At 30.4% G+C, this 57,671-nt stretch carries 45 protein-coding genes; 23 read left to right on the top strand and 22 right to left on the bottom strand.

Translation table 11 applies throughout. From position 1 onward, the window contains the following. Positions 1-115: 115 nt before the first annotated feature. The 3 genes from ACW9UN_RS15225 to ACW9UN_RS15215 all read right to left on the bottom strand — a co-directional run bounded on the left by ACW9UN_RS15225 (position 116) and on the right by ACW9UN_RS15215 (position 3,809). On the bottom strand, positions 116-493 hold the full coding sequence (locus ACW9UN_RS15225) for a cupin domain-containing protein (protein ID WP_459487213.1): 378 nt from the start codon (positions 491-493) through the stop codon (positions 116-118). Positions 494-509: 16 nt separating this feature from the next. Then, entirely contained in the window at positions 510-2,768 is a 2,259-nt protein-coding gene (locus ACW9UN_RS15220) for an alginate lyase family protein (RefSeq protein WP_459487211.1), read from the bottom strand. A gap of 66 nt (positions 2,769-2,834) precedes the next feature. Continuing rightward, positions 2,835-3,809 carry a T9SS type A sorting domain-containing protein gene (locus ACW9UN_RS15215; RefSeq protein ID WP_459487210.1) on the bottom strand — a complete coding sequence of 325 codons (975 nt, stop codon included), beginning with the start codon at positions 3,807-3,809 and terminating at the stop codon, positions 2,835-2,837. A 470-nt stretch (positions 3,810-4,279) separates the two neighbouring features. On the opposite strand from ACW9UN_RS15215, the gene ACW9UN_RS15210 reads away from it, so the two are divergent. Continuing rightward, positions 4,280-7,129 carry a M16 family metallopeptidase gene (locus ACW9UN_RS15210; protein ID WP_459487209.1) on the top strand — a complete coding sequence of 950 codons (2,850 nt, stop codon included), beginning with the start codon at positions 4,280-4,282 and terminating at the stop codon, positions 7,127-7,129. Between the two features lie 80 nt (positions 7,130-7,209). Continuing rightward, positions 7,210-7,662: a GNAT family N-acetyltransferase gene (locus ACW9UN_RS15205; protein WP_459487207.1), complete on the top strand. Its 453-nt coding sequence runs from the start codon at positions 7,210-7,212 to the stop codon at positions 7,660-7,662. An 86-nt stretch (positions 7,663-7,748) separates the two neighbouring features. Here the strand turns inward: ACW9UN_RS15205 and fabD are convergent, their stop codons facing one another. From fabD to rsgA, 7 genes are all read right to left on the bottom strand, one after another. Beyond that, positions 7,749-8,636, bottom strand: coding sequence for an ACP S-malonyltransferase (gene fabD / locus ACW9UN_RS15200; protein ID WP_459487206.1), 888 nt, complete (start codon positions 8,634-8,636; stop codon positions 7,749-7,751). Positions 8,637-8,700: 64 nt separating this feature from the next. Beyond that, the gene (locus ACW9UN_RS15195) at positions 8,701-9,402 is read right to left on the bottom strand and encodes a crotonase/enoyl-CoA hydratase family protein (protein ID WP_459487205.1); all 702 of its coding nucleotides are present in this window, start codon (positions 9,400-9,402) and stop codon (positions 8,701-8,703) included. Positions 9,403-9,468: 66 nt separating this feature from the next. Next, positions 9,469-9,840, bottom strand: coding sequence for a fluoride efflux transporter CrcB (gene crcB / locus ACW9UN_RS15190; RefSeq protein WP_459487204.1), 372 nt, complete (start codon positions 9,838-9,840; stop codon positions 9,469-9,471). Next, the gene (locus ACW9UN_RS15185; protein ID WP_459487203.1) at positions 9,840-10,802 is read right to left on the bottom strand and encodes a BT_3928 family protein; all 963 of its coding nucleotides are present in this window, start codon (positions 10,800-10,802) and stop codon (positions 9,840-9,842) included. The genes crcB and ACW9UN_RS15185 overlap by 1 nt, the downstream gene beginning before the upstream one ends. A gap of 528 nt (positions 10,803-11,330) precedes the next feature. After that, positions 11,331-11,975, bottom strand: coding sequence for a YceI family protein (locus tag ACW9UN_RS15180; RefSeq protein WP_459487202.1), 645 nt, complete (start codon positions 11,973-11,975; stop codon positions 11,331-11,333). Between the two features lie 112 nt (positions 11,976-12,087). Then, on the bottom strand, positions 12,088-12,540 hold the full coding sequence (gene dtd / locus ACW9UN_RS15175; RefSeq protein WP_459487201.1) for a D-aminoacyl-tRNA deacylase: 453 nt from the start codon (positions 12,538-12,540) through the stop codon (positions 12,088-12,090). Positions 12,541-12,673: 133 nt separating this feature from the next. Then, a complete protein-coding gene (gene rsgA / locus ACW9UN_RS15170; RefSeq protein WP_459487200.1) occupies positions 12,674-13,636 on the bottom strand; it encodes a ribosome small subunit-dependent GTPase A in 963 nt (320 codons plus the stop codon). 317 nt (positions 13,637-13,953) lie between these two features. Here rsgA and ACW9UN_RS15165 point away from each other — a divergent pair, with 317 nt between their 5' ends. Next, positions 13,954-14,748, top strand: coding sequence for a hypothetical protein (locus tag ACW9UN_RS15165; RefSeq protein ID WP_459487198.1), 795 nt, complete (start codon positions 13,954-13,956; stop codon positions 14,746-14,748). Positions 14,749-14,806: 58 nt separating this feature from the next. Here the strand turns inward: ACW9UN_RS15165 and ACW9UN_RS15160 are convergent, their stop codons facing one another. The 8 genes from ACW9UN_RS15160 to ACW9UN_RS15125 all read right to left on the bottom strand — a co-directional run bounded on the left by ACW9UN_RS15160 (position 14,807) and on the right by ACW9UN_RS15125 (position 23,448). Further along, complete coding sequence (locus tag ACW9UN_RS15160; RefSeq protein WP_459487197.1) at positions 14,807-15,889, bottom strand: chorismate mutase; 1,083 nt, start codon at positions 15,887-15,889, stop codon at positions 14,807-14,809. 86 nt (positions 15,890-15,975) lie between these two features. Beyond that, positions 15,976-16,827 (bottom strand): prephenate dehydrogenase, encoded by an 852-nt coding sequence (locus ACW9UN_RS15155; RefSeq protein WP_459487196.1) that lies wholly within the window; start codon positions 16,825-16,827, stop codon positions 15,976-15,978. Between the two features lie 92 nt (positions 16,828-16,919). Next, positions 16,920-18,062 carry a pyridoxal phosphate-dependent aminotransferase gene (locus ACW9UN_RS15150; protein ID WP_459487195.1) on the bottom strand — a complete coding sequence of 381 codons (1,143 nt, stop codon included), beginning with the start codon at positions 18,060-18,062 and terminating at the stop codon, positions 16,920-16,922. 6 nt (positions 18,063-18,068) lie between these two features. Then, on the bottom strand, positions 18,069-18,926 hold the full coding sequence (locus ACW9UN_RS15145) for a prephenate dehydratase (RefSeq protein ID WP_459487194.1): 858 nt from the start codon (positions 18,924-18,926) through the stop codon (positions 18,069-18,071). Positions 18,927-19,338: 412 nt separating this feature from the next. Continuing rightward, positions 19,339-20,361, bottom strand: coding sequence for a UDP-glucose--hexose-1-phosphate uridylyltransferase (locus ACW9UN_RS15140; protein WP_459487193.1), 1,023 nt, complete (start codon positions 20,359-20,361; stop codon positions 19,339-19,341). A 23-nt stretch (positions 20,362-20,384) separates the two neighbouring features. Then, complete coding sequence (gene galK, locus ACW9UN_RS15135) at positions 20,385-21,533, bottom strand: galactokinase (RefSeq protein WP_459487192.1); 1,149 nt, start codon at positions 21,531-21,533, stop codon at positions 20,385-20,387. 13 nt (positions 21,534-21,546) lie between these two features. After that, the gene (locus tag ACW9UN_RS15130; protein ID WP_459487191.1) at positions 21,547-22,434 is read right to left on the bottom strand and encodes an aldose 1-epimerase; all 888 of its coding nucleotides are present in this window, start codon (positions 22,432-22,434) and stop codon (positions 21,547-21,549) included. Next, entirely contained in the window at positions 22,435-23,448 is a 1,014-nt protein-coding gene (locus tag ACW9UN_RS15125; RefSeq protein WP_459487190.1) for a GntR family transcriptional regulator, read from the bottom strand. It lies immediately after the preceding gene. Between the two features lie 130 nt (positions 23,449-23,578). On the opposite strand from ACW9UN_RS15125, the gene ACW9UN_RS15120 reads away from it, so the two are divergent. Together ACW9UN_RS15120 and ACW9UN_RS15115 are read left to right on the top strand one after the other, a co-directional pair. Beyond that, positions 23,579-24,670, top strand: a complete 1,092-nt coding sequence (locus ACW9UN_RS15120) for a formylglycine-generating enzyme family protein (RefSeq protein ID WP_459487189.1) — start codon at positions 23,579-23,581, stop codon at positions 24,668-24,670. A gap of 9 nt (positions 24,671-24,679) precedes the next feature. After that, entirely contained in the window at positions 24,680-27,151 is a 2,472-nt protein-coding gene (locus ACW9UN_RS15115) for a TonB-dependent receptor (RefSeq protein WP_459487188.1), read from the top strand. Positions 27,152-27,371: 220 nt separating this feature from the next. Here ACW9UN_RS15115 and ACW9UN_RS15110 read toward each other — a convergent pair whose 3' ends face one another. Then, positions 27,372-30,128, bottom strand: a complete 2,757-nt coding sequence (locus tag ACW9UN_RS15110) for an outer membrane beta-barrel protein (protein ID WP_459487186.1) — start codon at positions 30,126-30,128, stop codon at positions 27,372-27,374. A 141-nt stretch (positions 30,129-30,269) separates the two neighbouring features. On the opposite strand from ACW9UN_RS15110, the gene ACW9UN_RS15105 reads away from it, so the two are divergent. From ACW9UN_RS15105 to ACW9UN_RS15095, 3 genes are all read left to right on the top strand, one after another. Further along, complete coding sequence (locus tag ACW9UN_RS15105) at positions 30,270-30,635, top strand: DUF2237 family protein (RefSeq protein ID WP_459487185.1); 366 nt, start codon at positions 30,270-30,272, stop codon at positions 30,633-30,635. Then, positions 30,616-31,077 carry a hypothetical protein gene (locus ACW9UN_RS15100; protein WP_459487184.1) on the top strand — a complete coding sequence of 154 codons (462 nt, stop codon included), beginning with the start codon at positions 30,616-30,618 and terminating at the stop codon, positions 31,075-31,077. Before ACW9UN_RS15105 ends, ACW9UN_RS15100 begins: the two co-directional genes overlap by 20 nt. 76 nt (positions 31,078-31,153) lie before the next feature. Next, positions 31,154-31,759, top strand: coding sequence for a type IV pili methyl-accepting chemotaxis transducer N-terminal domain-containing protein (locus ACW9UN_RS15095; RefSeq protein ID WP_397447734.1), 606 nt, complete (start codon positions 31,154-31,156; stop codon positions 31,757-31,759). A gap of 1 nt (position 31,760) precedes the next feature. Here ACW9UN_RS15095 and ACW9UN_RS15090 read toward each other — a convergent pair whose 3' ends face one another. Then, positions 31,761-32,531, bottom strand: coding sequence for an alpha/beta fold hydrolase (locus ACW9UN_RS15090; protein ID WP_459487183.1), 771 nt, complete (start codon positions 32,529-32,531; stop codon positions 31,761-31,763). A 93-nt stretch (positions 32,532-32,624) separates the two neighbouring features. Then, positions 32,625-33,338, bottom strand: coding sequence for a pyridoxine 5'-phosphate synthase (locus tag ACW9UN_RS15085; protein WP_459487182.1), 714 nt, complete (start codon positions 33,336-33,338; stop codon positions 32,625-32,627). 60 nt (positions 33,339-33,398) lie between these two features. On the opposite strand from ACW9UN_RS15085, the gene ACW9UN_RS15080 reads away from it, so the two are divergent. From ACW9UN_RS15080 to murI, 8 genes are all read left to right on the top strand, one after another. After that, the gene (locus ACW9UN_RS15080; RefSeq protein WP_459487181.1) at positions 33,399-34,058 is read left to right on the top strand and encodes a CBS domain-containing protein; all 660 of its coding nucleotides are present in this window, start codon (positions 33,399-33,401) and stop codon (positions 34,056-34,058) included. Positions 34,059-34,117: 59 nt separating this feature from the next. Next, a complete protein-coding gene (locus ACW9UN_RS15075) occupies positions 34,118-35,017 on the top strand; it encodes an NAD kinase (protein ID WP_459487180.1) in 900 nt (299 codons plus the stop codon). Between the two features lie 106 nt (positions 35,018-35,123). Beyond that, positions 35,124-35,801 carry a type IX secretion system protein PorG gene (gene porG, locus ACW9UN_RS15070; protein ID WP_459487179.1) on the top strand — a complete coding sequence of 226 codons (678 nt, stop codon included), beginning with the start codon at positions 35,124-35,126 and terminating at the stop codon, positions 35,799-35,801. 3 nt (positions 35,802-35,804) lie between these two features. After that, a complete protein-coding gene (uppS, locus tag ACW9UN_RS15065; protein WP_459487178.1) occupies positions 35,805-36,548 on the top strand; it encodes an undecaprenyl pyrophosphate synthase in 744 nt (247 codons plus the stop codon). A gap of 37 nt (positions 36,549-36,585) precedes the next feature. Next, positions 36,586-39,087 (top strand): outer membrane protein assembly factor BamA, encoded by a 2,502-nt coding sequence (gene bamA, locus ACW9UN_RS15060; protein ID WP_459487177.1) that lies wholly within the window; start codon positions 36,586-36,588, stop codon positions 39,085-39,087. Positions 39,088-39,152: 65 nt separating this feature from the next. After that, complete coding sequence (locus ACW9UN_RS15055) at positions 39,153-39,956, top strand: OmpH/Skp family outer membrane protein (protein ID WP_459487176.1); 804 nt, start codon at positions 39,153-39,155, stop codon at positions 39,954-39,956. Between the two features lie 36 nt (positions 39,957-39,992). Beyond that, positions 39,993-40,499, top strand: a complete 507-nt coding sequence (locus tag ACW9UN_RS15050; RefSeq protein ID WP_459487175.1) for an OmpH/Skp family outer membrane protein — start codon at positions 39,993-39,995, stop codon at positions 40,497-40,499. A 63-nt stretch (positions 40,500-40,562) separates the two neighbouring features. Continuing rightward, positions 40,563-41,354 carry a glutamate racemase gene (gene murI, locus ACW9UN_RS15045; RefSeq protein ID WP_459487174.1) on the top strand — a complete coding sequence of 264 codons (792 nt, stop codon included), beginning with the start codon at positions 40,563-40,565 and terminating at the stop codon, positions 41,352-41,354. Here murI and ACW9UN_RS15040 read toward each other — a convergent pair. Beyond that, positions 41,351-42,328 carry a PorP/SprF family type IX secretion system membrane protein gene (locus ACW9UN_RS15040; RefSeq protein ID WP_459487173.1) on the bottom strand — a complete coding sequence of 326 codons (978 nt, stop codon included), beginning with the start codon at positions 42,326-42,328 and terminating at the stop codon, positions 41,351-41,353. The two genes, murI and ACW9UN_RS15040, sit on opposite strands and share 4 nt — an antisense overlap. Positions 42,329-42,794: 466 nt before the next feature. Here ACW9UN_RS15040 and ACW9UN_RS15035 point away from each other — a divergent pair, with 466 nt between their 5' ends. The 7 genes from ACW9UN_RS15035 (at position 42,795) to gapS4b (ending at position 57,460) form a co-directional block, all read left to right on the top strand. Then, complete coding sequence (locus tag ACW9UN_RS15035) at positions 42,795-49,700, top strand: PKD domain-containing protein (protein WP_459487172.1); 6,906 nt, start codon at positions 42,795-42,797, stop codon at positions 49,698-49,700. Position 49,701: 1 nt separating this feature from the next. Continuing rightward, positions 49,702-50,700 (top strand): PorP/SprF family type IX secretion system membrane protein, encoded by a 999-nt coding sequence (locus ACW9UN_RS15030; RefSeq protein ID WP_459487171.1) that lies wholly within the window; start codon positions 49,702-49,704, stop codon positions 50,698-50,700. Between the two features lie 779 nt (positions 50,701-51,479). Beyond that, positions 51,480-52,595: a tyrosine-type recombinase/integrase gene (locus tag ACW9UN_RS15025; RefSeq protein ID WP_459487170.1), complete on the top strand. Its 1,116-nt coding sequence runs from the start codon at positions 51,480-51,482 to the stop codon at positions 52,593-52,595. A 170-nt stretch (positions 52,596-52,765) separates the two neighbouring features. Then, positions 52,766-54,412, top strand: coding sequence for a serine hydrolase domain-containing protein (locus tag ACW9UN_RS15020; RefSeq protein WP_459487169.1), 1,647 nt, complete (start codon positions 52,766-52,768; stop codon positions 54,410-54,412). Positions 54,413-54,579: 167 nt separating this feature from the next. Continuing rightward, entirely contained in the window at positions 54,580-55,254 is a 675-nt protein-coding gene (gene dag1 / locus ACW9UN_RS15015) for a Dag1 family anti-phage DNA glycosylase (protein ID WP_459487168.1), read from the top strand. Between the two features lie 163 nt (positions 55,255-55,417). After that, entirely contained in the window at positions 55,418-56,353 is a 936-nt protein-coding gene (gapS4a, locus tag ACW9UN_RS15010; RefSeq protein ID WP_459487167.1) for a GapS4a family protein, read from the top strand. A gap of 3 nt (positions 56,354-56,356) precedes the next feature. Continuing rightward, positions 56,357-57,460 (top strand): GapS4b family protein, encoded by a 1,104-nt coding sequence (gene gapS4b, locus ACW9UN_RS15005; protein ID WP_459487166.1) that lies wholly within the window; start codon positions 56,357-56,359, stop codon positions 57,458-57,460. The last annotated feature ends 211 nt before the right edge of the window (positions 57,461-57,671 follow it).

Here is a 57,671-nt window from a genome sequence, read left to right as displayed (position 1 = left end):
AAAAGGCCCCGCTTTTTAAAATTTTAAGCTTAAGAACACCTAAAATTTTAAGAAACTTAGGCTTTTGTTTACCTTATAAGATTACAAAATAAATTGTAATTTATATTGTGATGTATTACGACTCTTTATCGCCAAAATAAGATACACCATCACCACTTAAAAAATCTTCTCTAACTGGGCTAAAAGTGTCTATTAACTCTCCTTCTTCTAAACAAACTGCACTGTGCAATAAATTTGGCTCTATATAAACACCATCTCCTGCTTCTACTATTTGTTTAACACCATCAATTTCAAATTCAAATTTACCAGAAACACAAAATGTTGCTTGTGTATGAAAATGTTGATGTGGAGACCCCAAAGCACCTTCTTCAAATTTTACTCTAACCATCATAATTTGATTATCATACCCTAAGAACTTTCTTGATACTCCTCCACCAAGTTTTTCCCATTCCATATCTTTTGTAATGATATACTTTTCGCTAAATCGTTTCATATTTTTAAATTTACCTTTATTTATAATAATAAGAACCTTTCCAACTATAGCTCTTACTGTTTATCTTTAATGAATGTTGTTTACTTTGACTACTATCTAAATTAGATAGTATAATTGTTTTTTCTTTTCCTTCTTTAAAGTGTATTCTTAACGCTGTGTAATTGGCATTATCCTGTATTACTTCAATTTTAGAAAAGTTACTATATGCATTAACTGCTACTTCTTTAACAGGATCATAAGTTCCATGAGATTCGATAATAGAAGCATAAACTGTATTTTTTGTATTCTTTTTTCTGATGATAATTGATGGATCTTTTCGTAGGTTAAATTCAGGATCATTAGCGCCCACTCTAGCTAAAATTAGTTCATCATTTTTATTAGTTGCTGATGTTATGGTATAAAATCTTCTGTTATCTAACCAGGTAAATTGAATGCTTTCTGCGTTTGCTTTTCCACTACCCTCATTCCAAACATGCTGATAACCATATTTATCACCTAAGGTTTTTAATTTATTTGGAATCTTATAATCGAAACTAGTCGAAATAATTTGTCCAAAATAATGGAAAGGTAAATCGTATTGGTTTTTTTTGTTAGCTTGTACTTTATGAATATCTACAATAAATGGTTTTTTTAGGTCTTCATCTTTTACCATAATCATAGTTCTGTGCATTTCTGTACCTGGATATGCATTCTTTTCTTTAGCACTAACTATTTGAAAATTTGCATCAGAAACATCAAAAACATATTTTTCTGGATGATTTTTACTCCCAAGATCATATTTATATTCAAAATGTGAAATTTCATTTTGTATTATTGTATTATGAGCAATGGTTTGTTTGGCGTAAGTTTTATTTTCTTTTAAATACCCACCACCATTTTTTTGCTCTACATTTACAAATCGAGACAATCCATAATCTTGCAAAACTTCATCGCCATTTTCATATAACGAAAAAGACAATTTGTCATAATGCCCATGGCTTAAACCCTGTGCTGCATATTTATACACCAAGGCCATAGTTTCATCATCATTATTATATCTTAAGATTCCAATACCACCTTCATCACCTTTTGATCCGTCAGATAATTCCATAGATTCCTTTACAAAAGGTTTTTCTTTACCTTCCTTTAAAGCTAATGCTACTTTTAAGCCTGTTGCATCTAATTGCACAGTACCTTGTTTTTTTGCTACTGACAGCAACCTAGGGTCTTGATTACCATAATAATAGGCAATATCTACAGCAGAAACTAATGATGATGTGTAGTAAGACATCCCTTTTTGACCATCATTTAATGGAAAAAACTCACCATCTGCATCAGTTAAATTTAACAAAGCATCAACCGCTTTTATTAAAACACCATCTTTATATTCAAATATTTTTAAATCTGGTTTTTTGTTTTGGAGCGCTTCTGCAAAAATTAAAAAAGGATACATTGCATAACGTTGATAATATGGACCTTCTGTATAAAATCCGTCAGGAGAAAAAGGAGAATCGATATTTGCTAAAAAACCAGCTTTACCTTCTTTATCAAATATAAATCCACCATCATTATCTTTTGCAGATAAATCTACATCATCTTTATTTAACCCATATAAAGCCCTGTTAATTAATTCATCATCACCCATAACCAAACCAATCATACCTACAGCAACATTGCCCCAGGTAGAATGGTTATGGACTCTATTGAAATATTGGGGAGTTTCTATGGATAAAAAATCAGCATAGGGCCTAAATAATGTTTTATTTAAATAATTGGTTTGTTCTTTGGGCAACCAATCATAAATACAATCGTAAGCCTGACTTGTAAAAACCAACCAATTAGAATCGTTTAAACATTGCCAAAAAAGCTTACCTCTGGCATAACTTCTAATTTGTGGATGCCTAGGTAAAGTAGGAAACATTTTTGCATAGGCTAATAACATATCTCTTATATAAATAGCGTATTTCTCATCACCCAACAACTGAAATAAAACTCCCGCTTTTTGCATATTTGCGTAATTGAGTTTGTGTTGCGTATGCGTGTAACCACCTGCCATGTCTTTTGGAATTGGCACATCTATTCCTTTTTGGATAGCTGCATCTACTGTAGCTTTTGTTGCTGATAAGGTTTGATCAAAAACAGGAATTGTACCTAATTTTGATTTAATTTCTGAAACACTTTTGGTTGTTAAAATTAAATTTGGATGTTGATTTCCATCATTAATTACAACCTCTTTTTCTTGAGTACAAGAAATTGAAATGAGTAAAATATATAAAAGTGTTTGAAATTGTTTCATTTTAAAATTTTAAAAAATAAGAACTCGTTAAAATATGAGCTCTTATGTTAATTCAAGAATACTACTTTATTTTATAATTAGTTTTTTTGAAGCAACTAAATTTCCACTAACTAATTTCATCATATATATACCAGATGAAAGGTTAGATACTTCTAGTACATTATTATTTAAAGTATCAGTACTCATTACTTTTTTACCTAATAAATTATAAATATCAACTTTACTAATTTCTAATTCTGATGATATATTAACAAATTGACTTGCTGGATTTGGATATATAGCTGTTTTTGAAGTAAAGACATCATCTACAGAAGCAGTTTGTTTTTTAATTAAACTAATATTATCATAAAAAACCTCAGTACTTTTATTTATCGCTGCCATAGCTCTTACATAAACAACTACTGTTGTGGTGCTAGCTGTAAACTCTAAAGTGTTTGTTGTAAATGTATTATCAGTTTCGCTTCCTTTACTTGAATTATAGTCATTAGTAACCTCTAAATACGCATCTACTCTAGGGTCAGATATTCCGTTTTCTAAACCAACTTCAGTGGTAATTTCTTCATTTAACATAAAAATTTCAGACGGAACATTTTTAGCTTCAGACCTTGAATCTATTGAAAAAACATAGGTTTGCCCCACCTCAACCGTAATTTTTTGATATAAACGTCTTGTAGAAGCCGTAATTGTAGGACTATCATCTCCATCATCATATAATTTAAACCCTCTTGTTTTAACTCCATTTACGTAAGCTCCATCACTTGTAGAGCCTGGTTGTTCATCAGGATTATTGCCTCCTGCATAAGTATCTTTAATGTAAGTTTCTAATGCAGTGTTGTTCCATCCATTAGGATTGTTATCTTCATCATATCTATATGGGCTAACCACATCTCCATCTAATTTACTATTTGGTGTCATATCAAATGCATCTGCATTATCACTTGAACTTCCATGATTTTCACCAGATCCATTAACAACTAAGTTAGTTTGACCAAAAAGTGTAGCGCTTGTAATTAGCGCTATAAAAAGTAATGTTTTTTTCATAAGGTAGTTTTAATAATTATTGTTTAAGTTAATTTATTTTAAAATTGGTTTACCAAATTGGTTTACCAAAAATACAAATAATATTGAATTATCAAAATTTATTTAACATAAATGTTATTTCACTAATTAATAGTGAATTAAATAAGATAAAAATGTTGATATGAAATTATCTTATCTTAAAAAGAGTTTTTAAAACAACGATTATTCTGAAATACTAATTTTATTAGCAACTATCTTATTTCCATCATTTATGCTTTTAGAAAAAAAGGGCATTTGTATTAACTAAAGTATTATTAGAAATATTGATATTTACCATTTTAATATTTAATTTTATATGTTTTTGATAACTTGAAAAACCGTACTTACATCACCTTCAAGCGAGTTTAAGTTTTTAGGCTGTATTTTAACATCAAACAACGTATTATTTTTTAGTGATTTAGTACTTTTATAGAAATTTAAACCAAACCTTTATGAAAAAAATAGCAATGGTATCTGTTTTCTTTGCCATCCTAATATCTTGTAATACAAGCAAAGAACAAACAAGTGCTCAGAATCCAAAAGAATTAAAAATTAACTACAAAAAAATTGAACTCGATAATGGTTTAGATGTGGTTTTTCATGTGGATAAATCTGATCCTGTTGTTGCAGTAGAATTAATGGTACATGTGGGTTCTGCCAGAGAAATTGAAGGCAGAACTGGCTTTGCTCACTTATTTGAGCATTTATTATTCTTAGAATCCGAAAATTTAGGCAAAGGCGGATTGGACAAAATGAGTGCAAGAATTGGTGGTTCTGGCGCAAATGGTTCTACTTCTAGAGACAGAACCAATTACCTACAAACGGTACCAAAAGATGGTTTAGAAAAAATGATTTGGGCAGAAGCCGATAAATTAGGTTGGTTTATAAACACAGTTACAGATCCTGTTTTGGCCAAAGAAAAACAAGTTGTTAAAAACGAAAAAAGACAGGGTGTAGATAATAGACCTTATGGGCATAATCAATATGTAATTGGTAAAAATTTATATCCAAAAGATCATCCTTACAACTGGCAAGTCATAGGTTCTTTAGAAGATTTACAAAATGCAACTTTAGACGATGTAAAAACATTTTTTAAAAAATGGTATGTACCAAACAATGCAACTTTAGTGTTATCTGGCGATATAGATATTGAGCAAGCTACAAAATGGGTACATAAATATTTTGATGAAATTCCGAGAGGAACAGAAGAAATTCCTTCAATTGAAAAAAGACCAGGAAAAGTAGCAAAAATAAAGTCTTTGTATTACGAAGATAATTTTGCAAGAGTACCGCAATTAACCATGGCTTGGCCAAGTGTAGAACAGTTTCATGCAGATTCTTATGCTTTAGAAGTTTTAACTCAGTATTTATCTGATGGAAAATCTGCACCATTAAATCAGGTTTTGGTTGATGATTTAAAACTAACATCAAATACCACAATGTATAATTATGCTTCTGAATTGGCAGGAGAAACTCATTTGATAATTAGAGCTTTTAACAATGTAAAACTAGATGATGTAAAAGCAGGAATTGAAAAAGCCTTTGCAAAATTTGAGGCAGAAGGAATTTCTGAAAAAGATTTAAGCAGAATAAAAGCAGGACAAGAAACTCGTTTTTACTCAAGTTTATCTAGTGTTTTAGGTAAAGGAACTCGTTTAGCATCTTACAACACTTATACAGGAAATCCGGGATTTGTAACCGAAGATATTAAAAACACATTGGCAGTTACCACAGAAGATGTAATGAGAGTTTACAACCAATATATTAAAAACAAAAATTATGTAGCTACAAGTTTTGTGCCTAAAAACTCAGCTAAACTTGCTTTAGAAGGAGCTGTTTTGGCTGATGTTGTTGAAGAGCAAATTGTAATTGGTGCAGAAGAAAAATTCGACCCAAAAATTGCTGCAACTTATGAGAAAACACCTTCTACTTTTGATAGAAGTATTGAGCCTCCTTATGGAGAAACTCCGTCTTTGGCTGTGCCAGAAGTTTATGAAAGCAGTTTAGACAATGGTTTAAAAGTATTTGGAATTGAAAATGACGAAGTACCCTTGGTTCGTTTTAATATTACTATTGATGGTGGCCAATTATTAGAATCTATGGATAAATTAGGTGTGGCAAACTTAACTGCTGATTTATTAAACAAAGGTACAAAGCAAAAAACTGTAAAAGAATTAGAAGAAGCAATTCAAGAATTAGGTGCTTCTATTTATGTGTATTCTGATGTTGAAAACATCACTTTAACAGGAACAACTTTAGCTAAAAACTATGATAAAACCTTAGCTTTGGCAGAAGAAATTTTATTAGAACCAAGGTTTGATGAAAAAGAATTCGATCTATTAAAGAAAGCTACCATAGCAAGATTACGTCAGCAAGAAGCGAGCCCAAATTCTGTGGCAAGAAACGCTTATAATGAGTTGATTTACGGAAAAAACAACATCCGTTCTAAAAATATTTTAGGCAGTTTGGCATCCGTAGAACAAATTACAATAGAAGATTTAAAGGCTTATTACAACAATTATATTTCTCCATCAGTAGCAAAAATGTTGGTTGTAGGCGACATCACCAAAGAAAAAGTAGTAGCTTCTTTAACAACATTAAACACCAATTGGAAAGCCAAAGAAGTTGTAATACCTGAATACAAAACACCAGAAGCACCAACCAAACCAACCGTTTATTTTTACGATATCCCAAATGCAAAGCAATCTGTTTTACAATTTGGAGCTCCAGCATTAGCTGCAACAGATAAAGATTTTTACGCAGCTTCTGTTATGAATTATATTCTTGGTGGTGGTGGTTTTGCATCTCGTTTAACGCAAGAATTACGTGAAGGAAAAGGATATACTTACGGAATTCGTTCTGGTTTTTCTGGTACAAAAGCCAAAGGTGATTTTACAATTTCTAGTGGCGTAAGAAGTAATGTAACTTTAGAATCTGCACAATTGGTTAAGAAAATTTTAGAAGAATATCCGACCACTTTTTCTCATAAAGATTTAGAAACCACAAAAAGTTTTCTAATAAAAAGTAACGCAAGAGCTTTTGAAACTTCTAGAGCAAAATTAAATATGCTATCTAATATTAGTGATTATGGTTGGAGTGCAGATTATGTAAAAGACAGAGAAAACACTGTTAACAGCATTACAAAAGAACAAATTAGTGCTTTGGCAAATAAATATGTAAATCCTAATAAAATGATTTGGTTGGTTGTTGGTGATGCAGAAACTCAATTAGAAAGAATGAAAGAATTGGGTTATGGAGAACCTGTTTTATTAAACAAAAGGCAACAAAAAATAAAGAACTAAAATTTTAACAATACCGATTTTAAAAAGTCCTAATTTTAAGTAAAAAATTAGGACTTTTACTATTAACAAAGAACCTAAGAATGAACTATAGAAAAGCAACAGAAAAAGACCTTACTGCCATTGTAAAAATGATGGCTGATGATGTTTTAGGTAAAAAAAGAGAAAATTTTAATACTCCATTACCCAACTCATATATGAACGCATTTAAAAATATAGAAGCAGATAAAAACCAAGAATTGATTGTTTTAGAAAATAAAAAATTAGAAATTATTGGTACGTTGCAAATATCTTACCTACAATACATTTCTTATTGTGGTGGTATAAGAGCCCAAATAGAAAATGTATTTATTAGAGCAGATCAAAGAGGACTTGGTATTGGAAAAAAAATGTTTGAATGGGCTATAAACAGAGCAAAAGAAAAAAATGCTCATATGGTGCAATTAACTTCTAACAAAGAAAGACCAAGAGCTATAAAATTTTATGAAAATTTAGGTTTTAAAGCTACGCACGAAGGCATGAAACTCCATTTTTAAATGTATTTTAAAGCCAACATAAAATATATAAAGCAAAAAAAAACGAACTTAAAAAAGTTCGTTTTTTTTATATCAATTATTACAATTTATTCTGCTAAACTTGCGCCAGATGCAGCCACAGATCTATCAATTTTACGCATTAAACCTTGTAAAACTTTACCAGGCCCAACTTCAATAAATTCTGTACCACCATCAGCAATCATTGCTTGCACACATTGTGTCCATTTTACAGGAGCAGTTAATTGTGCTATCAAATTTTCTTTAATTTCTGTAGGATTTGTAACCGCTTTTGCAACCACATTTTGATACACTGCACAAGTTGGTTCGCTAAATTGAGTTGCTTCTATTGCTGCCGCTAATTCTTCTCTTGCTGGCTCCATCATTGGTGAGTGAAATGCACCTCCAACAGGTAACAACAATGCTCTTCTTGCTCCTTTTTCTGTTAACAATTCACAGGCTTTTTTAACAGCTTCAATTTCTCCAGAAATTACCAATTGCCCAGGGCAATTGTAATTTGCTGCTACCACTACTCCATCAATTTCTGCACAAGTATCTTCTACAACCTCATCTGCCAAACCCAAAACTGCTGCCATTGTACTTGGTGCAATTTCACACGCTTTTTGCATTGCCAAAGCACGTTTAGAAACTAATTTTAATCCGTCTTCGAAAGACAAAACTCCGTTTGCAACTAAAGCTGATAATTCTCCTAAAGAATGTCCAGCAACCATTTCTGGTTGAAAAGAATCACCCAAAACTTTTGCTAAAATTACAGAATGTAAAAATATTGCAGGTTGTGTAACTTTGGTTTCTTTTAACTGTTCAGCTGTACCTTCGAACATAATATCAGTAATAGAAAACCCTAAAATATCGTTTGCTTTTTCAAAATATTCTTGTGCTAAAGGTGATTTTTCGTATAAATCTAATCCCATTCCTGTGAATTGAGCTCCTTGACCTGGAAAAATATATGCTTTCATTTATTATTTGTTTAATTTTTTAACTGTGTAATCGCTTGCGAAAATAATCAATTTATAAATTAGATTAGGCATCTATAGAAATACTTCCTTTTGCATCTAACTCAATTGCATTTGTTAACGCTTCTAAATGGGGTTTTCTAACTTTTAACTTCGTAGTTGCGTGTGCTTTTTTGTTTAATTTAGAAAACATATTTGCTACCTTAATTGCAGTTGGCAACAATGCTTCTTCTGGAACAATTACATCTAAAAATCCTGCTTTTACAGCATCCTTTGGATTAAATATTTCTGAATTATTTACGGCTCTATTTAGATATACTTCTGACAAACGTGATTTTGCAATGGCAATACCTGCATTGTGCATTGTCATACCAATCATAACTTCGTTTAAACCGATTTTAAAATCGCCTTCAACTCCAATTCTATAATCTGCAGATAATAATAAAAAAGCACCTTTAGCAATTGCATGCCCATTACAAGCTACAATAATTGGTTTTGGAAAAGACAACATTTTTAATGATAATTGCGAACCTTTTGTAACCAACTCTAATGCAGATTCAGGTGATTTTGTCATCACTTTTAAATCAAATCCTCCAGAAAAAATTCCTTGTGTCCCTGTAAGAATTACAATTTTATCTTCTTGTTCTGCTTTGTCTAAACTTGTATTTAAACCTTCAATAACTTCGTGAGAAATGGCATTTGCTTTTCCATTATTAATGGTAATTATTGCGTAATTTTCTTTTGGTTCATAAGATACGAATTCGTTCATTTATTAGGATTTTAATTGTTCACGATACAAATTTATTCATTCTTGATAAATCCACACGACTGACATTTATATAAATTTCACCAAATACATTCCTGTAAAAACAGCCAAAAAGCCAACCACAAAACTTGCAATTGTGTAAAAGGCAAAAGAAGTAAAATCTCCTGATTTTAGAAAGATATGGTTTTCATACGCAAAAGTAGAAAAAGTGGTAAAACCACCACAAAAACCAGTGGCTAATAATAATGTATGATTTTGGTTAAGCACATCACTTTTTGCAGCATAACCTAAAATAAACCCAATTAAAAAACTTCCTAAAATATTGGCTGCAAATGTGCCATATGGAATTCCGTTTTCTGAATTATTGAGCCATTTACCAATTAAAAAGCGTAAAACACTACCAAAACCACCACCAATAAAAACGAATAATAAACTTTTCATTATAGTTCTATATCATCAATATCTGTCCAGTTTTTCTTTTCGGTAACTGTTCCATTTTTTAAAATCAATATACCAGGATTTGCTCTTATCATTGTTTTTAGAGTGGTTTCATCACAGAATAAGATTTCAAAAGGAAGTTGAAACTTGTTTTTTGTAAGTTGAATGATGTCCGAAAATGATGCAGAAACTCCATATATTTTATAACCTTTTGCAATAGCGTTATCTGCTAATTTTTTAATTTCAGGAAAAGCCTCGTATTCCGATTTTTCTAAACTAGACATAATCACCAAAATGACTTTATCCATTTTTAAAATTTGAGGCGCTAGGTCGTTCTGTGCATCCTCTAAAAAGAAATCGTGCACAGGTGGTATTTCTCCATCGTCTTTATACTCCATTCCTTCAGGTATATTTTTGCCAATTGCATAGGGTCTAAAGTCGATAATTGGCAAATGTGCTAGCGAGTAATACGTTATGCCACAAGAAATTACTAAAGATAAAAATACAAGTAAACCATTGTTATTTTTTGAAAAAATAGGCTTAACCCTTTTGATGTTGAACCCAATGAAAAATATTAAAACCGTTAGCAATACATCTTTATAAAACGTTTCCCAAGGTTGTAGTTTGATGGCATCACCAAAACAACCACAGTCTGTAACTTTATTATAATAAGCAGAATACCAAGTTAAAAACAGAAATATTAGAATAATAATTTTTAAACTATTAACGGTTAATTTTGGTTTCCAGCCCACTAACAAAGCAACTCCTAAAACAATTTCTGCTATGATGAGAATAATAGAAAATATTAAAGCAAACGGAATTAAAAACTCTAAATTTAAAACGCCTTCAGAAAAATATTCTTCGAATTTGTATTGAGAACCAATTGGATCTACCAATTTTACAGCACCTGAAAAAATAAATAAGGCACCTACTATGATTCTTGCTATATGTACTAGTATTTTCATAATTGATAGTTTAAAACTGTAAAATCTTTAAGATTAATCGTAAACTTAAATAAGTATTACAAAGATTGCAAAATTTCTTGTTTTATAAGGTTATTTAACGCTTAAATAAATGTAATTTATTGAATTAAACACTTTTTTAGGTTACATAAATTCATCAAGTTTAACAAAATTGATGTTACAAAAATTCAATTTTAAGTATTTTTTTATTCTGATAGTAGTTTATTTATGATGATGATAAAGTTTACAGTTTTTAAAAATAATTTTTACGTTTAATTTCTTTATGATAAATAGCACTATTGATATGAAAAGCTGTGTTGCATATTTTGTTGATAAACAATTAAGTTCGATAATAGCTATAAAAATTAAAAAAGAAAACCCAAAACAAAAAGTTTTGGGTTAATAATTAAGAAAAAATTTCTTTATTTGTTTGCGTGTGAACCATCGCAATTTCCATTAGGATCTGATGTTAATCCACATCCACAAGGTCTTGATGCTTTTTTTAGTGTCATAGTATAAGTACTTATTAGATTACGCTTTAGTTTTTACTACAAAAGATAACTCCATATTATCATCGATAAATTTATCTTTTAAATTATCGAAAAATGATTTAGAACCATATTTTACATTAAAATCTGCTCTATTTACCATAAATTTTTCGCTTTCAAAAGTAGTTACGCCACCTTCTGTAGAAACTGTTGCAGGAATTGTAATACTTTTTGTAACATCTTTTAAGGTTAAATTACCAGTTACATGAATATTATCTCCTTTATCTTCTACACTTGTAATTACAAATTTAGATGTTGGATATGTAGCTACGTCAAAAAAATCTGCACTTGTTAAATGTCCAACCAATTTACCATTACCTTCATTATCTGCAGGAATATCTAATACTTTTATAGAACTCATATCAATTACAAATTCACCACCAGTTACTTTACCATCTTCTACTAATAAATCACCATCTTTAATCATTACTGATCCATTATGAGAACCTGTGGGCTTAGTTCCTTTCCAGTTTAAAACTGATGCTGCTGTATCTACATTATTTAAATCTGAAATTTTTGCCTCTACTTTAACCTCTTCTTTAGTTTCTACAGCTTTTTCTTTTTTCTCTCCCTTACATGCAATTACTATTGATGCAAGCACTACTAATGATAAAACTAATTTTTTCATGTTTTTTAATTTGAATTGTTTTCGAATTTATTTTCCATGGCAAATATATGTAATTTATTTTCCGTGGAAAGTATTTTTACTGTTTTTTAATACAAAATTAACAAAGCAAAGATCATTCTTTGTTTTTAGAGTCAATGATTATAGTTACAGGACCATCGTTTAACAACTCAACTTTCATGTCTGCACCAAACTCGCCTGTTTGAACTTTTGTGGTAATTTCTTTTTGCAGTGATGTTACAAAATCTTTATACAAAGGTATAGCAACCTGTGGTTTTGCAGCTTTTATATAACTAGGTCTGTTTCCTTTTTTGGTTGATGCTTGCAAGGTAAACTGACTTACCACAATAATTTCTCCAGAGATGTCTTTTAAAGATAAATTCATCACGTGATTGTCATCATTAAAAATACGAAGGTTTGTAATTTTACGAATCAACCAATTAATATCTTCTTGGGTATCTTCATTTACAATACCTAAAAGCACCAACAACCCATTTTTGATGTTGGCTACTTTTTTATCTGAAATGGTAACACTTGCTTTTGATACTCTTTGTAAAACTACTTTCATTCCCCTAAATCCCCAAAGGGGACTTTTACTTTTAGATTCTTTAAGACTTTATTTTATAAACTTACAAATGTTTTTTAAAGAAAACTATTTACAAGTCTTATTTATTTGGATAGATATATAAAACACAAATGGACTAATCCTCTTCTTCGTTCCAAATATCGGTTCTATAATGTTCTGTTTCTTCTTCGCCTTCTAAAATTTGAAGATAGCTTCTATATCTAGACCACGAAATTTCTTCGTCTTCTAAAGCTGCTTTTACAGCACATTGTGGTTCTTTTAAATGCAAACAATCATTGAATTTACAGTATTGTTTTAATTCAAAAAACTCTGGAAAATAATCGCCTAATTCGTATTTATCCATATCAACCACTCCAAAACCTTTAATACCTGGAGTGTCAATAATTCTAGCATTAAAGCTTAAATCGAACATTTCTGCAAAGGTTGTAGTGTGTTGTCCTTGTTGATGTTGATAAGAAATTTCTTTTGTTTTTAAATTTAAATTTGGCTCAATTGCATTTACTAAAGTTGTTTTACCTACACCTGAATGACCAACAAACATAGAGGTTTTACCAGTCATTAATTCTTTAACCTTATCTACATTTTTATTTTGTGTAGCTGAAACTTCTATACATGTATAGCCAATTGCTTCATAAATATCTTTTAGGTATAAAATTTCTGCTCTTTCTTCTATTTCGTAAGCATCTATCTTGTTAAAAATTAAAATAGTATGTATTCTGTAAGCTCTAGTTGTTACTAAAAAACGATCTATAAACGCTGTTAATGTTGGTGGATTATTAATGGTAATCATTAAAAAAACCAAATCTAAATTTGCAGCTATAATGTGTGTTTGCTTAGAAAGATTTACAGATTTACGTACAATAAAATTATCTCTGTCTAAGATTTTTTTGATGACACCCGTTTTTTCGTCTCCTTTTTGTTCGAGATCAAAAACTACTTTGTCGCCAACAGCAATAGGATTGGTACTTTTAATCCCTTTTATTCTGAATTTCCCTTTTATTCTACATTGATAAAAAACTCCTTCTTCAGATTTTACTTGATACCAACTTCCTGTGGATTTGTATACGATTCCTGTCATTAATACAAAGATGCAGAATTAAAATTAATTTAAGAGAAATTATTTAAATTACAACTTAAATATTCATTATGATAAAAATATAGCGATTATAGTTAAAACTAAAAGGTTTGATTTTAAGTAAACTTAATTTTAGGTGATTGCTATGATAATTTAGCATTGAACCTGAAAACCTAATTTTAGTACATAGGTTTTAAGAAGCTCAAACATCAAACACCTGAATATAATCACTTTACATTTAATTTTAACATTTTTTTTAACAACTTTGTTTTTTAAAAAAAACTTAAAAAAATTAGTTTTGAAAAAAAAAATTCACAATTATGAAAAATTTATTTACAACAATCTTACTATTTTTAACATTAACAACTTTTTCACAAGACCTGGTAACAAATGAATCTATTGTACAAATGATACAATTAGGGTTTGATGATAACACAATTATTGATAAAATTAATTCTTCTAATGTAAAGTTTGATGCATCTATAGAAGCTTTAACTAAATTGAAGGAAGCTGGTGTTTCTGTAGATTTATTGTCTCTAATTATGCAGAAATCTAAACATAATACAAAAAGTAAAACAGGAATCTATTATTTAAAAAATGATGGAGAAAATAAACGAATACAACCTTCTGTATTTTCCGGAACAAACTCAAATGCTGCAGCACAAAAGCTAATTGGATCATTTATGAATGCCAAAAAGAAAGCACAATTACCTAAATCTAAATCTAACAATGTAATGCAATCTGGTCAGCAGGAATTTGTCTTTATTTTTAATATTGCTGATGTAGATAATATGCAAACAAATCAAGGTAATCAAGAGGGTATTCTAAATTGGTGGTTTAGAACTGCCACTTCTCCTAATGAATTTGTTCTTGTTAAATTTAAAGTTAAGAACAGAAAAAATTTAAGAGAACTTGTTATAGGAAAATCAAATGCATATTCAAGTTCTAATGGTATAGATCCTAAAAACGCAATACCTTTTACAATAGATGAAATGGAAAGTAATAAATTTAAAGTAACTACTAACTTAGAGCCTGGTGAATATTGTTTTATTTATCAAGGACGTGTACCAGAAGGTAGAACAAATCAATCTGTATTTGATTTCTCCATTCAATAAAATATTCTACAATAAAAAAAACCGCCTATAGGCGGTTTTTTTTATTGTAGAATTTAAATTATCCATTGATAATTTTTTCTTGATGATTGATAGATTCTTGGTGAATGGCTTTAAACATTTTTAAAACAAATTCTTCGCTTAAACCTTTGCTTGTTCCTTCTAAAACCATGTTTCCAAGAATTTCGTTCCAACGTCTAGATTGTAAAACAGCTACATTTTGCTCTTTCTTTAATTCTCCGATTTTATCTGCAACATCCATACGTTTGCCTAACAACTCAATTAATTGGTCATCTACCACATTAATTTGTGCTCTTAAGTTTTCTAAAGGCTCTCTGTAACTAGAGGCTGTTTCTGTAGTTTTCTTAATTTTTAACTCCTCCATAATTGATTTCAATTTTGTTGGTGTTACTTGTTGTGCTGCATCTGACCAAGCATTTTCTGGATCCCAGTGTGTTTCGATCATTAAACCATCGAAGTTTAAGTCTAAAGCAACTTGTGAAACATCTTGAATCATTTCTCTGTTACCTGTAATGTGTGATGGATCGCAAATTAATGGTAAATCTGGAAATTTATCTTGGAATTCGATTGCCAATTGCCAGTTTGGATTGTTTCTGTATTTTGATTTATCGTATGTAGAAAATCCTCTGTGAATTGCTCCTAAATTTTTGATTCCTGCAGTATATAATCTTTCTATGCCACCTAACCATAAAGCTAAATCTGGATTTACTGGATTTTTTACCAAAACAATTTTGTCTGTTCCTTGTAAAGCATCTGCAATTTCTTGCATAATAAAAGGAGATACTGTAGAACGAGCTCCAATCCAAAGTAAATCTACATCGTTCTCAATAGCTAATTTACAGTGTGCTGCATTTGCAACTTCTGTACAGGTTTTCATACCTGTTTCTTCTTTTACTTTTTTTAACCAGCCTAAACCTAAAGCGCCAACACCTTCAAAATTTCCTGGTCTTGTTCTAGGTTTCCAAATTCCGGCTCTAAAATAATTTACATCAGAATCTTTTAATTCGTGTGCTATTTTTAAAACCTGTTCTTCGGTTTCTGCACTACAAGGCCCTGCTATTACTAGTGGATGTGTTAAATTCATATCATCCAACCATGCTCTTAATTCTTTTGTATTTTTCATTTTAATAATTAATTTGTGTTGAGATTCTTCGACAAGCTCAGAATGACATACGTACTCTTAACTTGATACTCAACGATTGTGGCTTCTTATTTTATGCCGTTTAAAATTTGTTTAATATAATTGGTGTTCTCCATTTCGTTAAAAATTTCGGAGAATTTATCTTGTTCCATCAACGTTTTAAAATTTTGTAAATTGTTGATGTATTCTTCTAATGTTTCTATTACATTTTCTTTATTCTGTTCAAAAATTGGAGTCCACATTGCTGGCGAACTTTTTGCCAAACGTACTGTAGATTGAAATCCTGAACCTGCCATATCGAAAATATCTCGTTCGTTTTTTTCTTTATTGATTACTGTTTTACCTAACATAAATGCACTAATGTGCGATAAGTGCGAAACATACGCAATATGCTTGTCATGCGAAACAGGATCCATATATCTAATACGCATTCCAAGCGCTCTAAAAAGTTCTAAAGCTTTTTCTTGCAACTTAAAAGTTGTTTTTTCTACTTCGCAAATAATGTTCGTTTTCCCTTTATATAAGCCAGAAATGGCTGCTGTTGGCCCAGAGTTTTCTGTACCTGCAATTGGATGTGCTGCTAAAAAATTACGTCTTTTTGGATGATGTTCAACCACTTTACAAATTGCCTCTTTTGTTGAACCTGCATCTACAACCAAACCATTATCTGATATTTTATCTAAAATTGTTGGTAGTAATTTTACAGTAGCATCTACAGGAATAGACACAATTACAAGATCTGCATTTTCTAAATCGTCTAGGGTTGCTTTTTTGTCTATTAAATTTAACTCTAAAGCTTTATTTAGGGTTTCGTCTTTTCTACTAATTCCGTGAATGACAGCTTCTGGATTGTGGTTTTTAATATCGATGGCAAAACTACCACCAATTAAACCAATACCAATCATGTATATATTTTTCATTTCTATTTCTAATCCTGCAAGGTTTTTGACACCTTTTAGTTTTTTTTTTAGTATTTATATACCTGCTAGGTTTTGGAAACCTTGCAGGAGTTTTAAAACCTGTTTATTGCTTCTTTAATTATTTCTGAAGTTACACACAATGAAAAACGAATGTATCCTTCTCCTTGACTTCCGAAAATAGTTCCTGGAGTAATGAAAATATCATTCTCATACAACACTTTATCAGTTACTTCTTCAGATTTTTTTCCTTCTGGAATTTTTGCCCAAACAAATAAACCTGTCGCATTTTTACTGTAGGTTGCCTCTAATTTATCTGCCAATTGCCAAATTAATTTTCTTCGTTCTTCGTAAATTTTGTTTTGCGATAAAAACCAATCATCAGATAATTGTAAGGCTTCTATGGCTCCTTTTTGAATTCCGTAGAACATACCAGAATCCATATTAGATTTTACTTTTAAAACTTCGTTGATGTATGTTGATTTTCCTAATAACATACCCACTCTCCAACCAGCCATATTAAAAGTTTTACTTAAAGAATTTAATTCTAAAGCAATGTCTTTTGCGTCATCAACTTGTAAAATGCTGATAGGGTTATCATTTAAAATAAAACTATAAGGGTTGTCATTAACAATTAAAATATTGTGTTTTTTACCAAAAGCTACTAATTTTTCAAACGTTTCTAATGTTGCATCTGTACCTGTTGGCATGTGCGGATAATTTACCCACATCAATTTTACATCAGATAAATCTTCATTTTCTAAAGCATCAAAATTTGGTTGCCAATTAGTTTCATCACTTAAATTATAAAAAAGAGGTTCTGCACCTACTAGTTTAGTTACTGATGTGTAAGTTGGATAACCAGGATTAGGAATTAACACTTTATCGCCTTCGTTTAAAAAAGCCATAGAAATATGCATAATTCCTTCTTTGCTTCCCATTAAAGGTAAAATTTCATTTTCTGGATTTGAAGCTACAGAAAATTTATCTTTATAGAAATCTGAAATTGCATTTCTTAACTCTGGTAAACCTTGGTAAGATTGATATTTATGCGCACTTGTATCACCCAAACTATTAGAAATTGCTTCTAAAACTTGTGTTGGTGGTTGCAAATCTGGAGAGCCAATACCCATATTAATGATTGGTTTTCCTGCAGCAGCTAAACCTCTTACTTCTCTCAATTTTTTAGAAAAATAGTATTCTTGTACTGTATCTAATCTTTTGGCTGGTTGTATCATACTCAATTATTTAGATTCTAAAACGAGTTCAGAATTCGGCTTAAGCCTACCATTTTTATAGGTTCCTAATACTTTAAATTCTTCTGCCATTATTTGTAAAACAGCTTCTGCTTTTTTGTAATCTTTAAAATCATCAAAAGTAATATCAACAAAAAAGGAATATTTCCAAGGAGTTTCGATTACTGGTAAAGATTGAATTTTTGTTAAATTCATTTTACAATCGCTTAACACATTTAAAATGGCTGCTAAGCTTCCTCTTTTATGATTCAATTGAAATTTTAAAGATGCTTTATTTACGGCCTCATTACGAATTGGTTCTTTTGTTTGTACAATTACAAAACGTGTAGAATTGTCTTTTATGGTTTGTAGCTCATCTTCTAAAACCTCTAAATCAAAAATTTCTGCCGCTATTTTTGGGGCAATTGCTGCAATACCTGTTAAATTTTCTTTGGCAATTCTTTTGGCAACTTCTGCAGTATCTACATCTTCTACCAATTTAATACTTGGATGTTTTTTAAAAAACTCTTTGCATTGTAACAGTGCCATTGGATGCGACCAAACTTCTTTTATATCTTCTATTTTTTGCCCTTTTAACGCCATTAAATGATGATGAATATTTAAATATTCTTCGTCTGTAATGTGTAAATTATACTTATCTATTAAAGCATAATTCGGAATTATTGAACCTGCTATAGTGTTTTCTAAAGCCATAACTCCTAAATCTGCAGTTTTATCTAACAGACTATCTACCAAATCATCAAAAGACATGCATTCTTTTAATTGGATTTCAGATCCATAAAAGTCGCGAGCAACTTTATGATGGTTTGAGCCTTCTGCTCCTTGTATTGCGATTGTTCTGTTCAACTTATTTTGAGATATTATATCAAAAAAAAAGCCTCGAATTAAATTCGAGACTTTATATATTATGAATGTTTCTTAACAACATACAAAGCCTCTTCTCTTATTGTAAAAATAAAAGTAAAAAAAGAAACGAGTATAGTTGTTATTTAACATTGGTTGTTCTTGTTTATAGAGGCAAATCTAAAGATTAAATTCAGATACACAAATATTATTACAAAAGTTTACTGATTTTTACGAAATAAAATTAAATTCTAAAATTTTATTAAATAATTTTCATAGAAATAATCAAATCACTTAAAAATATATAAAATTTATCATTTATCTACATTCATTTTTTTATTTTGATTCCCTGCATTTTACAGTAAAACTGCCCTATTACGAAACAAAATTGACACCTTTTTCTATTAAAAGCGTTTTATATTAAATCTTTTAACCTTTTAGCTGCTATTTCTGCTGTAATATCTCTTTGAGGTGTACCAAACATTTCATAACCAACCATAAATTTTTTAACGGTTGCACTTCTTAATAATGGTGGATAAAAGCTCATGTGCCAATGCCAATGACTATTATCTTCGCCATTTGTTGGTGCTTGATGAATTCCGCTTGAATAAGGGAAAGACGTATTAAACAATTTATCGTAAGCTTTTGTAATTGCAGAAATTGCTTCTGCATAGTTTTTTGCGCCTTCATCAGATAAATCTAAAATACTTTTCTGTTGCTTTTTAGGCGCAATCATAACTTCGAAAGGCCAAACAGCCCAGAAAGGAGTTAACACCACAAAATCTTCATTTTCAAAAATAATTCTTTCTTTAGCCGCTATTTCTTGCTTTAGATAGTCTTCTAAAAGACTGCGATTTTGCGCTGCAAAATACTTTGACTGTTGAGTATCTTTCTTTTCTACTTCATTGGGCAAGGTAGATTGACTCCAAATTTGTCCATGAGGATGTGGATTACTACAACCCATTACAGCACCTTTGTTTTCAAAAATTTGCACATAATTAATCATCTCATTTTTACCCAATTCTGTATATTCTTTTTGCCAAGCGTGTACTACTTTTTTAATATCTTCTACTTTCATTTCTGCCAAACTTTTAGAATGATCTGGACTGAAGCAGATTACTTTACAAATACCAGTTTCGCTTTGAGCTTTGAATAATCCGTCGTTTACATTAAACGTTGGCGAATCTTTTTGTAGCGCCGCAAAATCGTTTGTAAACACAAAAACGTCTTTATAATCAGGATTTACATCTCCACTAATTCTTGTATTTGTTGCACAGAGGTAACATTTTTCATCGTAAGAAGGTCTTTGTTCTTTAGAAACTTCCTCATTTTGACCTTGCCATGGGCGTTTTGCTCTATGTGGAGAAACCAATACCCATTCTCCTGTTAAAATATTAAATCTCTTATGAGAATAATCTTGTAAGTTTGTATTTTCCATTATACTATTTTCTCGTTGATTGTTTATTGTACAATATGTGTTCCTTCTGCCAATTCAATAAAATACACAGAACACTCTTTATCAAATTTATGTTTATATGCTTTAGATGCTGATTCAGCAAATGCTTTTACCTCATCTCTAGCAATTAAATTAATGGTACAGCCACCAAAGCCACCACCCATCATCCTAGCACCTAAAACACTTTTGTTCTTTTTTGCTTGATCTACTAAAAAATCTAACTCGCTACAACTTACTTTATATTGATGTTGCAAACCATTATGCGAGCCATAAATCAAAGCCCCTAGTTTTTCCAAATCATTATCTTCTATGGCTTTTGCAGCTTTTTGCGTTCGTTCAATTTCTTGAATTACAAATAATGCTTTCTGGTAATTTTCTGGAGTAACTTGGTCGATAACTTTTTCTAAATCTGCTTCAGTAGCCTCTCTTAAAGTTTCTATATTTAACAATTTTGCAATGCTTTCGCAAGCCGATCTTCTATCATTATAAGCACTATCAGAAAGACTGTGTTTTACATTGGTGTTGATTAATATAAGTTGATGATCTTTAAAATCAATTTCATAAGGTTTGGCTTCTATGGTTCTACAATCTAATAACAACGCATTATTTTCTATGCCAAACATGCTTGCATATTGATCCATAATTCCACAATTTACCCCTACATAATTGTGTTCTGCTTTTTGAGAAATTAAAATCATTTCTCTTTTACTTAGTCCTAAATCAAACAATTCATTTAAACCAAAAACAACACTATTTTCTAAAGCCGCAGAAGAAGACATGCCTGCCCCACCAGGAATATTTCCTTTAAAAATGATGTTAAAATTGCCCACAACTTTATTTCTATTCTGAATTTCTGCAACAACACCAAAGACATAGTTTTCCCAACTACCCTCTTTAGAAGGTTTTAATTTATCCAATTCAAAATCAATTGTACTATCTAAATCTAAAGCAATTGCAGTACAGCTACCACTATTACTTTTTTGTATAGCAGCTGCAATACCTTTATCTACTGCAGCAGGAAAAACAAACCCACCATTATAATCTACATGTTCTCCAATAATATTTATTCTTCCTGGTGAAAAAACCAACAGAGGTTGCATTTCAAACGTTTGGATAAATTTTTCTTTTACATCTTTAATTAATGTTGCACTCATTGTATATTACTTATTAGTTAATTAATTTAACACTACATTTAAGAGAGTAGTTTTTATGCGGTTCTAAAACATTAAGACCTATTTTATTGTTAAAGCTATTGGAAATACCTGTCATCGGTTCTATAGCAATTACAGGCACATCTTTTGGTGTATAAAGTTGCAGGAAACTATTTTCGGAGTTTTGTGTAATTTCTACTTTGTAAGCAGGTGTTGTAAACTCCACTTTATTATCATCTAAAACAAAACAATCGTCTAGTTGTTTATCTTTTAATTCAAACACCTCTGGTGTAGTTTCGGCGACAATCTCTTTTGTAATCAAATTCTCATCAAATTCAACTCTTTTATTACTTTTAAAAGTTAAAAAACTATTTTCAAAATCATCACAATTAAAATATGGATGCCATCCTAAGGTAAAAGGAAACGCGTATTCACCTTTATTTTGAACACTAATACTTACATCTAGTTTATCTTCAAAAAGCGTATAGGTTACTGAAAAAAAGTAAGGAAAAGGAAAACCTTTACTATTCTCTTTTTCAAAATAATTAAAGGTTGCAAAGCAACAGTGTTTATGTTCCTCTGGCTCAAAAAGCTCAAATTTTTTATTGTATACCAAACCATGTAAAGCATTATTACCGTCATTACATTCAAATTGAAATTCTTCTCCTTGAAATGAATATTTTCCATTTTTAATTCTACTTGCAAAGGGAAACAATAAAGAAGATGCATATGAAGTTGCATAATCAAAGCCTTCTTGCTCTTTAATAAGGTAAATGTTATTAAATTTTAGTTCTTGTAAACGCGCACCTTGGTCTAGATTAATTTTTGCTGATGTGGTTTTAGATGCGTTTACCAATTCTATAATACGCATTCCGTTTTCTGTGATGGTGTTAATCTTGTACATTTAAATAGATTTTCTTGAGATTAGACGACTAGGATTTTCGATTTTTTGAGGTGTATTGTTCACTATCATTTCTGCCAATTGTTCTCCCATTAAATTAAAATCAGTAGAAATTGTTGTTATACCATTTTCAACTACTTCTTTAAGTAAGGTATCGTTTACAGAAATCACGCCTATATCTTTGGCTAAAACCAAACTTGTTTCTTTGATTTTTTTTATGATTCTTATTAAATTTTTATCCTCTAAAAGAACATAAACCTCTCCTTTTTCTGGGGTTCTATTTTTTATAGAAGAAACTACCTCAAAAGTGATGTTAAATTGATTACAAAACCGTAAAAAACCATCTAATATCCCCTTAGGCTGTTTTTCTTCTGAAAACAATAGAATTATTTTTTTATAACTTATAATTTTCATTAAAACAGATGATAACCCTTCGAAAACATCTTTTTCAAAATTCTGATACACTGCAGGGTACTTTTCTAAGCCCTTTTGCACCTGATCTAAAATATATACTTTATCATCTGGTAAATTCTGTATTACTTTTTCTGTATTTTTTAGGTTTGCAGGCATAATTACATAATAACTATAATCACCATTATTATCATTAATTAACTTTTCAAAAATAGTTGTATTAAAATGATGAAAAAAAATATCTACCTGAATGTTTTTACTTAATTGTTGAAGAAATGAATTATACAAATCTTCTTTAAATGAATTTAACTCATCAAAAAGTAAAAACACCTTTTGCTGAATTGCGATATTTTCTGTAGAAACATAATACCCTTTTCCTACAATAGAGTGAATAATTCCGCGATTTTTCAACTCATTAAAAGCAGTTAAAACAGTATCTCTAGAAAGTTTATGCTTACTTTTAATTGTATTTAAAGAAGGGAGTTGATCTCCTTTTTTTAAAAGGCCATTTGCAATTGCACCCTCAATAGAAGCAATAATTTGTTTGTATTTAGGGATTCCAGATTTTTTTTTTAAAGAAACAACTTCCATAAAGCAAATATACATTTTTTATTACACCCAACTAGTATGTACTAGTCTGTTTTTTTTACTCTAAAACTAGAAAAAAACGTTTTATTAAGCCATTTCAGCAAGATAAATTATTACTTTTACAGCCTTAAAATTACATAAATACATTATGATACACTTTCTTAAAAAAAAGTTTTTCAATTTTACAGTATTCACTTTTATTATTCTTTTTTCTTTAACAAGTTGTAAAGAAAAAAAAGCGAACACTTCTGAACGCAAAACAGAAAACACCATAACAACTCCAAAAAACATGGTTTGGGTTGAAGGAAAAACATTTTTAAGAGGTGCAAAAGAAGGAGATGCGTTTGCCATGCCCAGAGAAAAACCTGCACACTTAGTAACTGTTGATGGTTTTTTTATTGATGCTACAGAAGTTACAAACAAACAATTTAAAGCATTTGTAGCGGCTACAAAATATATAACTGTTGCTGAACGTAAAATTAATTGGGAAGAAATGAAAAGCCAACTGCCTCCTGGCACACCAAAACCACACGATTCTATTTTGCAACCAGGCAGCCTAATTTTTAATAAAAATGTAAACGCTGTTGTTAATATGAACAATTATCAACAATGGTGGACGTGGAAAATTGGTGCTGATTGGAAACATCCTTCAGGGCCCGATTCTTCTATTGAGGGCAAAGACAATTATCCTGTGGTTCATATTGCTTTAGAAGATGCCTTAGCCTATTGCAAATGGGCAAATAGACGATTACCTACCGAAGCTGAGTGGGAAGCTGCAGCTCAAGGCAACAACTCTAATACCATTTTTACTTGGGGTAATGACGCTTCTATATTAAACGCTAATGCGAATACTTGGCAAGGGGTTTTTCCTACAAAAAATGAATCTAAAGATGGTTTTGAATTTATTTCTAGCGTAAAGTCTTATCCGCCAAACAGTATTGGTATTTATGACATGTTAGGAAATGTATGGGAATTAACCTCTGATTTATTTAACGTAAACCATTATCAAGAATTAGATACTTCTCAACCACTTTTAAATCCACAAGGATCCGAAAAATCTTACAGTCCAAGTAATCCTTATCAAGTAGAACATGTTATGAAAGGTGGTTCTTTTTTATGTCACGATTCGTATTGTGCTAGTTTTAGAATATCTGCTAAAATGGGAGTTGCCATAGATTCTGGGTCAGATCATATGGGTTTTAGAACAGTAGCCACTCCAGAAATGTTAATATCAGAATAAAAAATGATGATGAAAAAAAATTTAAAAAACATATTAATTGTGTTGTTTTTATTAATCAACCAAGTAATTTCTGCTCAAATTACAGGTACTATTTTAGATAAGGAAGATAATACCCCTTTAGAATATGCAACTGTTGCTTTGTATAATCAATCTCAAAAAAAATTAATTACAGGAGTAGTTACCAACGCAAATGGTATTTTTACTTTTGATAAAATCAAAAAAGGAAACTACACTATAGAGATTTCTTTTATTGGATATCAGCCTAAAAAAATAGCAAATATTATTTTTTCTGGTGATAAAAAAGATTTAGGAACACTTCAATTATCTTTAGGAAATACGTTAAACGAGGTAGTAATTACTGCAGAAAGAGCTGCTGTAGTTAGTAAAATAGACAAACAGGTTTTTGATGCAAATCAATTTAAAAATAGCCAAGGAGGCTCAGGTACTGATGTTATAAAAAACCTACCTTCAGTATCTATTAACGGAACTGGAGATATTGCAGTTCGTGGAACCACTGGTTTTGTGGTTTTGTTAAACGGAAAACCTGTGCAAGGAAATCCTACTACAATCTTAAATCAAATTCCGGCTAATGCTATTGATAAAGTAGAAGTAATTACAGCACCATCTGCCAAATACGATCCTGAAGGAAAAGCTGGTATTTTAAACATTTTCACAAAAAAAGGGGCTTTAAACGGAACTTTTGCTCAAATAAATACAAGAATTGGTGCACCCTCTATTGAAGATTACAACAACTCTGAAAGTGCAAAACGATATGGAATAGATGCAACGTATAATTACAGAAAAGACAAATGGAACTTTTCTTTAGGTGCAAGCTACCAACGCAATGATAAATCTGGAAGACGTGAAGGTGATGTTTTTACCATTATTAATGATGTAAAAACCAGTTTTCCTTCTGATGGTGAGCGTTCTTTTGATGAAGAAAATTATAGCGGAAACATTACTTTAGATTTTATACCAAATCGTAACAACGAATTTTCATTAGGCTTTTTTGCGGGTAAAAGAAGTAAAGACAGAAGAGCTGATATTTTATATTTTGATAATAATGCTGTACAACCTGCCAATAGCAATAATAGATTATACACATTTCAATATTTTAATGAAAACTTGCGTATTAGAAAAAGTGATTTTGCTCTAGGTAGTTTTGACTATGCCCATAAGTTTGCAAATGATGCTAAACTTTCTGCCTCATTTTTATATGAATACACCTTATTAGGTGGCCCAACAACGAATAGAAACTTAGGATATCCAGACACCTCAGAAATCATTCAAGATGAATTTAACACCAACGACAACCCTTTATATGGTACACTTTTAAGGGTAGATTATGAGTTTGCTGAATTTTCTTTTGGTAAATTAGAAACAGGGTATCAATATCGATTTTTAGATCATCAAGGAGATTTTTTATACGAAAGAAGAAATAACACAACCGGTATTTTTGAAACAGTGCCAGAATTTACAAGTGAAATTGATTTAAAAAGAACATTACATTCTAGTTACATTAACTTAAGCAACAAAAAAGAAAAATGGCAATACGCAGCTGGGGTACGCTTAGAAAAAATGGATAGAGAATTAACCCTACAAGGTGCAAACCAAACCACTCCAGAAGTTATAAATTATAATTATTTACAATTATTCCCTTCCGCAAGTGTGGAATATTCTTTAGAAAATAAGGCCAAATTAAAAGCAGCATACAGTAGAAGAGTACAAAGAACCACTACCTTTAAAATGAACCCTTTTCGTGAAAGAGAGCATTCTGAAACTTTAGAGCAAGGTGATAAAAACTTACTCCCAGAATTTGTAGATTTGGTAGAAATCGGAATTTCTAAACGCTACAAAAAAGGAAATTCTGTGTACGCAACCGCCTATTTTAGAAATGTAAAGAATCTTGTGAATAGAGTAAATCAAATTTATAATGACACCATTTTAGATAGAATTTATTCTAACGTAGGTACAGGTAAATCTTTAGGAATAGAATTGGGCGCACAACTAAAACCAACAGAAAAATGGAGTAATTTTATTGGTGCTAATATTTTTAATTTTGATATTGATGGGGCTTATAATGGTCATCAAATACAGAGTAATGCTACTCAATATAGCATCAATATAAATTCTAACTATCAATTTAATAATACCACTTCATTACAATTTACTTTAAATTATTTATCTGATAGAGTTACAGCTCAGGGAGAAGATTCTAGATTTTATTCTCCAAATCTTACACTTCGAAAAACGTTTTACGACAATCGATTATCAGCAACTTTGCAATGGCAAAACATAGATTTAGGCTTACTAGACACCAATGAGCAACGTATTACAACCTCAAGACCTAGTTCATTTTTTACTACTACCAATTATGTGTACGAAGTAGATATGATTACGTTAAATTTATCGTATAATTTTAACTCTAATAAAAATAAATCAAAATTTATTAAAAGTGAATTTGGGGCTAAAGAATTTTAAATATGGTAAGTTTTATTTAAAAACCACTGATTATTAAAGTGTTATAACTTTTATTCTTTGAAATGAATATCTTTTCGGACTGAAATGAATCAATTTAAATTTATCTCAGTTATGTTTAAAATGACAGTCTACTGTTTTTCAAATAAATAAACCTGTATCAACCTAAAAAGCTATATCGTACTTACGTTATTTTAACCAAAAAAGTTACATCAAGCTTGCGTTAAATAGGCTTTGTTTTGGCTTTTCTTTTTCCACTATTTAATCTGTAGGTATAGCTTAAGATGATATACCTACCCAAACTTTGCCCAATAGTTTCTTCGAAAAAATTATCTGTACTTCGTCTAAAAACATCAATATTTTTATTCAACAAATCAATTAAAACCAGTTTTACAATGTTATTTTTTTCAGATAATGAATAAGACACTGCTGCATTCCAAATGGGTAATTCTTGATGAATATCAAACTTGTTATCATCATAAATAATATAATCTAGCTGCGTATTTACATTCAATCTTTTATTCATATCAACATCTACCATTCCAAAATATTGTTGCGTTGTAAATTTTCTATCTAAATCTTTTTCGATAGAAAAACTTGTGTTATTCACATTATAAAATGCACCAGCTTTAACATCAACTGTTTTTTTTCTTGTATTTTGAATTACTAAATTGGTAGATAAATCTCTAGATTGTACTTTATTTAAATTAAAATTTACAATAGAATTCACGGTATTGTAAAACAATCTATTTTTTAAATTAAAACGAACTCCTAATTTGTTTAATTTTTTAGAAAAACTAGTCTGTGCATTTAAACGATGCCTTTTACCATTGTTCTGAAAACTGCTGGTTCTCTTAAAATCATCATCAATCGTAAAACTTCTAATAATGGCATCTGTAGCATATCTATAATTGATGTTGGTGTTAAAATTTACGGATGAATTTGCGCTACTTACATTGTAAAAAGACACAAACGAATGTACTTTTTCTGGTTGCAAATCTACATTACCTGTTCTTACAAAATACGGATTAATATCATTTATAAAAGGATTGGTTTCATTGGGTCTTGGCGCTCTAATTTGACTTCTATAAACAAAACGCAACTTTTCACCTCTTTTAGGTTTATACTGCAAAAAAAACGAAGGTGTAACATACAATTGTTCTTTATTATAGTTCTTATCAGTAGTTTGCCCAAATTCTCGCCTTAGGTTATGAAGCTCAAAAGTTGTAGAAATATTTAGCTTAGGTGTATTGTAACTATGAAAAATTTTAGATCGCATTATATTTTGATAAAAGGTATAATTGAACTTGATAAAATCTTCTTCTGTAGTAGAAGTAACCCGAATTCTAGATTGATTTGTTTGTTCATCTACAGCATAAAAGCCTGCATTAATTTCGGTGTTTAAATAATGATTACCACCTAAAGGTTCTGTAAATTTAAAACGAAAATTAAAATTATTGGAGCCACTATTTTCATTGCGCAAAGCCATAATTTCTTGATAGTTTGGATTGTTTCCGTTTAAATTTCTTGTGATAAAGGTTTTTTGATCATTATTTCTATCGATATAATTTAAAACCCAATTAAAACCGGTGTTAAAACTTCTTCCCTTTTTCTGGAAGCGTTTGTATACGTTAAAATTTAAATTACCAAACTTTTTAAAAACGTTATTATCTGATAACAAGTTGTTTTCGGTAACCAACTCATTATCTGCATTTACAAAAGTTCCTTTTCTATCTAAATTATAATTTCTATCATCTGTGTACAAACGACCACGCAGCCTTATAGCGTAAGTTTTGTTAGATTTATTTTGATAGTTAAAATTGAAATTATGGTTGTTAATTATGTTTAAAAAATTGTTTTTAGACTTAAAATTAAAGTTGTTATTATTGGTAAAATTTATTCTATTGGTTTCTGAAAATCCGTTATTATCTGAAGCATTATAAAAATAATCAGCATTTAAAGATTCTTTCTTTTTTAACTCTCTACCATAATGCACACCTGTAATTTTGGTTTCTAAAAAACCACTTAAACTTCTTTGTTTTATGTTAAAACTATCGTTAGTATCATCTTCTGAGGCATCTGCAATACCGTCTGCATTTTCTAAAAAACCTTGAAGATTAGACCCTGTAATATTAATGTTGTTGAATTTACCAACAAAAGAAAGTTGTGTTTTTGTATTAAATTGATTGTAATTGGCATTGCCAAAATATCGATTATCTAACCCCAAACCTGCAGACAACTTTCCAAAACCTCTATTTTTTTTGGTTTTTTTTAAAGTTAAATTAATAACTACCTGTTTGTTACCATCACTAACCCCTGTTAACTCTTCTTCGTCACTTTTTTTATCAATAACTTCAATTTTCTTAATAGCATCAGCAGAAATATTTTTTAATACTATAGATGGGTCTCCACCAAAAAACTCTTTACCATCAATCATAATTTTGGTTACAGAAGTACCTTGGGTTATAATTTTACCATCTTCTATATCTACTCCTGGTAATTTTCCTAAAAGCTTTTCAATATTATCATCATGATTTACTTTAAACGAATTGGCGTTAAAACTAACCGTATCTTTTTTTATTTGGATGGGCACAACTGCTGCAATTACAATTTCATCTAAACTACTTACATCTTCTTTTAAAACAATAGTTTTTAAATCAATCAATTTATTTTTGTACAGTATTTTTTTTGAAAACGGAGTAAAACCCAATAAATTAAATTGCAGTACAATAGAGTCTTTAGGAATATCATTCAAAATAAAATTTCCATGAATATCTGTAGTGGTATAACTTAAAAAAACAGCATCTTTAGGACTTAACACAGCTACCGAAACCATTTCTAATGGCACTTTTTGATTGTCTGTTACTGTACCTTTAATACCATGTGACTGACTTTGAAGATTTGCAGCAAAAAAAATATAAAAAAACAACACCGTACAAAACAGCCTGTACTGGAATAGCGATTTTTCTTTGTGTTCCATAAAAGATTTAATAATAACAAATATGCATATAAACCATTAAAAAGACTACAAATTATTATCTTTTTTAAATACTATTTTACCTAAAACAAACCTGATTAAAAAAGTTACTTTTAGTATCTTTATAGCCTAAATCTTTTGCTTTTGGAATTAAACATACTCAACAAACCATTACAGCCCTGTTGTACAGCACCAGCCACTGGGTATTTTAGAGATGGTTTTTGTAGAACTGCAAATAACGATGTAGGAACCCATACAGTTTGTGCTGTTGTAACCCAAAATTTTTTGAATTATTCTGCATCTAAAGGAAATGATTTAATGACCCCTATTCCACAATGGAATTTTCCTGGATTAAAACCTGGTGACAAATGGTGTTTATGTATTTCTAGATGGTTAGAAGCCGAAAAAGTTGGCAAAGCGCCTTACATAATATTAGAAGCAACACATATAAAATCTTTACAATACACTACTTTAGAAATCCTTAAAAAGTATGAATTTGTTGGTAGTTAATTATTTTGGGATAGCACAATTTACTGCGATTAGTCAACTTATTATAGATTTTGGTTTGGTGGTTTTAATTTGGATGGTACAGTTAATTATATACCCAAGTTTTTTGTTTTATAAAGGGACAAACTTAGTAGTTTGGCATCAAAAATACACACAACGCATTACAGTTATTGTAGTTCCGTTAATGCTATTACAATTGGCAATTAGTATATTTAATGTATTTTTTCGCTTCAATTTTGCAACTCTTACAACTTTAATTGCGGTTGTTTTTCTGTGGGGTTTTACCTTGTTAAGTTTTGCTCCTATCCATTTTAAAATATCCGAAGGAAAATATTCTCAAGAACTTTTAAAATCTTTAATTTCAACAAATTGGTTGCGCACTTTTTTATGGTCTGCACTCTTTGTTTTTAACCTTTTTTATAATATTACTGTTTTTCTTAAATAATTACAGATTATTTGTTGACGATGAAAATCTCTATAAAAATGACTATATTTGAGTGATAACCTAAATTTCTCTTGGCATGAAAAATAGATCCATTTTTATTTTTACCACGTTTATAGTTTTATTAACTATCAACAAAATTTCGTTACATAGAGATATTAAACGCCAAAGTAGAGATTTATCTGCAGTAAATATTTCTGGCAGACAACGCATGTTTTCTCAGAAAATTTTAAAACTTGCATTACTTTTAAAGGAAAATACTACTAAACAAAACACATTAAAAAACAGCGCAAAACTGAAAGCAATTACTGAAAATTTTAAAAAACTACAGCAAGAACTAAAAGAAAATTATTTAACAAAATATGATGATTTCTATTTAAAAGGTTTATATAAAGAATTAGAACCTTTTTACTTAGCCATTGTAACCAATAGCAATTTACTTACTTCTAATAACATAAATAAAAAAGAAATCATCAGTTGTTTTTTAGAAATTAGTAAAGCCTCAGATCATTTTTTACGCATTATGGATAAAATTGTAAATCAACATGAACTAATTGGAAAAAATAGAGGTAAATTAATATTAAGAAGAGAATTTACATTTAATGTAATTATTGGTTGCTTATCTATTTACGGAATATTTTTTGTTGTTGTACCTATGTTTCATTTAATAAATCAAACGAAATAACTTAGCCTAAAAAATCGCAAACTTCTTTATAAAAATCTTTCGGGTTTTCGGCATGCAACCAATGCCCAGATTTTGTGATTTCAACAACTTTATTGTTTGGAAAGTGATTATCTATAATCATTTGTTCTTCTGCAACAATATAACCAGAGCGCTCTCCTTTTAAAAATAAAGTTTGTTTATCAAAAGAGGTATTTTGAGGCAAAGGTTTCCCAACTTCTGGATTTTTATCTGTGAGCGATTTTAAATTAAATCTAAAATCTAACACTCCTTTTTCTTTCCAATATACATTTTTCATCAAAAATTGACGAATATCTAATTCTGAGATGTAGGTTGCCAATTGCGCATCAACCAATTTTCTAGAGTTTTGAATAGAAAAATCTACAGAATTTAACCCAGCTAAAATAGCATTATGATGTGGTTCATAGGCTTTAGGAGAAATATCAACAACAATTAACTTATCTACTAAATTAGGATAAGTTACCGCAAACAACATGGCAGTTTTACCTCCCATAGAATGCCCAATTATATGTACATTTTTTAATTGATGATGTTGTATGTAATGGTATATATCTTCAGCTAATAAATTATAATTAAAATCATCGGAATGAAAACTACGTCCATGATTTCTTTGATCAATTAAATGTACTTGATACTCTTCTGCAAATTGATTTCCTAGGGTTTTCCAATTATCAGACATGCCAAAATAGCCATGTAAAATTAATAATGGTTTTCCTTCACCTTTTATAGTTGAGTATAAAATTTTATTAGACATTTATATGAATTGATTATTAGATGAAAAATGGCTTAAAAGTGCTCATTACTAAATTACCCTTGTAACTGACGACTGACAACTGATGACTGATGACTATTTCAAACGATGCAAATACATGCTCACCACATTTTCTAAGCCAAAATACAAACTTTCTGCAATTAAAGCATGGCCAATAGAAACTTCTGCTAAATTGGGAATATTCTCTTTAAAAAACTTGATATTATCTAAACTTAAATCATGACCAGCATTGATACCTAGTCCTAATTTGTGAGCCAAAACAGCAGCTTCTGTATACGGTTTTACCACATCTTTATTACCTTTATCAAACTCACTAGCAAATTGCTCTGTATATAACTCAATACGATCTGTGCCTGTTTTTGCTGCGGCTTCAATGAGTTTTAAATCAGTATCAATAAAAATGGAAGTTCTAATTCCGTTTTTTTGGAATTCAGCAATTACCTCTTTCAAAAAAGTTTGATGTGTAATAGTATCCCAACCTGCGTTAGAAGTAATAGCATCTACAGCATCTGGCACCAAAGTAACTTGTGTTGGTTTGGTTTCTAAAACCAAATCCATAAAAGATTGTATTGGGTTACCCTCAATATTAAACTCAGTGGTAACCGTGTTTTTTAAATCGCGTGCATCTTGATAACGAATATGTCTTTCATCTGGCCTTGGGTGAATGGTGATACCCTGAGCTCCAAAATTTTCGATATCAGAAGCTACTTTTAGTAAATTTGGCACATTGCCTCCTCTAGAATTGCGCAAAGTTGCAATTTTGTTAATATTTACACTTAACTTTGTCATTGTTTAAAATTAGGTTGCAAAGATAATTTATTAAATCATTTTATCCTATATTCGTAGAGTATGAATATTAACGATTACATATTAAAAGAGAACAGAACTTTTCATCTTAATGACAAGGTAAAAAACGGGCAAAAACTTTTTAAGGATTTTCCGTTAACTCATTTTCCAGTGGTTGAAAATGGTAAACTATTAGGGTCTTTTTCTGAAGACGAATTACAAACTATAGAAAATCAAGAAGCAGAATTAGGTACTTATGCCCATTTATTAAATTCTTTTTTTGCTGATGAGAAAGCAACTGTTTTAGAATTATTAAAGATTTTTGCTGATAATGACACCAATATAATTCCTGTTTTAAACAAAGACAAAAATTACATGGGTTATTATGATTTGTATGATGTTTTAGATGTATTTTCAACTAGTCCTTTTATGATAGAACAAAGTGAAACATTAATTATCGAAAAATTAGAGTTAGAGTACTCTATGAGCGAAGTAGCTCAAATAGTAGAAGCCAATGGCGCAAAATTGCTAGGCCTTTATGTTTCTGAAAAGCACAACGATTTTATACAATTAACGTTAAAAATTGTTTCTAATGAAGTAAACGAAATCATACAAACTTTTAGACGCTATGATTATAAAATAGTTTCCGCCCATGAAAATGATATTTATTTAGAAGATTTAAAAAACAGATCTCAATATTTACAGAAATACTTAGAAATGTAACCTTCTGAGATGGCATATTAAAAAAATTGATAATCATTTTATAAGTTAATGCATTACAAATGAAAAAAGTTGCAATTTACGGTCAGTCTTATTCAATTTCTGCAGAAAAAGAAATTAAGATTTTACTCAAGGTTCTCGAAGAAAACAACATTGTAAGCTTTATAGAAGAAGAGTTCTACAATTTGTTAATAAACGGGAATATTATAAGCAAAAAATACCCGACTTTTGCCCATTTTAACGACTTAAATTCTTCTTTCGAAACCATGTTTACTTTGGGGGGAGATGGCACTATTTTGCGCGCAGTAACCTATATTAGAAATTTAAACATCCCTATTTTGGGTATTAATACAGGTAGATTAGGTTTTTTAGCTACCATCAACAAAAAAACAATTAGAGAAAGCATCAATCTTATTTTAAAAGGAGAGTATTCCATTCAAAAAAGAACACTGTTAGAAGTACAAACAACTCCAAAAACAACAGAATTCAGTGAACTTAATTTTGCTTTAAACGAAGTTACCATAGCCAGAAAAAACACCACCTCTATGATTGGTGTTAATACCAGCTTAAACAACGAATATTTAACCAATTATTGGGCAGACGGACTAATAATTGCCACTCCAACTGGTTCTACAGGATATTCTTTAAGTTGCAATGGCCCAGTAATTTCACCAGACTCTAAAAACGTAATTATAACCCCAATAGCACCTCATAATTTAAACGCAAGACCAATGGTTATTTCTGATACTACCAGCATTAAATTAACCATAGATTCTAGAGAAAAAGATTTTCTAATTTCGTTAGATTCTAGAATATCATCTGTATCAAAAAACACAGAAATATTTATAAAAAAAGCGGCTTTTACGGTAAAAACAATCATCCCAAACAATCAATCTTTTTTACAAACTTTAAGAACCAAATTATTGTGGGGAGAAGATACACGAAACGAAACCAATCTTTAACCTTTACACAACAATAAAACACCAAAAAAATAGTTATTCAAAAAAGACCCAATATTAACTTTATAAAGCAAATTGAAATACCTATATTTGCTCGCTATTTTTTAGGATGAAAAAAGAAATATTAATAATAGTTTTTGTATGTTTTACTAGTGTTTTATCTAGTCAAGTGTATGAAGTAGGCGTATTTTTAGGAGGCTCTAATTTTATTGGAGACATTGGTAGCACCAAATATATTTATCCGAATGAACCTGCTGGAGCTCTTTTTTTTAAGTTCAATAAAAATCCAAGAATAGCGTACAGAGCAACTTATAGTTTTTTACCCATTAAAGGTAACGACTTAGAAGCTGATACAGATTTTAAAAAAAATAGAGGTTTACGCTTTTCTAATACAATACACGAATTGGCAGTTGGTATAGAATATAATTTTTATGAATATGACTTATCTACCCCAGGTAAAACATGGACGCCTTACATCACTTTAGATTTAGCGGCTTACAATTACAATTATATTACCTCAGAACCCAGACCTGATCAATACGAATATGATACAAAAAACGCTTTTACAGTACCTTTTGGTATAGGTTTTAAATCTAAGTTAATAGGCAACTTTGCTTTTGCTGTAGAAACAAAATTTAGATATTCGTTTTCGGACGATTTAGATTACACCACAGAAACAATACCTGATTTAAATTTTGGAGGAACAAGCAACGATTGGTATACATTTACAGGAATTTCTTTAATATATACTTTTGGAAGACCTCCATGTTACACCACAGGATTTTAATATATGGATAAAAAACTACGCATAGATTTACAAAGAGTACCTAAGCATGTAGCCATAATTATGGATGGTAATGGGCGTTGGGCTAAAGGTAAAGGGATGAGCCGAGTTTTTGGCCATAGAAATGCGTTAACTGCTGTAAGACAATCTATTGAAGCTGCCGCAGAAATTGGCACAGAAGCCATTACTTTATATGCCTTTTCTACAGAAAACTGGAAAAGACCTGTTGGTGAGGTAAAAGCTTTAATGAGTCTTTTAATCAACTCATTAAATAACGAGTTAAAAACTTTTCAAGAAAATAAAGTTAAAGTAAATGCCATTGGAAACATTAAAAGTTTACCAGAAAAAGCGCAAAATACCTTGGCTAGCGTTATTGAAAAAACTAAAAACAACGACCGAATTGTATTAACCTTAGCCTTAAGCTATGGGGCAAGAGAAGAAATTGTTAACGCTATCAAAAACATATCTAAAAAAGTTGTTAATAAAGAACTCGATTTAGAAAAAATAGACGAAAATACTATTAATAACCATTTATATACATTTAATTTGCCCAATGTTGATTTAATGATACGAACTAGTGGCGAAAAACGTATCAGCAATTTTTTATTGTGGCAAATGGCATATGCCGAATTATATTTTACAGATGTACTTTGGCCAGATTTTAGACAAGAACATTTCTATGATGCAATCATAGATTATCAGAATAGAGAAAGACGATTTGGAAAAACAAGCGAACAAATTACAGAATAAGTTACCTATTAATTTAATTTCTGCAACAGTAGTGCTAATGGCACTATTTTTTACTTTTGGTGCAAATGCACAATCTAAAAAAGATACTATTTCTAATGCTAATCTGTCTTTCGAAAAAGGCAAAGAGTATATTTTAGGAGGCATTACAGTTACTGGATTAAGAAAATTTAGTGAAGAAACCGTAAAAGTTTTTACAGGTTTAAGAAACGGGCAACCCATAAAATTACCTGGCGATAAACTTACTAGTGCCATTAAAAAACTTTATGAAAGTAAGCAGTTTAGCAATGTAGATGTATATTTAGCTAAAATAGATGGCAACACTGTATACCTTCAGTTTGATGTGCAAGAATTACCGCAATTAAATGAAATCAAAATTTCTGGTATTAAAAAATCTAAAGCCAAAGAGCTTAAAAAAGAGGCCGAATTAAAAACAGGTGCCATGGTTACAGACAACCTTGTAGTAACCACAAAAAATTACTTCACAAAAAAATATACAGATAAAGGTTTTTTAAAGACAAAAGTAAATCTTGATATCAAAAAAGATACTTCAGATATGAACGCTGTAAATATGAATATATTTATAGATAAAGGGTCTAAAATAAAAATCAAATACATTTTTTTTAATGGCAATAAAGCGCTTTCTGATAAAAAACTGCGCAAAGCCATGAAAAATACCAAACAAAAATTTGTTGGTCGTTTTTGGAAAGGATCTAAATATATAGAAGAAGATTACCAAGAAGATTTAGAAGAAATTATAAAAACATACAGTAGACTTGGTTATAGAGATGCTCGTATTTTAAGTGAAGGTATTACTTGGAATGATGACAATACCATTAATATTACTATTGATTTAGAGGAAGGAAAACAATACCGCTTTTCGGAAATATTATTTGTTGGTAATAAAGAATACACAGACGACCAACTGAGAAAAGTATTAAAAATTGAAAACGGCGATGTTTATAATGGTGAAGTTTTAAAAGAACGCGTAAAAGGTGATGGATCACCAACCTCTGAAGATTTATCTACCTTGTATCAAGATAGTGGTTTTTTATTCTCACAAGTAAATGCTGTAGAAACAAAAGTAGAAAACGACTCAATCACTGTAGAAATTAGAATTCGTGAAGATGAAAAGGCACGTATTAAAAAAGTTACTGTTTCTGGAAATGATAAAACCAACGACCACGTAATTTTTAGAGAACTACGTGTAAAACCAGGTGATTTGTTTAGTAGAAGCAACATTATTAGATCTATTAGAGAAATTGGTCAATTAGGTTTCTTTGATCAAAATGTAACTCCAGATGTAATTCCAGATTATGCCAATAAAACTGCCGACATCAACTTTAATGTTGTAGAAAAAGGTGGTAGCCAAATAGAGCTACAAGGTGGTTATGGTGGTGGCGCTTTTATAGGTACTTTAGGGCTATCTTTCAATAACTTTTCTATAAGAAATTTATTTAATAAAGAAGCTTATAAGCCTTTACCAATGGGTGATGGTCAAAACCTAGCATTACGTTTACAGACTAGTAGAACGTTTAGCACCTATAGTTTTTCTTTTACAGAACCTTGGTTAGGAGGTAGAAAACCACAATCATTATCTTTTTCTGTGTACCAATCCAAGCAGTTTCAATTAAACCCGCAAACTTTTGATGTAGATAGAGATAGAAGTTTAGCCATTACAGGAGCTTCTGTTGGTTTAGGAAAACGTTTAAAATGGCCAGATGATTATTTCCAATTGTCTCAATCTATAAGTTACCAAAGTTTCCAATTAAACGACTACGGATTTAATGTAGGTGGTAATATTTTAAGTAATGGTACATTAAATAACTTATCTTACAGTGCAACTTTAACTAGAAATTCTGCTGGACCAAGTTTAATTTTTCCTACTTATGGATCAGAATTTACCTTTGGTGTTAAAGCAACTTTTCCATATTCATTGGTAAATAATAAAGATTATTCTATAGCTGATGATTTAACACAAGCAGAGGCAAGTGCAAAAATTGCAGACAATTACAAATGGTTAGAATACTACAAATTAAGTTTAAAAGGGAAATGGTACACCTCTTTTACAGATAAACTTGTATTAATGACAAATGCTGAAATGGGCTACTTAGGCTATTACAACTCTGATGTTGGTTTATCTCCTTTCGAACGCTACTTTGTTGGTGGTGATGGTATTGCCGTTTTTCAATTAGATGGTAGAGAAGTTGTAGGGTTAAGAGGTTACGAAAACAATCAATTATCGCCTTTAGAAGGAGGCTCTATTTACAATAAATTTCAACTAGAGTTAAGATATTCTATTACAGATGCTCCTTCAGCTTCTATATATACATTAGGATTTTTAGAGGCTGGTAACTCTTACAACAATTTTGAGACATTTAATCCGTTTAACTTGAAACGTTCAGCCGGAGTTGGAGTTCGTATTTTTATGCCTGCATTTGGTTTGTTGGGTATAGATTTTGCACACGGGTTCGATCCTTTACCAGGATTTACAGAAAAATCTGGCTGGCAAACACATTTTATTATCGGAAGACAATTCTAAGAAAACTGTACATTTGTAATGTCGAAAGTTTTTTTGGCACGGTTTTTTCTAAATACACTATACAAATGAAAAAAATATTTTTAGTAATCGTTCTTTTATTTACTGTTACAACTTTTTGGTCGCAAAGAAGTCAAATTATTGCATATATAGATATGGAGTATATTCTAGAAAATGTTCCAGAATACATACAAGCTCAAAATACTTTAGACACTAAAATTGCAAAATGGCGAAAAAAATTAGATGAACAAGCACGTCATATAGAGGTGTTAAAATCTGATTTAGCCAACGAAAAGGCAATTTTAACCAACGATTTAATTGAAGAAAAAGAAGAAGAAATAAGTATTAAACAAGAAGAACTAAGAAGATTAGAATCTTTATACTTTGGCCCTAATGGCGATATGTTTTTGGTTAGAAAGCAATTGGTAAAGCCAATTCAAGATCAAGTTTACAATGCCATTCAAAATATTGCAAAAAGAAAAAAATACGATTTTGTTTTTGAAAAATCTAGTGATTTGATTATGCTATATTCAAATAAAAAATACGATATTAGCGACCTTGTTTTATCAACCATAGACAGAACTAGATTATCGAATCAAAAAAAGGAAGAAAGAAAGAAAAGAGCAGCACAAACAAACACAAGTAAAGAGCTTACTGATTCACAAAAGAAAGTTCTTGCCCAAAAAGAACAAGCTAAAATTGATAGAGAAGCAGCTTTAGCTAAAAAAATTGCAGATAAAGAAGCCAAAAAGAAAGAAATTGCCGAAAAAAGAAAAGCGCTACTAAAGCAAAGAGCCGAAAAAAGAAAAATATTAAGAGAAAAAAAAGAAGCAGCTAGAAAAAAGAAAGAACAAGAAAAAGAAGATAGTTAACAAAAAGACAAGAATAATAATTAAATTAAAACAAAAATGAAGAATTTAAAAACGTTACTATTAATTGCTGTATTTACTTTAGGAGTAGGTGGTGTTGCAAATGCACAAAAGATGGGTCATATAGACTTTGAAAAATTAGTAGCTGAGATGCCACAAACTACCCAACTAAAAGCAGATATGGAAAAGTTAGGTAAAACTTACCAAGACGAAGTAGAGAGTATGGGGAAAAAATTGGATGCTAAGATGAAAAAGTATACACAAGAGCAAAATACCCAAACAAAAGAAATTAACGAAATTAGAGCTAAAGAAGTTCAGCAAGAAAATGCTAGATACGAACAATTAAGACAAACTGCTTATCAAGACATGCAGAAAAAGCAAGCTGAAGGCTTAAAACCAATTATAGAAAAAGCGCAGAAAGCAATAGAAGAAGTGGCTGCTGCAAAAGGCATACAATATGTTTTTGATGCCTCTGTAGGTAAAGGTTTATTGGTTAAAAAAGGAGAAGATTTATACGCTGCTGTAAAAACCAAATTAGGATTTTAAAAAATTACCAAAATGTTTAGAAAAACCTACTTTTTAAGTAGGTTTTTTTATTTTTACAACCTTATGAAATCAAATAATTATCCTATTGGTATTTTTGATTCTGGAATTGGAGGTACATCTATCTGGAAAGAAATCGCAACTCTTTTGCCTAATGAAGATACCATTTATCTTGCCGATAGTAAAAATGCACCCTATGGCATAAAAAGCAAACAAGAAATTATAGATTTATCTATAAAAAATACCGAATTTTTAATCCGTAAAAACTGCAAAATCATAGTTGTTGCCTGCAATACAGCCACAACAAATGCTATTCAACTTTTAAGATCAAATTACAATGTACCCTTTATAGGTATTGAGCCCGCTATTAAACCTGCGGCTTTAAAAACAAAAACAAATATTATTGGTATTTTGGCAACTAAAGGCACCTTAAGCAGTGATTTATTTGCAAAAACATCTCATACACTTCATAAAAACATCATCATTAAAGAAACTGTTGGAGATAAACTTGTAGAGCTTATTGAGGCTGGCAAAATTGAATCTGAAGAAATATATAGTTTACTGGCTAGTTATCTTAAACCAATGGTAAACGAAGGTATAGATTGTTTGGTATTAGGCTGTACACATTACCCTTACTTGATTCCTATCATTAAAAAAATTATTGGTGATGAAATTAAAATTATCGATTCAGGATTAGCAGTTGCTAAACAAACAAAAAATATCTTAACAACAAATCAGCTTCTAAATGCAATAGATCACTTTGGTCATCATCAGTTTTTTATCAATAAAAACCAAAAAACATTACGTTCTTTAATTGCATCAAATACTCATATTAAAATTCAGGAATATGATTTTTAAAAACCTCCAAAAGCAGCATTAATATTAGGACACGCAGCAGCCCTTGGTTTTGTTGTCCATAAATTTATCCCCACAGATACCTGATGAAAACCAGATGTTGTTAAAACAGTTTCATTAGTTTGATTGGTATACGTATAAGAAAAAAGAAGGTTATTGTAATTTACACCAATTATAGGTGATATAAATTCTGCATTTTCAATTGCATTTGCATCAAAAGTTCTTCTATAAGACAATGCTGCCCAAAATTGCGTTTTAGAAATTGTTTTGTATGCCTTCATATTAAAGTCTGCTATTCGTGCACCTGTTCCTTGCCTAGCTTGAAACATTATAGAAGGCTCTAATTGAAAAAATAAATCTTCACCAAAATAATACCCTGTGTACAATACATAGTTTCTTAAATTTAATTTTTGTTGTACGTTTAAATTATTCTCGTTTGTTGGTAATAAATTCTTTGCTGTAAAGTAAGATGATAAACCTCCATAATGATACGCAATACTAAAATCGGCGTTATAATAGGTAGTACTTACAATACTTTGTGCTGTACCTTCGCCAAAAGTTCGTTGATCTGATTGATTTTGAAGAAAAGTAAATGCCAAACCAAAAGACAACTGATTAAAGAGTCTACCATCACTCATTGGCAAATGGTAAGCATACGTACCTTGTAAGCCTTTCTGAGAATGAAATCCGTTTTTATCATTAAACAAAACAAAACCATACCCTGCATTAGAATACTCATTAAATCTTGTATGAAAACTCAACGTTTGTAATGCTGGTGCATTAGGGATGCCTGCCCATTGTTGCCTAGCTGTAAAACGCAACTTACTTGAGTTACCAATTCCTGCAGCAGACGGATGCACTAAAAAAACGTTATCAGAAAGATAATCTTGATATATAGGTAAGGTTTCTTGTGATTGACTTTTTAACGTAAAAAGTAACAAAAAGATATAAATGTAATTTAGAAACGGTAACTTCATTAAGACTTTATTAAGTAAAGGTTTCCAAAGATATTCATTTTATAAGAATTATAACTTTTAATAATAAAGTTTTAACAAAAAATAGAACGTAAAAACATGTAAAATAGTATATTGAAACTACCTCCATTTTTAAATTATGATTTTCGAAACATATAGCGCTCTAAATATCTTATATAAATGTTTTTTTTTGATTGTGATTCTTAAAAAACCTAACGTTTAAAATCACATGAAATCATACCACTTTTAATTAATCGCAGCTATGAAAAACTTTAAAAAAGTTAATTTTTTCCCAAAAAAACAAATCATTTTATTATATTTGACCGTAAAAGAAAAATAATTAAAATTGCTACTTGGCTTAATTAGTTAAGCTTTGTGCTATCTAAATAGCATGAGAATAAAATCTAAATTTTTATCACTACTCCAACAAAAGGCCTTTTTAATATCCTTATTTTTAATTGGTTGTCTTTTGGTTAACGCTGCAAGTAAAAATAGTTTTAATTTTTTTTCGAATCCGTTTGCACTTGAAGCTACAATTTCTGTAGCGGATGAAGATATTTGTATTGATGAAACCACAACAATCACGTTTACAGCCTCAGAAGGAACAGCTCCATATGACTTTACCTACCAAATAAATAATATTACACAACCTCTAATAAGGTCTGGAAGTAATAATCAAGCCTCCGTAACTTTTGATGATAGTAATATAACAGGAGATTACACAATTAAACTTATAAAAGTTGAAGATGCAGAAGATGTAACTCAAAACATTACAAATCAAGAAATTATTGTTACTGTACACGCACCACCAACAGTAGCTTTTTCTTTTAATAATAATGACAACAATGCTTGTGCTGGAGATACTGTACAATTTACCTCTACTGAATCTGGAAATGGAGAATTCACCTACTTATGGGATTTTGGAGATGGCACAACCTCTACTCAGAAAAACCCAGGTCACCAATTTAATACTGCTTTAGGTTGTGGTCAGCGTGATTTTGAAGTTCAATTAACAGTAACAGATAAATTTGGTTGTAGTGCATCTACTTCAAATCGAGTTCGCGTAATAGAAAAACCAGATATTGTAATTTTCGACCTAAATGATAGAGATTTTTCAAATTGTAATCGCACAACACCAGAACCAAACTATGTTATAGATGTTGGATTGGATGCCACAACTTCTGATTGTGCAGATGAATTTTTAGTTATTTGGGGAGATGGTAATCAAGAAAATGTAACAAGAGGTTCCTTTCCTTTGACTCATGAATACACAGAACTTGGAGTTTATGACTTAATTGTTAGAAGTACTTCTTCAAATGGTTGTACAAACCAAATAATAAAAGAGGTTAAGAATATTTCAAATCCATCAGGTTCCTTAGTAAATCCAGGTTCAACTCAAAACATATGCACACCTACAAACTCTATTGAATTCTCGATATCGAAATGGGGTGTCAATTCACTTGATACAGAATATTTTATAGATTACGGTGATGGCAATACGCTTTATTTAACACAAGAAGACTTAATCAATTCAAATCTTAACTTATATAACGCTTCTGATCCTGAAAGTTCGCCAAATTTTCCTGTTCCTCATATTTACGAAGAATCTAGTTGCCCAAGCACTTTTACGGCTTCATTAGATGTTGTGAATGCATGTAGTTCTACAAAATCATTTCTCACAGAAATTCGTATTATTGATAAACCAAAATTAGATTTTGAAATTCCTGAATCTGCCTGTGCCAACTCCTCAATTTCATTTCAAAATAAATCTGTATATGGTTCTGGTTCTAATTGTTCTCAATCAGGAAGGTTTACTTGGGATTTTGGAGATGGAACTACTACACCTTCAACTACACAAATAACTTCTCCAAATCATATTTATGCTTCTCCTGGTAATTACACAATCACCTTATCTGCAACTAGTTTCTGTGGAGCAATAGAAATCACCAAAGAAATCTGTATAGAACCCGAAGTTACCGCTCAATTTACAGTAGATAATGAAGAAGGCTGTATTCCTCTTAATATAGCAGCAACAAATACCACCATCGAAACTGAACTTTGCGATATTCCACAATATAGGTGGGCTGTAGTTTATAACGCAGACAACTGTGGTGACACCTCTGATTGGGAATTTGCTAACGGAACAACAGAGGCTTCTGAAAACCCTGAATTTCTTTTTAAAAACCCAGGAAAATATAGCATTACACAAACTGTAATTACAAGTTGTGGCTCAGAAACAAATACAAAAGTTATTGATGTTAAAAAACCACCAACTGTTGGAATTACTGCTATTGATAATTTCTGTGGATCTGCAACCATAAATCCTGTAGCAACTGTAGAAAACTGTACGTCAGATACTTCAGGAATTTCGTACAATTGGACGTTTACAGGAGGTAACCCTTCCACTGCCAATACCTTAGATCCTGGAAATATTGTTTATGATACTCCAGGTATTTATGAAGTAAACTTAGAGGTTACTAATGAGTGTGGTATTTCTAACACAGCAACGCAAAGTTTTGAGGTTTTTGAAAAACCAGAAATTACAAATACAGATACAACACAAGAAATATGCTCTGGGCAAAATACTGCTGAAATAGTTTTCGATACCACAAATGCAAATACAACCTACACTTGGTCAGCTGTTTCAAGTGGAAATATTACGGGTTTTACCGCAAACGGAACCACAAATTCAATACCCTCTGAAAGACTAATAAATAGTGGTGGTAATTCAGAAACATTAACTTATACAGTGATACCTACTTCAGGGATATGTGAAGGCGATCCCTTTGACTTTGTAATTACCGTAAATCCTGCACCCATAATAACCACACAACCCACCTCTTCTGAAATTTGTTTAAATGGTGTTGCTACAATACTAGAAGTTGAATTTACAAATACTACTGAAACCCCAAATTATCAATGGTATACAAATACATCAAATGCTAATACAGGTGGTAATCCTATTACAGATGCAACAGAAAATTCTTACAATCCACCTACAGATACGGTTGGTGAAACATTTTATTATGCTGAGATAACATTTTCTTCTGGAGGTTGTGATAAAATTGTTTCAAACGTAGCAACTGTTACTGTTACTGAACAGTTAACAATTACCTCTACTCCACAACCTCAAACAATTTGTATTGGAGGAACAGTAAATACATTTGAAATTACATCTACTGGTGGTACAGGAACACCTATTTATCAATGGTATTCTAACACTACGAATTCTAATACAGGGGGAAATCTGATTGATGATGCAGTAAACAGCACATACACTCCACCAGTCTTTTCTACTGCAGGTAGTTTTTATTATTATGTTGAAGTATCACCAGATGGAAATGGATGTACAACAGCTTCTAGTGATGTTTTTGAGGTTACTGTAGTTCCCAAACCTACTATTGATGCTCAGCCAATCGTTAGTCAAGAATTATGTCAAAATGCTACACCTGATAATTTAGTAATTACAGTTTCAGGCGGAAGTAGTTCTGCACAAGAATATCAATGGTATGTAAATACGGTAAACTCTAATACTGGAGGAACTCTTGTTAATGGAGCCAATTCAGAAAATTACACACCACCTACAAATCAAATAGGTACATTTTATTACTATGCTATCATTACCCAACCTGAGTCTGGTTGTACTATAACAAGTGATATTTCTACTTTAATTATTAACGAAGCTCCAATTTTTACAACTCAACCAATTTCTTCTGAAATTTGTATTAATGGAAATGCCAATCTTTTAGAAGTCGATTATACAAATGGAACTGGAGCACCTACTTATCAATGGTTTTCCAATACAACTAATTCAAATCTTGGCGGCACAATAATTGTGGATGAAACCTCAAGTACATATAATCCTCCAACAGATACAGTTGGAGAACAATTCTATTACGCTGAAATATCTTTTGAAGCTGGAGGTGGTTGTGATAAAATTACTTCTGAAGTTGCCAGTGTAAACGTTGTTGAGCAATTAAGCGTTAATCCTGTTGATGCCCCACAAAACTTATGTCTTGGAGGAACTGCAGATGCACTAGAAGTTACTTTTACTGGTGGAACTGGTGCTGCAACTTATCAATGGTTTTCTAATACAAGTGATTCAAATACTGGTGGTAATTTAATTGGAGGTGCAACAGATAGTAATTATACGCCACCTACTTTTTCAGTTGATGGAACATTTTATTATTACGCAGAAGTTTCTTTAAACGGAGATGGATGTACCAATGCAACAAGTGATACTTTTAAAATTAATGTAGTTCCTAAACCTATTATTGATGCTCAACCTATTGCAGCCCAAGAATTATGTCAAGGAGCAATCTCTACAAATTTAGCTGTAACAGCTTCTGGTGGAAGTACCTCAGCCCAAACTTATCAATGGTTTCTAAATAATACGAACTCAAACTCAGGAGGGAGTCCTATTAATGGGGCTAATGCTTCAACATATACACCTTCAACAGATACAGTTGGCACTTTTTATTACTATGTAGTGGTTTCTCAACCAGAATCAGGTTGTAGTATTATTAGTGAGGTTTCTACTTTAAAAATTAATGAAGGTCCAGATTTCACGATTCAACCTACACCTTCTGAAGTATGTTTAAATGATACAGCAACAACTTTAGAAGTAGCTTATGAAAATGGCACAGGAACTGCAACTTATCAATGGTTTTCAAGCGATATTGATTCTAATTCTAATGGAGATGAAATACCTGGTGAAAATAACGCTACTTACAACCCTCCAACTGATACTGTTGGCGAAATATTTTATTATGCAGTAATTTCTTTCAGTGGTGGTGGTTGTTCTGAAATTGTTTCAGAAACAGCTAGAGTTAAAGTAAATGGTATTCCTGTAGTTGCTAATAACGAAATTGCGATGTACAGTGAAGCAACTTTCACTTTCGATCCTAATAGTATTGCTACGAATACCATTCCAGCAGGTACACAATATACTTGGTCTACTCCTACTTTTAGTCCTGCTGGAAGTATCCTTGGTGCATCAGCTGCAACAACTCCACAAAACACTATCAGTCAAACTTTAGAAAACACAGGTACATCACCTATAATAGTTACTTATGTAATTACACCTGCTACTGCAAGTTGTGTGGGAAATCCTTTTACCTTAGAAGTAACTGTAAACCCTAATATTAGTTCAAATACAGTAGTTACCAATATTACTTGTTTTGAAGCAAATGACGGAGCAATTTCAACCAATATTCAAGGTGGAGTTCCTTCTTCAACAGGCAATCCTTATCAAATTTCTTGGTCTGGCCCTAATGGATTTTCATCAACAGATGCATCCCTATCAAATTTAGAAGCGGGTATTTATACGTTAAGAATAGAAGATAGTTCAGGATTTTTTATCATAGAAGAATGGACTGTTACGCAACCTGATCTTTTAACAATTTCAAGAGATGTAGTACAAAATATTTCTTGTTTTCAAGGAAATGATGGTACTATAGAGGTTTCTATTTCAGGAGGGACAGAACCTTATACGTATAACTGGTCTACAACTGATGGTAGTGGAATTATTGCAGGTACTAAAAATCAAAATACACTAACAGCAGGAACCTATTCTTTAGAAATTGTAGATGCTAATAACTGTATAACACAAGAAACAGTTGTATTAACAGAACCAGATGGACTAAATATTACAACCAGCTTTAAACAAGATATTTTGTGTTTTGGTGATGCTACAGGAGCAATTTCTATAGACGTTACTGGTGGTACACAAATTGAAGTTTCTCCCGGCGTTTTCGATTATAACTACAGCTGGTCTGGCCCTGCTGGTTTTACAAGTACATCAAAAAACATTACTAATATAATTGCGGGTACTTATACTGTTGCTGTTACAGACAATCTTGGTTGTACCACTGCTAGCGATATTGTTGTAAATGAATCTCCAGAAATTAATATCAATTTTACAAAAAAAGATGTAAGTTGTTATGGCGAAGCAGATGGCGCTTTAGACGTTATTGTTTCTGGTGGGGTTGCACCTTATCAGATTTCTTGGAATAATTTTGCCAACGGATTTTCGCAATCTAATTTAACTGCGGGTACTTATATTGCAACCATAACTGATGGTAATAACTGTGTTAAAGAAGTTGCTATAGATATTAATCAGCCTATATTCTTTATAGATCCTGTGGTTCAGCCTATTTCTTGTAATGATGCAAATGATGGATCTGTAGCTTTAAATTTAACAGGTGGAGTTGCCCCAATTAAAGTAACTTGGAGTGATGACCCCACTGCAGGTGTAGAAAGAAATAATTTACCTGCAGGAACTTACACAGTAACTATTGTAGATAGCGACCCAAAACAGTGCCCTATTGAAGAAACATTTACATTTACAAATCCGCCAGCAATTGCAGTTTCAAGTATTGTTACTGATGCTATAGATTGTAACATAGAAAATAGTGGTAGTATAGATATTACAGTTTCTGGAGGTACAGCTCCCCTTGAATTTGCTTGGAGTAATGGTGCAATTACAGAAGATTTAGAAGATATACCACAAGGAGATTACAGTGTAACCATTACAGATGCTAATGGATGTGAAGTAAATAGGCAGTTTTCTATTTTTAGACAAGATCCTATAGAAATAGAATTTATAGAAAGCTATATTACAGATTGCGATACCAAAACAATCACTAAAAAAATAGAGGCGAAAACCTCTGGAGGATTCTTACCACATACATTAACTTGGGCTTCTGGAACAGTTTCTGGTGTAAATAATGAAATTATGACCACCAATCAAACAGGCGCTTATGTGTTAACAGTTACTGATGATTCTGGCTGTGTACAAACAAAATCTATTTTAATAGATGAAATACCAACTATTGGTGACCCCGATTTTAGATACAATGCTTTTGCTTTAGACAATTATGCCTATTTGTCGGTTGATGATCCAATACAATTTACCAACCTTTCTTCTGGTAATTTTACAAAACTTACTTGGAATTTTGGTGATGATAGTTTACCTGTAAATGACGAAAACCCAATTCATACCTACAATACTGTTGGTAAATATGTAGTAACACTTACTGCTGAATACGAATCTGGTTGTACATATACTTTAACAAGAACTATTGATATCACTATAGGTTATAAACTGGTAAACCCAACTGCCTTTACACCAAATGGAGATGGATATAATGAAACGATAAGACCTAATTTTACCGGTTTTACAGAAATTGAAATGAACATTTACAATACTTGGGGCGTACTTGTTTATTTTGAAAAAGGAACTTCTTTAAAAGGTTGGAATGGTTTTATAAAAGATACACCTGCTGAAAATGGAAATTACATTATGGTGGTAAACGGAATAACTTTCCACAATAAAAATATTACCACCTCAACACCTGTAACATTGCTCAAATAATATGAAAAATCTTATCCTTTTAGTTTTTTTGATGTTATCTGCAACCATGTTTGCACAAGATGTTATTTTTTCTCAAAATTTTTTAGTGCCAGAAACTTTAAATACTTCATTTACTGGAGCCCTAAGATCATCGAAAGCAGGAACTGTGCATAGATCTCAATGGAGAAATTCAGGATTAAAAATGAGTTCTAGTTTTGTTTTTTTTGATACTTGGTTTGAAGGCTATAAAACGGGCTTAGGAATTAGTATGTTAAACCAAACAGAAAGTGCTTCGTCATATACATTCAATCAGATTAATTTTAATTATGCGATGGCCTTTCAAATTAGCGATACGTGGTTTTTTAGACCAAGTATTTCTGCTGGATATGGAACTAAGAATTATGGTTTTCAAAACCTATTGTTAGAAGATCAAATCAATTTAAATTCAGGTGTTATCAACACCTCTACCCTAGACCCACTTTTATTGAGTCAATTAAGAAATTTTTTCGATTTTAGCTCATCAATATTATTTAATAATGATGATTCTTGGATTGGTTTAACTGTAAAACATTTAAACAAACCCAATATTTCGTTAACCGAAAACGGCAATATTCCTTTAGATCTTTTTATCTCTGCCCACTCAAACATGCTCATTCCAATATTTAACAATTACAGAAATGATTTTATTGGCATGAGTAAACTCTATTTACTCACAAATTTTATGATGCAAGGTGAGTTTAATCGTTTAGATGTAGGAGCACAATATGTAATTGATGATCGTTTTTCATTAGGTATTTTAGCCTCTACAAGCCCCATGAAAAATGCAAATCAAAGTTCATTAATTTCTGGTGTAAATGCTTTTGCTGGTATTCGTTGGAATGGTTTTCGTTTTGGCTATTCTTATGATTTAAATACCACTCAACTTTTAAATACTGGTGGTATACATGAGTTTTCTATCTCTTACGATTTTGTAGTAAACATTAGAATGTTACAGCGTTACAAATGTGTACCTTTCTTTTGATTGTATTGTAGACCAATTAAATATTACTGAATTCGTTAAAATTAATACCCATCACTTCATTAATTAAAAAAGAATACCTTTATACCTTGCAAAAACTTCGTTACTAAAAACAGCTTTTTGAATTTCTATACTAGCTGCTAAATGGAAAACAAGAACATAATAATAAGCATAAAAACAGTATAAATTGTGAATTTGCCAATTAAATTGGTTGGAAAACTTATAGATAAAACGTACTTCTAAAAAACCTACCAAACAGCCTATAAAAATACATTTGTACTGGCAAAAGCACAATTTTTGGTATTCTAAATATACCTGACATCGCTATTTTACGCATTCAATTACTGAGAGCGGTGTATATTCTACCCTCAAGAAAATCCATCCTAATAGTAACCAGATCATTCCAAATTGAAGAATTTTTATTTTTTTTTGTGTTTAGGTGATAAAAAACATCTATTTCTTTTAATAATTACAAATGTAATAGAAGCAATGTTTTAATATTTATTGTTTTATAAATTGGCATGTCTAAAATTTATTAGCTGTTTATAGGATGCAAACCCCTAATATTTTTATTGTTAAAAATCAAAAGGTGCATGGCTCTTTTACTTTAAAAATTAAAGAAACATATGGATAAAATTGATATGTTAGAGTCTCACATTTTTATTCATCAAAAAAAAAGTAGAAGTAATACTTTATCCACAATCATATAACTAATTTAAAAGAAAACCTGCTGTTCAAATTTCCTTAAAATATAAATTTTAATTATCTTAGCTACTGTTGCCATGAAATCTGTTACTTTACTTCCAAATATCCATAAAAACAATCGTATTATTATGATCTGTTTTCCTTATGATAAGGAAATAAAGGATCATTTGCAAAAGTTACCTGGTGTTAGATGGAGCCAAACATTAAAATCTTTTTATATTCAAAACAATACCGTAAATCTACAATTAATATTTAATCATTTAAGGCAAAAAAAATGGTTTGTTAATTATGATAAATTAAAAAGAACGGTTAAAAAAGAGTTAAAAGTTGATTACACATTAGTTTTGCCTCAATTACCCAAAGATGAAAATACAGAATTGCTTAAATTTAAAAAATGGTTACAACAAAAAAGGTTAAGTTATAACACTGTGAATACCTACACAGAAGTAACTGCTTTTTTTTTGAGATACAAAACATTAAAAAAAATAGAACACTATTCTGTTAAGTTAATTGAGCAATTTAATTATGATTTTATCTACAAAGCAAATAGGTCTATTTCTTATCAAAATCAATGTATTAATGGGATAAAGAAATTCCTAATGTTTAAAAACCTAGACATCAATCCTTTAGAAATAGAAAGACCGAAAAAAGTAAAACAATTACCATCTGTACTTAGTGTTGAGGAGATTAAAGCCATATTTAATAGCCTAACAAACCTTAAACATAAAACTCTTTTAAGCCTACTATATTCTGGTGGACTTAGAATTGGTGAGGCATTAAATTTAAGAATTGAAGATATTGATAGTGATAGAATGTTAATACACATTAAACAAGCAAAAGGCAAAAAAGACAGGTATACCTTATTATCAGAAACTTTTTTAAAACTTTTAAGAGAATATTACTTGGCCTATAAACCTAAAGTATTTCTATTTGAAGGGCAAAATGGAAATAAATACAGTAATGCCAGTGCTCAAGCAGTTTTAAAAAAGGCATTACGAAAAACTAAAATTACTAAAAGAGTTACTTTACATACTTTAAGGCATTCGTTTGCAACCCATTTGTTAGAAAACGGAACTGACATTAGATATATTCAAGAATTATTAGGTCATAACAGCCCTAAAACAACGATGATTTACACTCATGTTACCAATACTAGTTTAAATAATATAAAAAATCCATTTGATGAATTATAGAAAAATAGTACATTTAGAACCACAAATAAAAATAGATAAACATCAGCATATACCCCAAAAAAAATAACATATACTGAATTAATATAATTATATATACAAGTTAGCCATAATAAGACACACCAACTGTAACAACAGAAAATATATTCAGTCTTTATAACAAAAGGATTTAAATGAACATAACACGAACAGCACTTATTTTACTTACTATACTACCAACATTTGGATTTTGCCAAAATCTAAATTCACAAGTAGACGAAATTTATCAAGTAAAAGATAACGCACCCGGTTACTCTATTCTCATCTCTAAAGGCGAAGAAATCTTACTAGAAAAGCAATACGGAATCTCCAATTTGGATTATGACATACCAATTACAAACAAAACAGTTTTTGACATTGGTTCAATTGCCAAACAATTTACTGCATTCGGAATATTATTGCTAGAAGAACAAGGTAAATTATCTATAAAAGAACCTGCCTTTAAATATATAGATAGACTACCTCGTTACCCAAAAGGAAACCCAACCATCGAGCAATTATTAAATCAGACAAGTGGCATTAAAGAAGTAGATGGCATTGCAGGCATTGCAGATTTAACTAGAAATGATTTACTTACTCAATCCCAAATGATGAATTTTATTACAAAAACAGAATCATTAAATTTTAAACCAGGAGAGTACTTTCAATACACCAATTCAAACTATATTTTACTTGCTGATATTATAGCCAAAGTTTCTGGGAAATCTTTTGCGGATTTTATGCAAGAAGATGTTTTTGAACCATTTGGAATGGAAAATACAATAAAGAAAACTAGCACTTATACGATAATCAAAAACAGGGCAATAGGCTATGTAGAAGATGAAGGCGATTTCTACAAAACACACTTACACGCCTTTATTTACAATGGAGACGGGCAAGTACTTACCACCCCAAGAGATATGTTTAAGTGGTATAGAGGTTTACAAAAAGTAAAAAATAAACATCCAGAATTATATAAAAAAATGAATACCAAAGCCAAGTTAAATAATGGTAATAGTATCGATTATGGTTTAGGCGTAGAGTTTGAAACTCATAATAACTATCAAGCATTTGGTTTTGACGGAATGATTTTAGGCGGTTTTGTATCCAAGTATCTTTATTTTCCTGATATGGATATGATGTTTTTTACTACACAAAATACCTTTGATTCAGATTTTGAAGAACAGTTTTTTCAATTAGTTGACCTATACATTCCGAAAAATAATGTCAATAATCAAACAGAAAATATCGAAAAGGAGAAAAAAGTAAAGCTTTCAAAAAAAGAGCTAAAATTGTATGAAGGAAGTTATCTCTTTACTGGCAGCGATGTCGAGACAATCAAAACAAACACCATACAACTTAAAAATGATGAACTTGCTGTACTTACAACTGATGGAGATGAAATAACAAGATTAAAACCCATTGGAATTCATCAATTTATGTTTAATGATAAGCTAGTTGTATTTGATTTAAAATCGGATAGAAAAAGTTATAAATACTATAATTCTGAAAACGAATTACCTTGGTTGTTTAAAGAATACAATCCTACTACTTACAACGCAATGCAATTAAAAGAATTTGAAGGACAATACTTTAATCCAGATTTTCAAATCAGTAAAAAAGTCAAATTAATTGACGGCAAACTTTTTGTTTTTAGCAGAAATGGTGCTTGGAAAAGTGAAATAGAACCACTTTACGAAGATGCTTTTGACTATTCAGCAGACCTAATGACTTTTTTAAGAAATGATTATAACAAAATAACAGGTTTGAAAATTATGGGAATTGTGTTTGAAAGAATATAATTACTATGGCTAACAAAGTATATAAAAAATAGCGGTTTAAGTGCTTAAACGAAAGATAAATGATAAAATAAAGGTCAGTTATAAACCGAAAATTAGTGCTTAAAATCCGCTACTTTTCATATACAAAACCGTTGGCAGTAAGCTGAAAATCGAACTTCAAATTGAAAATGGAACTAAAAAAACCAACAAAGGAATTTATAAGCGAAATACTTGAATTTTACGATAAAGAAGAAGGAAACGAATTGAATGAAAATTTATTGAAGTTATTTAAAACTTTTGACAATGATTTGAATAAATATGATGTTTTAATAAAAGTAGCTTCGTTAAATAAAATATATTCTACAGCAATTACGAATATAAATCCAGTTGTTGAGCAGATAATAAAAACTACAAAGGAAAATAATGAACTGAACAAATTAAATGACTTTGTGAATTTCGTGGACAAAATATCAAAAATTGAATGGACGAATAATAAAGGAAAAACTTTTAAACGGAACAATATGTCTTTTGCTTCTAAATACGTTCACTTTTTGAGCAAATATGAAACGCCAATTTATGACAGTTATATTTGGATAGTTATTAAAGGATATTTAGGTCAAAAAAATGGAGAATTGAAATCGTTCAATAATCCTGAAAATTTTAAAGAATTTTACTCAATATTTAACAAGTTCAAAAAAGAGTTGAATTTAGAAAGTTATTCAAATTATGAAATTGACAAGTTTCTCTGGCAATATGGGAAAAATTTGATTGTGGAAATTGAATCCGAAATGAATTTAAGTCTTGAACAATCTAAATCGGAATTAAAAAAACGAATAAAAGCCTACTGCCAACAACATATATAATTTATTGCTGGCTTTTTGCTTACTTGCGAAAATCCTTGCGGATTTTCTTTGTCTGTAATTATTTACTAAATTAATTGCTTAAACCACGCAACAAACCATATATAAACACGTTGGCTGTAATTTATAACTAGAAAAGGAAAAGGAACATTAAAGAAAAAAAACTATGGGAGAATGGTCGAAATCCATTGGAGAAAAAGGAGAGAAAATTGTTAAATTTGTTTTCGAAGAAATTTTAGAATTTAACTCTTTAATTGAAAATACTTCAATTGAATGTAACAAAGGAGAAAAGCACAAAGACAAAAAAGCTAAAAAGAACAAATCCACTCACGGAATGGATGGTTTAATTTACCTAGAAAGTCAAATTGAAGATGGATTATTAGATACAGTTGTAATATCATCTAAATACACTATTAATTATCCCCAAAATCCAAAATCACTTTTTAAATCTCATTTAAAAGATTTGGCATTTACAATTGAATGTTTCAAAAATTCGAAAACTAATAGTGAAATAAATCAAAGGTTTAATTCAGTTACAAAAACTGAACTTACTGGAATTTTAGTTTGGCTTTCAAATGATGATGATGTAGACTTTAATTTAAATTCAAAAGTCAATAATATTACCATAGACAATCAACTAATATTTGATAAAATAATTTTACTCGATAATAGTAAAGTAAATTTTCTATTTCAAAGTATTTATAGAGCTAAAGAAACTTACGGAAAAGAAAATATTTCATTTGTTTATCACAATTCAAGTCTAAATTATAATTCTCAACAATCATTAACTTACGGAAAAACTTTTCCTATAAACTATTTTTACTCTGACATTATACCTATGAGAGTAGAACACAATAATAGTATTTTCTTTATTCTATTTATAAATGATGACTTTTCATTAGAAAATTTTTCTCAATTATTATCATTTGCAAAAACTTTTGACCATCTTAATTCTATTGAAAAAACTATAATTAGTTACAAAAATTTTGATAGTCTTATAAATGAGAAATCAATTAAAGATGTTTTAATTAATTTTCAAAATTACACTTTAGAGAAAAATTTATTTGTAAAAAAATTTCCAATCGACTTCAGAAATAATTAAGCTATGAAAAAAGAATTTTTACCTCAAGGAGATAATATTAGACAATTATTAGTAAAGTCAAACATATCACAGTCAAACATTAATCTATTATTAAGAGAAAAAGGCGTTTATCTTGGACATTCAGAAAAAAATAATTCTGTCCCATTATTAATGAAAAGTATAATAAGTCCTAATGATTTTGAAACTTTATATTCAACTCAAAAAACGAAAGAAGATAGTATTAAATATAGAACTGCCTCAATTAAATGTCAGTCTAATTTTAATGTTGCAGATATTTTTTCTGGTTCTTTAGATTTGAACAAATCAGTTGTGGAAAAACATACTTATAAACCTAATTATAAAGTTCTTGGAAATCCAATGTATTATTTTGAAAATGAAAATACTGCAATTGTAGAATATAAAATTGAGAGGGAAAATTTGTTAAATGATTGGAGTAATAACAAAACATATCACACAGGTTCTGTAATTATAAAGAAAATAAGTGAAGAAAATATACAAGTTACAATTCAACAGAATTCTACTTCTAAAGAAACATTAGAAGTAAACAATATTATTATAAATAATATAAAAAAGGTATTAAATCAAAATTCAATTATTAAAAATAAAGAGGACTTTATTTCTATAAAATTTTGTGATTTTGATAATACCAATAGGATTAATTTTTTAAACTCATTTGGGTCTGAATTTTGTATATATTTAGAATTCAAATCAATAACTGATGTTGACTTATATCTTGACCCAGATGTAAATAGTCATCAAGATGTTAGAACTTTTTTAGAGGAAATTGACAATCTGAAATTAAATGGAAAAGTCTTACAAAATCATATTTTACTTAATAATCCAATTTATTTTCCAAAATTAATTTTTGGTTCTATTAAGCATAAATTCAAACTAAATTGTAGTGGTTTTGAAGGAATAGCAACTTTGAACTTGTCTTTTCCTGAATATGTGAAGAATAAGAACGAAAATTCTGAATTACAAATTTCAATTGACTTATTACTAAATAAAGAATATAGGAACACTAAAACAGAAAATGAAGTAAGAAAGAAAATTCTGAATTTTATTGAAAAGAAAAAAATAGATAGTTTTAATCACTTTAGGAAATAAAAAAACTACAGCCAACACCGTGTAAAAAAAATTGCTGGTTTTAGCCAACTTACGAAAATCCTCGCGGATTTTCTTGGTTTGTGTTTTATTTAGTAAATTCACTGCTTAAACCACGCAACTTTCCTTACACAACAACGTTATGTTTTATTGCTCAGGAAAATCTAAACGCAGGAAAAAAAAGCTGAACAGTCTCTCGCGAATTTTGAAAAAA

The sequence above is a fragment of the Polaribacter litoreus genome (assembly GCF_054584775.1).
This window is presented reverse-complemented; position numbering and strand designations above follow the sequence as displayed.

Bases quoted from the DNA above. Each gene is read 5' to 3' on its own strand.
- ACW9UN_RS15225 (WP_459487213.1), bottom strand. From the start codon at position 493: ATGAAACGATTTAGCGAAAAGTATATCATTACAAAAGATATGGAATGG.
- ACW9UN_RS15220 (WP_459487211.1), bottom strand. From the start codon at position 2,768: ATGAAACAATTTCAAACACTTTTATATATTTTACTCATTTCAATTTCT.
- ACW9UN_RS15215 (WP_459487210.1), bottom strand. From the start codon at position 3,809: ATGAAAAAAACATTACTTTTTATAGCGCTAATTACAAGCGCTACACTT.
- ACW9UN_RS15210 (WP_459487209.1), top strand. From the start codon at position 4,280: ATGAAAAAAATAGCAATGGTATCTGTTTTCTTTGCCATCCTAATATCT.
- ACW9UN_RS15205 (WP_459487207.1), top strand. From the start codon at position 7,210: ATGAACTATAGAAAAGCAACAGAAAAAGACCTTACTGCCATTGTAAAA.
- fabD (WP_459487206.1), bottom strand. From the start codon at position 8,636: ATGAAAGCATATATTTTTCCAGGTCAAGGAGCTCAATTCACAGGAATG.
- ACW9UN_RS15195 (WP_459487205.1), bottom strand. From the start codon at position 9,402: ATGAACGAATTCGTATCTTATGAACCAAAAGAAAATTACGCAATAATT.
- crcB (WP_459487204.1), bottom strand. From the start codon at position 9,840: ATGAAAAGTTTATTATTCGTTTTTATTGGTGGTGGTTTTGGTAGTGTT.
- ACW9UN_RS15185 (WP_459487203.1), bottom strand. From the start codon at position 10,802: ATGAAAATACTAGTACATATAGCAAGAATCATAGTAGGTGCCTTATTT.
- ACW9UN_RS15180 (WP_459487202.1), bottom strand. From the start codon at position 11,975: ATGAAAAAATTAGTTTTATCATTAGTAGTGCTTGCATCAATAGTAATT.
- dtd (WP_459487201.1), bottom strand. From the start codon at position 12,540: ATGAAAGTAGTTTTACAAAGAGTATCAAAAGCAAGTGTTACCATTTCA.
- rsgA (WP_459487200.1), bottom strand. From the start codon at position 13,636: ATGACAGGAATCGTATACAAATCCACAGGAAGTTGGTATCAAGTAAAA.
- ACW9UN_RS15165 (WP_459487198.1), top strand. From the start codon at position 13,954: ATGAAAAATTTATTTACAACAATCTTACTATTTTTAACATTAACAACT.
- ACW9UN_RS15160 (WP_459487197.1), bottom strand. From the start codon at position 15,889: ATGAAAAATACAAAAGAATTAAGAGCATGGTTGGATGATATGAATTTA.
- ACW9UN_RS15155 (WP_459487196.1), bottom strand. From the start codon at position 16,827: ATGAAAAATATATACATGATTGGTATTGGTTTAATTGGTGGTAGTTTT.
- ACW9UN_RS15150 (WP_459487195.1), bottom strand. From the start codon at position 18,062: ATGATACAACCAGCCAAAAGATTAGATACAGTACAAGAATACTATTTT.
- ACW9UN_RS15140 (WP_459487193.1), bottom strand. From the start codon at position 20,361: ATGGAAAATACAAACTTACAAGATTATTCTCATAAGAGATTTAATATT.
- galK (WP_459487192.1), bottom strand. From the start codon at position 21,533: ATGAGTGCAACATTAATTAAAGATGTAAAAGAAAAATTTATCCAAACG.
- ACW9UN_RS15130 (WP_459487191.1), bottom strand. From the start codon at position 22,434: ATGTACAAGATTAACACCATCACAGAAAACGGAATGCGTATTATAGAA.
- ACW9UN_RS15125 (WP_459487190.1), bottom strand. From the start codon at position 23,448: ATGTATATTTGCTTTATGGAAGTTGTTTCTTTAAAAAAAAAATCTGGA.
- ACW9UN_RS15120 (WP_459487189.1), top strand. From the start codon at position 23,579: ATGATACACTTTCTTAAAAAAAAGTTTTTCAATTTTACAGTATTCACT.
- ACW9UN_RS15115 (WP_459487188.1), top strand. From the start codon at position 24,680: ATGAAAAAAAATTTAAAAAACATATTAATTGTGTTGTTTTTATTAATC.
- ACW9UN_RS15110 (WP_459487186.1), bottom strand. From the start codon at position 30,128: ATGGAACACAAAGAAAAATCGCTATTCCAGTACAGGCTGTTTTGTACG.
- ACW9UN_RS15100 (WP_459487184.1), top strand. From the start codon at position 30,616: ATGAATTTGTTGGTAGTTAATTATTTTGGGATAGCACAATTTACTGCG.
- ACW9UN_RS15095 (WP_397447734.1), top strand. From the start codon at position 31,154: ATGAAAAATAGATCCATTTTTATTTTTACCACGTTTATAGTTTTATTA.
- ACW9UN_RS15090 (WP_459487183.1), bottom strand. From the start codon at position 32,531: ATGTCTAATAAAATTTTATACTCAACTATAAAAGGTGAAGGAAAACCA.
- ACW9UN_RS15085 (WP_459487182.1), bottom strand. From the start codon at position 33,338: ATGACAAAGTTAAGTGTAAATATTAACAAAATTGCAACTTTGCGCAAT.
- ACW9UN_RS15080 (WP_459487181.1), top strand. From the start codon at position 33,399: ATGAATATTAACGATTACATATTAAAAGAGAACAGAACTTTTCATCTT.
- ACW9UN_RS15075 (WP_459487180.1), top strand. From the start codon at position 34,118: ATGAAAAAAGTTGCAATTTACGGTCAGTCTTATTCAATTTCTGCAGAA.
- porG (WP_459487179.1), top strand. From the start codon at position 35,124: ATGAAAAAAGAAATATTAATAATAGTTTTTGTATGTTTTACTAGTGTT.
- uppS (WP_459487178.1), top strand. From the start codon at position 35,805: ATGGATAAAAAACTACGCATAGATTTACAAAGAGTACCTAAGCATGTA.
- bamA (WP_459487177.1), top strand. From the start codon at position 36,586: ATGGCACTATTTTTTACTTTTGGTGCAAATGCACAATCTAAAAAAGAT.
- ACW9UN_RS15055 (WP_459487176.1), top strand. From the start codon at position 39,153: ATGAAAAAAATATTTTTAGTAATCGTTCTTTTATTTACTGTTACAACT.
- ACW9UN_RS15050 (WP_459487175.1), top strand. From the start codon at position 39,993: ATGAAGAATTTAAAAACGTTACTATTAATTGCTGTATTTACTTTAGGA.
- murI (WP_459487174.1), top strand. From the start codon at position 40,563: ATGAAATCAAATAATTATCCTATTGGTATTTTTGATTCTGGAATTGGA.
- ACW9UN_RS15040 (WP_459487173.1), bottom strand. From the start codon at position 42,328: ATGAAGTTACCGTTTCTAAATTACATTTATATCTTTTTGTTACTTTTT.
- ACW9UN_RS15030 (WP_459487171.1), top strand. From the start codon at position 49,702: ATGAAAAATCTTATCCTTTTAGTTTTTTTGATGTTATCTGCAACCATG.
- ACW9UN_RS15025 (WP_459487170.1), top strand. From the start codon at position 51,480: ATGAAATCTGTTACTTTACTTCCAAATATCCATAAAAACAATCGTATT.
- ACW9UN_RS15020 (WP_459487169.1), top strand. From the start codon at position 52,766: ATGAACATAACACGAACAGCACTTATTTTACTTACTATACTACCAACA.
- dag1 (WP_459487168.1), top strand. From the start codon at position 54,580: ATGGAACTAAAAAAACCAACAAAGGAATTTATAAGCGAAATACTTGAA.
- gapS4a (WP_459487167.1), top strand. From the start codon at position 55,418: ATGGGAGAATGGTCGAAATCCATTGGAGAAAAAGGAGAGAAAATTGTT.
- gapS4b (WP_459487166.1), top strand. From the start codon at position 56,357: ATGAAAAAAGAATTTTTACCTCAAGGAGATAATATTAGACAATTATTA.